The organism is Pontixanthobacter aestiaquae (genome assembly GCF_009827455.1).
Lineage (GTDB): Bacteria > Pseudomonadota > Alphaproteobacteria > Sphingomonadales > Sphingomonadaceae > Pontixanthobacter > Pontixanthobacter aestiaquae.
Genome location: NZ_WTYZ01000001.1, coordinates 1,240,344 through 1,297,851, shown reverse-complemented (window position 1 = coordinate 1,297,851; position 57,508 = coordinate 1,240,344). Strand labels below are relative to the sequence as shown.

The 57,508-nt window shown below is 56.5% G+C and carries 53 protein-coding genes (2 of these 53 only partly in view); 27 read left to right on the top strand and 26 right to left on the bottom strand.

Going from position 1 to position 57,508, the window contains the following annotated elements; genetic code table 11:
* From GRI35_RS06070 to GRI35_RS06050, 5 genes are all read left to right on the top strand, one after another.
* Nucleotides 1-1,218: the 3' portion of a type II and III secretion system protein family protein gene (locus GRI35_RS06070; RefSeq protein ID WP_235900146.1), read on the top strand. The gene continues 402 nt to the left of window position 1, outside the view; only the last 1,218 of its 1,620 coding nucleotides appear in the window; its start codon lies off the left edge, out of view; it ends in the stop codon at nt 1,216-1,218.
* A gap of 11 nt (nt 1,219-1,229) precedes the next feature.
* Nucleotides 1,230-1,880, top strand: a complete 651-nt coding sequence (locus tag GRI35_RS06065) for a CpaD family pilus assembly protein (protein ID WP_407985044.1) — start codon at nt 1,230-1,232, stop codon at nt 1,878-1,880.
* 3 nt (nt 1,881-1,883) lie between these two features.
* Complete coding sequence (locus tag GRI35_RS06060; RefSeq protein ID WP_160613332.1) at nt 1,884-3,167, top strand: pilus assembly protein CpaE; 1,284 nt, start codon at nt 1,884-1,886, stop codon at nt 3,165-3,167.
* 99 nt (nt 3,168-3,266) lie between these two features.
* Nucleotides 3,267-4,238 carry a type II secretion system F family protein gene (locus GRI35_RS06055; protein ID WP_160613331.1) on the top strand — a complete coding sequence of 324 codons (972 nt, stop codon included), beginning with the start codon at nt 3,267-3,269 and terminating at the stop codon, nt 4,236-4,238.
* 17 nt (nt 4,239-4,255) lie between these two features.
* On the top strand, nt 4,256-5,263 hold the full coding sequence (locus GRI35_RS06050) for a type II secretion system F family protein (protein ID WP_160613330.1): 1,008 nt from the start codon (nt 4,256-4,258) through the stop codon (nt 5,261-5,263).
* A 103-nt stretch (nt 5,264-5,366) separates the two neighbouring features.
* Here GRI35_RS06050 and GRI35_RS06045 read toward each other — a convergent pair whose 3' ends face one another.
* From GRI35_RS06045 to GRI35_RS06025, 5 genes are all read right to left on the bottom strand, one after another.
* On the bottom strand, nt 5,367-5,804 hold the full coding sequence (locus tag GRI35_RS06045; RefSeq protein ID WP_160613329.1) for a MarR family winged helix-turn-helix transcriptional regulator: 438 nt from the start codon (nt 5,802-5,804) through the stop codon (nt 5,367-5,369).
* 79 nt (nt 5,805-5,883) lie between these two features.
* On the bottom strand, nt 5,884-6,756 hold the full coding sequence (locus GRI35_RS06040) for a crotonase/enoyl-CoA hydratase family protein (RefSeq protein WP_160613328.1): 873 nt from the start codon (nt 6,754-6,756) through the stop codon (nt 5,884-5,886).
* 166 nt (nt 6,757-6,922) lie between these two features.
* On the bottom strand, nt 6,923-7,708 hold the full coding sequence (locus GRI35_RS06035; protein ID WP_160613327.1) for an SDR family NAD(P)-dependent oxidoreductase: 786 nt from the start codon (nt 7,706-7,708) through the stop codon (nt 6,923-6,925).
* A gap of 146 nt (nt 7,709-7,854) precedes the next feature.
* Complete coding sequence (locus tag GRI35_RS06030) at nt 7,855-9,027, bottom strand: acetyl-CoA C-acetyltransferase (RefSeq protein WP_160613326.1); 1,173 nt, start codon at nt 9,025-9,027, stop codon at nt 7,855-7,857.
* Between the two features lie 212 nt (nt 9,028-9,239).
* Entirely contained in the window at nt 9,240-9,803 is a 564-nt protein-coding gene (locus GRI35_RS06025; RefSeq protein WP_160613325.1) for a hypothetical protein, read from the bottom strand.
* A 358-nt stretch (nt 9,804-10,161) separates the two neighbouring features.
* On the opposite strand from GRI35_RS06025, the gene GRI35_RS06020 reads away from it, so the two are divergent.
* Together GRI35_RS06020 and GRI35_RS06015 are read left to right on the top strand one after the other, a co-directional pair.
* Nucleotides 10,162-13,161: a TonB-dependent receptor domain-containing protein gene (locus tag GRI35_RS06020; protein ID WP_160613324.1), complete on the top strand. Its 3,000-nt coding sequence runs from the start codon at nt 10,162-10,164 to the stop codon at nt 13,159-13,161.
* Nucleotides 13,162-13,243: 82 nt separating this feature from the next.
* Entirely contained in the window at nt 13,244-13,501 is a 258-nt protein-coding gene (locus tag GRI35_RS06015) for a hypothetical protein (protein WP_160613323.1), read from the top strand.
* 51 nt (nt 13,502-13,552) lie between these two features.
* Here the strand turns inward: GRI35_RS06015 and clpB are convergent, their stop codons facing one another.
* The gene (gene clpB / locus GRI35_RS06010) at nt 13,553-16,138 is read right to left on the bottom strand and encodes an ATP-dependent chaperone ClpB (RefSeq protein ID WP_160613322.1); all 2,586 of its coding nucleotides are present in this window, start codon (nt 16,136-16,138) and stop codon (nt 13,553-13,555) included.
* 179 nt (nt 16,139-16,317) lie between these two features.
* On the opposite strand from clpB, the gene GRI35_RS06005 reads away from it, so the two are divergent.
* The 5 genes from GRI35_RS06005 (at nt 16,318) to GRI35_RS05985 (ending at nt 23,716) form a co-directional block, all read left to right on the top strand.
* Nucleotides 16,318-18,549 (top strand): acylase, encoded by a 2,232-nt coding sequence (locus GRI35_RS06005; RefSeq protein WP_160613321.1) that lies wholly within the window; start codon nt 16,318-16,320, stop codon nt 18,547-18,549.
* Between the two features lie 47 nt (nt 18,550-18,596).
* Nucleotides 18,597-21,533 carry a M16 family metallopeptidase gene (locus tag GRI35_RS06000; RefSeq protein ID WP_160613320.1) on the top strand — a complete coding sequence of 979 codons (2,937 nt, stop codon included), beginning with the start codon at nt 18,597-18,599 and terminating at the stop codon, nt 21,531-21,533.
* Nucleotides 21,534-21,565: 32 nt separating this feature from the next.
* Nucleotides 21,566-21,871 carry a hypothetical protein gene (locus GRI35_RS05995; RefSeq protein WP_160613319.1) on the top strand — a complete coding sequence of 102 codons (306 nt, stop codon included), beginning with the start codon at nt 21,566-21,568 and terminating at the stop codon, nt 21,869-21,871.
* Between the two features lie 197 nt (nt 21,872-22,068).
* Nucleotides 22,069-22,707, top strand: a complete 639-nt coding sequence (locus tag GRI35_RS05990) for a hypothetical protein (RefSeq protein WP_160613318.1) — start codon at nt 22,069-22,071, stop codon at nt 22,705-22,707.
* Nucleotides 22,708-22,717: 10 nt separating this feature from the next.
* The gene (locus GRI35_RS05985; RefSeq protein WP_160613317.1) at nt 22,718-23,716 is read left to right on the top strand and encodes a hypothetical protein; all 999 of its coding nucleotides are present in this window, start codon (nt 22,718-22,720) and stop codon (nt 23,714-23,716) included.
* A 55-nt stretch (nt 23,717-23,771) separates the two neighbouring features.
* Here GRI35_RS05985 and GRI35_RS05980 read toward each other — a convergent pair whose 3' ends face one another.
* The 9 genes from GRI35_RS05980 to rpsU all read right to left on the bottom strand — a co-directional run bounded on the left by GRI35_RS05980 (nt 23,772) and on the right by rpsU (nt 30,839).
* Nucleotides 23,772-24,386: a hypothetical protein gene (locus GRI35_RS05980; protein ID WP_160613316.1), complete on the bottom strand. Its 615-nt coding sequence runs from the start codon at nt 24,384-24,386 to the stop codon at nt 23,772-23,774.
* A 112-nt stretch (nt 24,387-24,498) separates the two neighbouring features.
* Nucleotides 24,499-25,239 carry an OmpA family protein gene (locus GRI35_RS05975; protein WP_160613315.1) on the bottom strand — a complete coding sequence of 247 codons (741 nt, stop codon included), beginning with the start codon at nt 25,237-25,239 and terminating at the stop codon, nt 24,499-24,501.
* Between the two features lie 111 nt (nt 25,240-25,350).
* Nucleotides 25,351-25,803 (bottom strand): tRNA (cytidine(34)-2'-O)-methyltransferase, encoded by a 453-nt coding sequence (locus tag GRI35_RS05970; RefSeq protein WP_328598451.1) that lies wholly within the window; start codon nt 25,801-25,803, stop codon nt 25,351-25,353.
* Nucleotides 25,804-25,820: 17 nt separating this feature from the next.
* Nucleotides 25,821-27,320: an Asp-tRNA(Asn)/Glu-tRNA(Gln) amidotransferase subunit GatB gene (gene gatB / locus GRI35_RS05965; RefSeq protein ID WP_160613314.1), complete on the bottom strand. Its 1,500-nt coding sequence runs from the start codon at nt 27,318-27,320 to the stop codon at nt 25,821-25,823.
* Nucleotides 27,321-27,340: 20 nt separating this feature from the next.
* Nucleotides 27,341-27,724 (bottom strand): hypothetical protein, encoded by a 384-nt coding sequence (locus GRI35_RS05960; protein ID WP_160613313.1) that lies wholly within the window; start codon nt 27,722-27,724, stop codon nt 27,341-27,343.
* Between the two features lie 4 nt (nt 27,725-27,728).
* Nucleotides 27,729-29,213 (bottom strand): Asp-tRNA(Asn)/Glu-tRNA(Gln) amidotransferase subunit GatA, encoded by a 1,485-nt coding sequence (gatA, locus tag GRI35_RS05955; protein ID WP_160613312.1) that lies wholly within the window; start codon nt 29,211-29,213, stop codon nt 27,729-27,731.
* Between the two features lie 126 nt (nt 29,214-29,339).
* A complete protein-coding gene (gene gatC, locus GRI35_RS05950) occupies nt 29,340-29,642 on the bottom strand; it encodes an Asp-tRNA(Asn)/Glu-tRNA(Gln) amidotransferase subunit GatC (RefSeq protein WP_160613311.1) in 303 nt (100 codons plus the stop codon).
* Nucleotides 29,643-29,921: 279 nt separating this feature from the next.
* Nucleotides 29,922-30,512: an FKBP-type peptidyl-prolyl cis-trans isomerase gene (locus GRI35_RS05945; protein ID WP_160613310.1), complete on the bottom strand. Its 591-nt coding sequence runs from the start codon at nt 30,510-30,512 to the stop codon at nt 29,922-29,924.
* A 123-nt stretch (nt 30,513-30,635) separates the two neighbouring features.
* Nucleotides 30,636-30,839 (bottom strand): 30S ribosomal protein S21, encoded by a 204-nt coding sequence (rpsU, locus tag GRI35_RS05940; RefSeq protein WP_160602859.1) that lies wholly within the window; start codon nt 30,837-30,839, stop codon nt 30,636-30,638.
* Nucleotides 30,840-31,286: 447 nt separating this feature from the next.
* Here rpsU and crcB point away from each other — a divergent pair, with 447 nt between their 5' ends.
* The 6 genes from crcB to GRI35_RS05910 are packed head-to-tail and all read left to right on the top strand — an operon-like array spanning nt 31,287 to nt 34,722.
* Complete coding sequence (crcB, locus tag GRI35_RS05935; RefSeq protein ID WP_160613309.1) at nt 31,287-31,697, top strand: fluoride efflux transporter CrcB; 411 nt, start codon at nt 31,287-31,289, stop codon at nt 31,695-31,697.
* Complete coding sequence (locus tag GRI35_RS05930; RefSeq protein ID WP_160613308.1) at nt 31,694-32,926, top strand: RluA family pseudouridine synthase; 1,233 nt, start codon at nt 31,694-31,696, stop codon at nt 32,924-32,926. The genes crcB and GRI35_RS05930 overlap by 4 nt, the downstream gene beginning before the upstream one ends.
* On the top strand, nt 32,926-33,153 hold the full coding sequence (locus GRI35_RS05925) for a hypothetical protein (protein ID WP_160613307.1): 228 nt from the start codon (nt 32,926-32,928) through the stop codon (nt 33,151-33,153). The genes GRI35_RS05930 and GRI35_RS05925 overlap by 1 nt, the downstream gene beginning before the upstream one ends.
* Nucleotides 33,150-33,803 (top strand): HAD-IA family hydrolase, encoded by a 654-nt coding sequence (locus GRI35_RS05920; RefSeq protein WP_160613306.1) that lies wholly within the window; start codon nt 33,150-33,152, stop codon nt 33,801-33,803. The genes GRI35_RS05925 and GRI35_RS05920 overlap by 4 nt, the downstream gene beginning before the upstream one ends.
* Nucleotides 33,800-34,024 carry a hypothetical protein gene (locus GRI35_RS05915; RefSeq protein ID WP_160613305.1) on the top strand — a complete coding sequence of 75 codons (225 nt, stop codon included), beginning with the start codon at nt 33,800-33,802 and terminating at the stop codon, nt 34,022-34,024. The genes GRI35_RS05920 and GRI35_RS05915 overlap by 4 nt, the downstream gene beginning before the upstream one ends.
* Nucleotides 34,021-34,722 carry an ATP12 family chaperone protein gene (locus GRI35_RS05910; protein ID WP_160613304.1) on the top strand — a complete coding sequence of 234 codons (702 nt, stop codon included), beginning with the start codon at nt 34,021-34,023 and terminating at the stop codon, nt 34,720-34,722. The genes GRI35_RS05915 and GRI35_RS05910 overlap by 4 nt, the downstream gene beginning before the upstream one ends.
* Here the strand turns inward: GRI35_RS05910 and GRI35_RS05905 are convergent.
* The 4 genes from GRI35_RS05905 to GRI35_RS05890 are packed head-to-tail and all read right to left on the bottom strand — an operon-like array spanning nt 34,719 to nt 38,299.
* Nucleotides 34,719-35,306 (bottom strand): ABC-type transport auxiliary lipoprotein family protein, encoded by a 588-nt coding sequence (locus GRI35_RS05905; protein WP_235900145.1) that lies wholly within the window; start codon nt 35,304-35,306, stop codon nt 34,719-34,721. The genes GRI35_RS05910 and GRI35_RS05905 overlap by 4 nt on opposite strands.
* Nucleotides 35,307-35,335: 29 nt before the next feature.
* Complete coding sequence (locus GRI35_RS05900; protein ID WP_160613302.1) at nt 35,336-36,286, bottom strand: MlaD family protein; 951 nt, start codon at nt 36,284-36,286, stop codon at nt 35,336-35,338.
* Nucleotides 36,287-36,308: 22 nt separating this feature from the next.
* Nucleotides 36,309-37,187, bottom strand: coding sequence for an ABC transporter ATP-binding protein (locus GRI35_RS05895; protein ID WP_160613301.1), 879 nt, complete (start codon nt 37,185-37,187; stop codon nt 36,309-36,311).
* The gene (locus GRI35_RS05890; protein ID WP_160613300.1) at nt 37,187-38,299 is read right to left on the bottom strand and encodes an ABC transporter permease; all 1,113 of its coding nucleotides are present in this window, start codon (nt 38,297-38,299) and stop codon (nt 37,187-37,189) included. The genes GRI35_RS05895 and GRI35_RS05890 overlap by 1 nt, the downstream gene beginning before the upstream one ends.
* Before the next feature lie 91 nt (nt 38,300-38,390).
* On the opposite strand from GRI35_RS05890, the gene GRI35_RS05885 reads away from it, so the two are divergent.
* The 5 genes from GRI35_RS05885 to GRI35_RS05865 all read left to right on the top strand — a co-directional run bounded on the left by GRI35_RS05885 (nt 38,391) and on the right by GRI35_RS05865 (nt 45,999).
* Nucleotides 38,391-41,276: a valine--tRNA ligase gene (locus GRI35_RS05885; protein ID WP_160614779.1), complete on the top strand. Its 2,886-nt coding sequence runs from the start codon at nt 38,391-38,393 to the stop codon at nt 41,274-41,276.
* Nucleotides 41,277-41,510: 234 nt separating this feature from the next.
* Nucleotides 41,511-43,226, top strand: coding sequence for a hypothetical protein (locus GRI35_RS05880; protein WP_160613299.1), 1,716 nt, complete (start codon nt 41,511-41,513; stop codon nt 43,224-43,226).
* 296 nt (nt 43,227-43,522) lie between these two features.
* Nucleotides 43,523-44,338, top strand: coding sequence for a M90 family metallopeptidase (locus GRI35_RS05875; protein WP_160613298.1), 816 nt, complete (start codon nt 43,523-43,525; stop codon nt 44,336-44,338).
* 225 nt (nt 44,339-44,563) lie between these two features.
* Nucleotides 44,564-45,298 carry a 7-carboxy-7-deazaguanine synthase QueE gene (locus GRI35_RS05870; RefSeq protein ID WP_160613297.1) on the top strand — a complete coding sequence of 245 codons (735 nt, stop codon included), beginning with the start codon at nt 44,564-44,566 and terminating at the stop codon, nt 45,296-45,298.
* The gene (locus GRI35_RS05865; RefSeq protein WP_160613296.1) at nt 45,298-45,999 is read left to right on the top strand and encodes a GDSL-type esterase/lipase family protein; all 702 of its coding nucleotides are present in this window, start codon (nt 45,298-45,300) and stop codon (nt 45,997-45,999) included. Before GRI35_RS05870 ends, GRI35_RS05865 begins: the two co-directional genes overlap by 1 nt.
* Here GRI35_RS05865 and GRI35_RS05860 read toward each other — a convergent pair.
* From GRI35_RS05860 to GRI35_RS05840, 5 genes are all read right to left on the bottom strand, one after another.
* Nucleotides 45,996-47,681 (bottom strand): ATP-binding protein, encoded by a 1,686-nt coding sequence (locus tag GRI35_RS05860; RefSeq protein ID WP_160613295.1) that lies wholly within the window; start codon nt 47,679-47,681, stop codon nt 45,996-45,998. The genes GRI35_RS05865 and GRI35_RS05860 overlap by 4 nt on opposite strands.
* Nucleotides 47,682-47,871: 190 nt before the next feature.
* Entirely contained in the window at nt 47,872-48,627 is a 756-nt protein-coding gene (locus GRI35_RS05855; protein ID WP_160613294.1) for a TIGR02186 family protein, read from the bottom strand.
* A complete protein-coding gene (locus GRI35_RS05850; protein WP_160613293.1) occupies nt 48,624-49,538 on the bottom strand; it encodes a sulfite exporter TauE/SafE family protein in 915 nt (304 codons plus the stop codon). The genes GRI35_RS05855 and GRI35_RS05850 overlap by 4 nt, the downstream gene beginning before the upstream one ends.
* 202 nt (nt 49,539-49,740) lie before the next feature.
* A complete protein-coding gene (locus tag GRI35_RS05845; protein WP_160613292.1) occupies nt 49,741-50,439 on the bottom strand; it encodes a hypothetical protein in 699 nt (232 codons plus the stop codon).
* A 263-nt stretch (nt 50,440-50,702) separates the two neighbouring features.
* Nucleotides 50,703-52,100, bottom strand: a complete 1,398-nt coding sequence (locus GRI35_RS05840; protein WP_235900143.1) for a glycosyl transferase family protein — start codon at nt 52,098-52,100, stop codon at nt 50,703-50,705.
* 102 nt (nt 52,101-52,202) lie between these two features.
* Between GRI35_RS05840 and nhaA the strand changes: the two genes are divergently transcribed.
* Nucleotides 52,203-53,417, top strand: a complete 1,215-nt coding sequence (gene nhaA, locus GRI35_RS05835; RefSeq protein ID WP_160613290.1) for a Na+/H+ antiporter NhaA — start codon at nt 52,203-52,205, stop codon at nt 53,415-53,417.
* 6 nt (nt 53,418-53,423) lie between these two features.
* On the opposite strand, the gene GRI35_RS05830 is transcribed toward nhaA, so the two are convergent.
* On the bottom strand, nt 53,424-53,861 hold the full coding sequence (locus GRI35_RS05830; protein ID WP_160613289.1) for a VOC family protein: 438 nt from the start codon (nt 53,859-53,861) through the stop codon (nt 53,424-53,426).
* Between the two features lie 109 nt (nt 53,862-53,970).
* On the opposite strand from GRI35_RS05830, the gene GRI35_RS05825 reads away from it, so the two are divergent.
* Nucleotides 53,971-54,720, top strand: a complete 750-nt coding sequence (locus GRI35_RS05825; protein ID WP_160613288.1) for an SIMPL domain-containing protein — start codon at nt 53,971-53,973, stop codon at nt 54,718-54,720.
* A gap of 86 nt (nt 54,721-54,806) precedes the next feature.
* Here GRI35_RS05825 and GRI35_RS05820 read toward each other — a convergent pair whose 3' ends face one another.
* Entirely contained in the window at nt 54,807-55,559 is a 753-nt protein-coding gene (locus tag GRI35_RS05820) for a TorF family putative porin (RefSeq protein WP_160613287.1), read from the bottom strand.
* 281 nt (nt 55,560-55,840) lie between these two features.
* Between GRI35_RS05820 and GRI35_RS05815 the strand changes: the two genes are divergently transcribed.
* Both GRI35_RS05815 and GRI35_RS05810 read left to right on the top strand, forming a co-directional pair.
* Entirely contained in the window at nt 55,841-56,662 is an 822-nt protein-coding gene (locus tag GRI35_RS05815) for a metallophosphoesterase (RefSeq protein ID WP_160613286.1), read from the top strand.
* A gap of 13 nt (nt 56,663-56,675) precedes the next feature.
* Nucleotides 56,676-57,508, top strand: partial view of a UDP-glucose dehydrogenase family protein gene (locus tag GRI35_RS05810; protein WP_160613285.1) — the 5' portion only. It continues 478 nt past the right edge of the window; only the first 833 of its 1,311 coding nucleotides appear in the window; the start codon lies at nt 56,676-56,678; its stop codon lies beyond the right edge, outside the window.

Below are 57,508 nucleotides of genomic sequence, written 5' to 3'. Positions count from 1 at the left end.
GTTCTTCTGACCGGGATTGTGGCTGCTCCCGAAGATGCTGCCGAGGCAGAACGTCTTGTCGAAGCCTTCGTTGGCGAAGACGCAAATGTCATTAGCCGTCTGAAAATGGCGACCCCGTTGCAGGTCAATCTGCAAGTGAAGTTCGCAGAAGTCAGCCGTTCTCTGGTTCGTGAAATTGGCGGCAATCTGTCATCGATTGACGGAGGGAATGGCGTGAAGTTTGGTATCGGTAACGGCCGTACTCTCGCGACTGGCGAATTCAGCACTGCTGGACCGCTTGGCGTTGGCCCCGGAGTTGCGAACCCCGCGACCCAAGTGTTCAACCCGTTGACCGGCCAGGTCGAGACAATTACCGGCCCGGGTGTCGACACGACAAGCAGTGGCGCTACGATTGCTGGCTTTGGCCGCTTCCTCGGCCTGAACCTGCTCGGCGCACTTGATCTTGCAGAGCGTAGCGGTCTGGTAACGACGTTGTCGCAACCAAACCTGACCGCGCTTTCGGGTGAAACTGCAGAATTCCTCGCGGGCGGCGAGTTCCCTATCCCGATTTCACAGGGTCTGGGCGCGACCGCCGTCGAATATCGTAAATTCGGTGTCAGCCTGTCCTACACGCCGACTGTTCTCGCCAATGGCCGCATCTCGATGCGCGTCCGTCCGGAAGTTTCAGAGTTGTCGAGCCAGGGTGCGGTTACCCTGAACGGCTTCCAGATCCCTGCACTGACCATCCGCCGGGCAGAAACGACTATCGAACTCGGTTCCGGCCAGAGCTTCATGATCGCCGGTCTGATGAGCAACAATGCGCAGAACTCAATCGACAAGGCACCGGGCGTCGGCGACGTTCCGATCCTTGGCAATCTGTTCCGTTCCAAATCGTTCCGCCGCGGTGAAACCGAACTTGTGATCGTGGTGACGCCCTATTTGGTCAAACCCGTGAACGCAAACGACATTAAACTCCCGACCGATGCATTCCGCGCGGCCACAGAAGCGCAAAGCTTCCTTGGTTACCGCGAGAATGATGGTGTGACCGGCGGCGCGCGTCCCGTGCCAACTGCGCGCGACAAAGACGCTCCTCCGCCAGAAGTTTCGCGGATCGATCCGGCAGCTGTGCTGCCATCGGACGAGCCGTCAAACCCGAAGCGTGCAGATAAAAATGACAAGAACCGGAACAGCGAACGCAGTGCCAAAGCTGCTGCAGTTCCCGGCTTCAGCCTCAAGTGAGAAAGGTGAAGATGATGCCTATTGCAAATACTCGCAAACTAGCTGGCGTACTCGCCCTTTCTATCGGGCTTACGCTCGGTGCTTGTGGCGGTATGCCGACCAATCGTAGCCTTGACAGCGTTAAGCAGCCGGTTATTGAACGGACCAATTATACACTTGACGTTCGTGCTGGTGCTGGCGGTCTTTCGATCCCGGAACAGCAGCGTTTGTCGGGTTGGTTCGAAGCGATGGACCTACGCTATGGCGACCGTGTCTCGATCGACGATCCAATGTCTAGCAACGCCACGCGCGAAGCCGTATCCAAGCTGGCTAGCCGTCATGGTATTCTGATCAATCAGGGTGCGCCTGTTACTGCAGGCTATGTCGATCCTGGCAATGTCCGTATCGTGATTACGCGGTCCAACGCCTATGTCCCGGGCTGCCCTGACTGGTCGGCCAAGTCGGACATGAACTACAACAACGCGACCAGCCCGGGTTATGGCTGTGCCACCAACAGTAACATAGCTGCGATGGTCGCCAATCCGGAAGATCTGATCAAGGGCCAGGAAGGCACCGGCGAAACCGTCGTGTCCACCTCCAACAAAGCCATCGACAGTTATCGCAACCAGGCACCAACCGGTGAAGGTGGTCTTGCCGAAGGGGCAACCGGAGGAGGAGGATAAGTTATGAACGCTCCATGGAAACAAGGCGCTGCGGGTAACCGCGATCCTTTCGCCGCTTTCATCTGCGATGAAGCCGCTCTGGACGCTCTGCGCCCGGTGGTCATCGAAATGGGCTGGCAGCCTGAGAAATGCGCCAAAGGCGGACTTCGCAATGCTGTTCAATCGCTTTCGGTCGCAGCAAGCCCGAATATTCTGATGGTCGATCTGTCGGAAAGCGGTGATCCGCTGAACGATATCAATGCACTGGCAGAGGTTTGTGAACCTGGCACGGTCGTGATTGCAGTTGGTCAGGTGAACGATGTTCGTCTGTATCGCGACCTGCTTGCAAGCGGCATACATGATTATCTGTTGAAGCCATTATCAGCCGGCCAGCTGCGCGATTCTTTGAATCAGGCTCAGGCTGTGTTTTCTTCACCGCGTGCTAGCGATCCTGAAGCGGCCAAGCGCCACATTTCGACAGCTGTCGTGGGAACACGCGGCGGTGTCGGTGCATCAATGCTGGCGACTTCGCTCGCCTGGTTGTTCAGCGACGAGCACGAATTGCCAACCGCCTTGCTGGACCTTGATGTCCACTTCGGCACCGGCGCTTTGGCGCTTGATCTGGAGCCGGGCCGCGGCCTGACTGACGCAATCGATAATCCCAGCCGGATTGACGGGCTGTTTATCGAACGCGCGATGATCCGTGCGAACGACAACCTGGCGATCCTGTCGGCAGAAGCGCCGATCAATTCGCCGCTGATGACTGATGGATCAGCGTTCCTGCAGCTTGAGGAAGAATTCCGTCAAGCGTTCGAAATGACGATGATTGATCTTCCGCGCAATATGCTGATCAATTTCCCGCATCTATTGGCAGACGTCAATGTCGTGGTCTTAACCACCGAAATGACACTAGCGTCGGCGCGTGATACGATCCGTATCCTGTCTTGGCTGAAAACCAACGCCGAACACGCAACGCCGATCATCGTGGCAAACAAAGTTCAGCCTGGTACGGCGGAAATCAGTAAATCCGATTTTGAAGCCTCTATTGAACGCAAAATCGACTTTACCGTCCCGTTTGACAACAAAGCCGCAGCTAACGCTGCGAAGCTCGGCCAGACGTTTGTTGATGCCAACAAGTCGGCGAAAGCCACTGGGGTCGTTAAACAGCTTGCGGAACGCATTCTCGGTGTAGTCGATGAAGAAGTTGACGGCGGAGAGCCAGCCAAGAAATCGCTTCTCGGTAGCTTCGATCTCAAAGCACTTCTTCCAAAGAAGAAAAGCAAAAAGGCAGAGCCTGAAACGGCGTGATGCACCTTTGAGCGGCTGTGACCTGTAACCGGGTCGCAGCCACCCTGAAACTTTTGCGAGCCACCGGCCCGCGCGACGTAAGAAAGGCAGATCAAGAGCATGGATATTCTTCAGCTCCTGCTAATTGCAGGCGGGCTCATGGCCCTGATGGTGATCGGCTACACGTTGTTCGCCGGACCATCTGCCGCAAAAGAAGGTCAGCGCCGGTTAGAATCGCTCCGTTTTCGTCACTCGGAAAATACCGATACGAAAGTGGAATCGCAGTTCAAAAAGGCCATCGCCAACCGCAAGCCGATGCGCCACAAAGTTGCTGGCTCGGGCTCGCGGATCGATGCCCTCGCCATCCGGCTTGATCGGACAGGCAAAAGCTGGACTTTGTCACAGTATTTCTACTCGTCTTTAGGTCTGGCGCTGGCAGTAGCCGTGCTGATGTATTTGCGCTCGGGCGCAGCAATGATGTCGCTGGGTATAGGCGCGGTCGTCGGGCTGGGCCTGCCGCACATGGTGGTGAACTTCTTCATTAAACGCCGCACAGCCCAGTTTAATGCCAAATTCCCGGACGCGATCGAATTGCTGGTTCGCGGCCTGCGTTCCGGCTTGCCAGTGACCGAGACTTTGTCAGTTGTCGCGCAGGAACTGCCCGGCCCTGTCGGCGAGGAATTCAAAGGCATTGTCGAGCGGATCAAGATCGGCCGGACTATGGAAGAATCGCTTCAAGATACGGCTGACCGCTTGGGAATTCCCGAATTTAACTTCTTCTGCATCACGCTGGCCATCCAACGCGAGACGGGCGGTAACTTGGCGGAGACACTGTCCAACCTGTCCGACGTGTTGCGTAAACGCATGCAAATGAAGCTGAAGATCAAAGCGATGAGCTCTGAGTCGAAGGCGTCCGCCTATATCGTTGGTGCATTGCCATTCATCGTGTTCGGTATGATCTGGTGGATCAACCCCGGGTATCTCGGCGGTTTCTTCAGCGATGATCGCCTGATCGCGATCGGTCTCGGCGGCATGCTGTGGATGTCCATCGGTGCCTTCATTATGGCCAAAATGGTCAATTTCGAGATCTGAGCGGGGATAGATAGAACATGCTCAACCAACCATCAGGACCCACTCTGCTCGGTTTCGACGTTATTCTCGTCGGGACCATCCTCGCAGGTGTCGCCGCTCTTGCAGTGGTGCTGGCGATCTATGCCGCAGTAACGGTCAAAGATCCGATGGCGAAACGCGTCAAAGCACTCAATGCACGGCGCGACGAACTGAAGGCCGGCATTGTAACCTCAAGCGGTAAAAAACGCGCCAGCTTGGTTCGCAAAACCGATCAGACGGAAAAGATGAAGGACCGGCTGCAGGGGATGAAAGTCCTCCAAGAAAGCCAGGTCGCAATCATTCAGCAGAAGCTGGCGCACGCCGGCTACCGCAACAAGGAACTGGCTGTTGTTGTCATCGCTTTGCGTCTGGTTGCACCGATCATCTTGGGCGGTCTAGGCTTCCTGCTTATTTATGTTATCGACTACTTCCCCGAATGGGGCAGCATGAAACGGCTTGGTGCGTTCTCGGCTATGCTTTTTGCAGGCTATAAAGGGCCCGAGATATATCTGTCGAACAAGTCCAAGAAACGGACCGATCTGATCCGCAAGGGTCTGCCTGACGCGCTCGACCTTCTGGTTATTTGCGCCGAGGCTGGTCTGACAGTCGATGCCGCTTTCAACCGCGTGGCCAAAGAACTGGGCCGTGCCTATCCGGAATTGGGCGACGAATTTGCTCTTACCGCAATTGAATTGTCGTTCCTCACAGACCGGAAAATGGCGTTCGACAACCTCGCATACCGGGTCGATCTGGAATCTGTTCGCGGCGTGGTCACCACTATGGTGCAAACAGAGCGCTATGGTACGCCGCTGGCATCAGCCCTGCGAGTTCTTTCGGCAGAGTTCCGTAATGAGCGGATGATGCGCGCTGAGGAGAAAGCTGCGCGTCTCCCGGCGATTATGACCATTCCGCTGATTTTGTTCATTCTGCCTGTGCTTTTTGTCGTGATCTTGGGCCCCGCAGCCTGCTCGATCAGCGACGCCTTTGCAGACGGAACTCCCAGCTAAAAACGGGATTTCCTTGTAAAAACCCGGACCGAGAGGTCCTACCAAACACCGAGTTCGGCCTCGAAGCTTTACCGCTTCGGGGCCGATTTCGTGCTCTCGCAGATTATTCGGCTTGCTTGCGAACTTGATCGAGCAAATCGCGGAACATTGCCTGCTGCTCATCGCTCATCGAGGCCAGCAGAGTTCGCTCAATCTCGCGCGCCATCGGCACGATCTTAGCGTGCATTTCCGCCCCGGCCTCGGTCAATTCGAGATGGTGGGAGCGGCCGTCCTGCTGATTGGGGATACGCACCGCTAGTTCGCGCGCCTCAAGCATTTTGCAGGCGCGGTTGACCGCGACCTTATCCATCAGCGTCTTCTCGGTCAGCTCGCGCTGAGTCAATCCGCCCGCATCGCCCAGCATCGCCATCACACGCCACTCGGTCACTTTCAGACCGAACGCATCGTGATAGGCTGCCGCAATCCGGTTGCTGACCGCGTTGGATGCAACTGACAATTGATACGGCAGGAAATCCGTCAGATGAAAGGGCGTGTCGCTCATTCGAAAGGTTTCTAATGAAACCGTTTCGCTTGGCAAGTGTGCGAATAGCCAAGATATATGAGATCACTCATATCCAAGCTCACTTATACTCAGGCTCGTTCCACCACGGATAGAAATCCGGCATGTCTTCGGAGACTTTGCCCGGATAGCTGGGCGGGCGCTTCTCCAGGAAGCTCTGCACGCCTTCCGTCGCATCTTTACCGCGCGAGAGTGTATAGATCGAACGACTATCGATCCGGTGAGCCATCATCGGATGATTTTCCACCGGCAAGCGCCACAGCATCGCGCGTGTCATTGCCACAGATACTGCAGAGGTATTTTCGGCAATTTCATTGGCCAGTTCGCGCGCAGCATCCATCAATTCAGCCTGCGGATGGACTGAGCGGATGAGACCGCCGTTCAGCGCTTCTTCCGCACCGAAAATCCGCCCGGTCATGCACCATTCGAGAGCTTGTTGCTGCCCGACCAGTCGCGGCAGGAACCAGCTCGAACATGCCTCTGGCACGATCCCGCGCCGTGCAAATACGAAGCCGAAGCGGGCATTGTCGGATGCCAGGCGGATATCCATCGGCAGCTGCATTGTTGCGCCCACGCCTACTGCCACACCGTTACAGGCGGAGATGAGCGGCTTGGTCGATTGGAACATCCGCAGGGTCAACCTCCCGCCGCCATCGCGCACGACTTCATCCGACAAATCGGTCACTTCGGTCTGGCTGGAGAACGGCTTCGATCCGTCATCGGGGGTCAGATCAGCTCCCGCGCAAAACGCCCGATCCCCTGCTCCCGTGACGATGACCGCCCGGATGTCATCGTCAGCATCCGTATCATCGAACGCGTCGATCATTTCGGCCATCATATGGCGCGTATAGGCGTTCATTTTCTCCGGACGATTGAGCGTGATAGTCGCAATCGGCCCGTCTTTCTCAAGCAGGATCTGGGTGTAGTCGGTCATGGCTGATTCTCCTCGGGAAACCCTACAGGATGGAACACATGGAACAGGGTCCAAATAGAAAAACCGCCTCTCCCATTCTCACCCCGATTAAGGGCGTTGAGAACGGGAAGAGGCGGCGTAATCATACGTCAAACATACCCGCAACACGCGCGAGTAGGAAAGCACCTTAGCGCGGTGCCATCCGGATAGACCCGTCGAGACGGACGTCTTCGCCGTTGAAATATCCGTTTTCGATCATAGTCAGAGCGAGATGCGCATATTCTTCGGGATGACCCAGACGCTTCGGGAATGGAACCGACGCCGCCAGCGCTTCTTTCACTTGCGGCGGCGCAGCGGCCATCAGCGGCGTTTCAAAGATGCCAGGCAGAATGGTATTTACGCGGATGCCTTCTTGCATCAGATCGCGCGCAATTGGCAGGGTCATGCCGATGACACCGCCTTTGGACGCGGAATAGGCAGCCTGACCGATTTGGCCGTCTTCACCGGCAACCGATGCCGTATTGACGATCGCGCCACGATCACCGTCTTCGCTCAGCGGGTCGAGCGTCATCATACCGGCCGCCGATTTGGCGATGCAGCGGAATGTTCCGACCAGATTGATCTGGATCAGCCAATTGAATGCGTCGAGCGGGAAGTGCGAGATTTCGCCCGTGTTACGGTCACGCTTGGCGGTCTTGATTGCGTTGCCTGTGCCAGCGCAGTTGACCAGAATGCGTTCCTGACCATGCGCTTCGCGCGCTTTGGCAAAACCGGCATCGACAGACGCGTCATCGGTCACATTCACTTCGCAAAAAATGCCGCCGATTTCTTCAGCAACCGCGAGGCCTTTTTCTTCCTGAAGGTCGAAAATTGCGACCTTCGCGCCTTTTGCTGCGAGAGCGCGTGCAGTTGCTGCACCGAGACCCGATGCGCCGCCGGTTACGACTGCGGGTGTATTTGCGCCTACTTCCATTATTCAATCTCCTAATTCAAAAAAAATCCGTTCACCCTGAGCTTGTCGAAGGGTCGTTCTTCACTTTTGACCATCCGCCCGAAGAAAGTGCGGTGCTTCGACAAGCTCAGCACGAACGGAACGGAAGGCCTGTTCTAGTTTTTCTCTTACAGAGCCTCAACAATCGTCACATTAGCGACACCGCCGCCTTCGCACATCGTTTGCAAGCCATATTTCTTGCCGCGCGCTTTCAGCGCATGGACCAACGTCGCCATCAGTTTGGTACCCGATGCGCCCAGCGGATGGCCCAGCGCAATCGCGCCGCCATTGACGTTGAGTTTCTCCGGATCGGCACCGGTGTGCTTAAGCCAAGCCAGCGGAACGGGTGCGAATGCTTCGTTCACTTCATACAGATCGATGTCTTCGATTTTCATGCCAGCGCGTTCCAGCGCTTTGTCGGTCGCGAACAACGGCTCTTCCAGCATGATAACCGGATCGCCGGCGGTTACCGTCAAATTGTGAATCCGCGCCATCGGCGTGAGGTTGTGCGTTTTCAGAAACTCTTCGGACACAACCAGTACCCCGCTGGAACCGTCGCAAATCTGGCTTGCGCTGGCGGCTGTTACAGAACCGCCCTCCTGAATAAGCTTGACCGAAGCAATCCCTTCCAGCGTCGCATCGAAGCGAATGCCTTCGTCCACCGTATGCTGTTCTTCGCCTTCGGGCGTTTCCACAGTCACCGGGACAATCTCGTTCTCGAACGCGCCAGCATTGGTTGCCGCGATGGCCCGCTGGTGGCTTTCAAACGCAAACCGGTCGAGATCACCCTTGGAGAATCCGTGCTTCTTCACAATCATCTCCGCGCCCATGAACTGGGAGAACATGATGTTCGGATACTTGTCTTCGAGACCGGGCGATTTGTAGTGGCCCAGCCCTTCTTTCATATGGAATGTCGCGTTCGATCCCATCGGTACGCGCGACATGCTTTCGATACCCGCCGCGATCACGGCGTCCTGCGTGCCCGACATCACTGCCTGCGCGGCAAACTGGATCGCCTGCTGCGAAGATCCGCATTGGCGGTCGATCGTCACAGCCGGGGTGGATTGCGGCAAATGCTTCGACGCCAGAACCGCATTGCGGCCAACCTGCATGGCCTGCTCACCGGCCTGGCTGACGCAGCCCATCACAACATCGTCGATGGCGTTGGGATCGACGCCAGTACGCTCCATCAGCGCATCGAGCGATTTTGCAGCCAGGTCCACCGGATGGACACCTGCCAAACGGCCTCCGCGTTTGCCACCTGCTGTTCTGACTGCATCGACAATATAGGCTGTCGCCATAGGGGTCTCTCCTGAGATAGTTCACTTAGTTAGCTATGTTGCTAAGGGGATTAGCAGTGCCGCAAGGAGCGTCAAGCAGGTTCGCTGCCGGTTTATGGTAATCACGCGTTGCAAGAGAGAGGTACACGCGGCCTTTGAGAAACGGACGTAATCGCGTGACAAGTTTCGGAGAACAATACGCCACAGGGACGCCCTGATGTCGCGATTGTTGTTCAGTTCAATCGCTTGATTCTGAATGTCCGTTTACCACCGATCTTTGCCTTGAAACTACCAAGAGCCGCTTTTTTGATCGTGATTGAATCACCCGCTTCGACATCGCCGAGAATGAGAGTGTTGTCGGTTTGTATCCATCTGCTACCACTTTCCAGTTCGACATACAGCTTTCCACGTCCCGTGGTTCTTGCCGAAGCTATGATTCCATCGATACTATCTACATCGTTCTTACCGTCTTCTGACCCCCCAAATAGCCGGATTTTGGGAAGCTTAAAGCCAAACAGTCCTGCACGTGCTTCGCGCACTTGACTCTGATCGGCTATAACCAGCTCCTCTGACATCGTGGCCTCTTCGACCAGAGCAACCTCGCGGTCGAAGCACGCCAATCGCTGTACTGGTTCTGCGATGCCACGGCAGGCGAACAAACGTTCAACCACCGGCGGTGCTTCTTCAGCTCCTGCGGAACCGCGTTCTTGGGCGGACACCGGCGAAGCAAAAACAAGCGCCACCCATGCGCCGATACATCCAAGAACGGTTTTAACTAGATCCGACCGTGCCACCATTTTCGATCCCCTTGTTTGGTAAAGCTCGCCAAAATTTATACCGGAAGGGCAAATCTGGTCAGAGCTCGGGTCAATTTACCCAACACCGGTTGCCGTAAAGGCGCAATTTCCGCAAGCCTCCATGTTGTTGCATTCAGGTTACAGATATTTTGTAAATTGGCGTAATAGCAACTGCCCACTTCACAACGCGTCAGGCTTCAGCCACGGAGCAGACAGGGAGCGTTCGACCGCAAAAAGTCGACCATTCCGTTATAACTTCGAGCTCCTGCGGCCCAAGAGATTGGGTCGGACGAGTGAGAATCCTGGCGAAAGCAACGACCGAGAGTGGTCGCTGCATAAATGATGGGACTAAAACCACATGAAGAAACTAACGAGCTTTAAGTTCGGTACGGCACCGCTAGCATTGGGCTTGGCCCTTGCCGCTTCGCCTGTACTGGCGCAAACGCAGCCGGAAGAGGAAGCGGATACAGCAACGGAAGGCGATGTAATTGTCGTTACCGGTTCGCGTATTGCTTCGCCGACTGCCACCTCTTCGGCACCTCTGCAAATTGTTGATGCACAAGCGATCAGTGATAGCGGTATTACCAACGTTCAAGAGCTGCTTCTTGAGAACCCCGCATTCGGTACGCCAGCTCTTAGCCGTACCAACTCTGCGTTCCTGACATCGGGTACTGGTGTTGCAACCGTCGACCTTCGCGATCTCGGCTCCGACCGTACGCTGGTCCTGATCAACGGTCGCCGCGTAGTTGCCGGCCTTCCGGGTTCGGCAGTCGTCGACCTTAACATGATCCCGACTCAGTTCCTCGAGCAAGTCGACGTTCTGACCGGTGGTGCATCGTCACTGTACGGTTCTGACGCCGTCGCAGGTGTTGTGAACTTTGTTTACAAGCGCGATTTCGAAGGCATCGTTGCGAATGGCCAGTACGGTGTCACAGAGCGCGGCGATGATCCACGCTACCAAGCCAACCTGACTGTTGGTACCAACAGTGCTGACGGCCGTGGCAACATCATGATGCATTTCGGCTACTCGAATGAAGAAGGTCTTCTTTCGCGTGAGCGTGCAAATACATTCACTGATGACTTCGATGCTTTCCGTGTCGCTCTTTTCGATGGAAGTCTTGACCCTGGTGATTTAGCCCTTTTCGGCACAGAGTCCGCTCCGTTCTTTTCCAGTGGCCCGCCGCAGGGTCGCTTCGACGTAAATGGTACGTCGAGTTCCGCTGACGACTTTACTTTCGACGCCGCCGGGAATTTGATTCCGAACTTTTCGACTAACGGGCCCAACGGCGACGGTGTAGGCGCTAACGGCTTCAACCGTCAGTTCTTCCGCACTCTGGCCGTTCCGGTCGAACGGTATCTGTTTGCAACCGCCGGTAGCTACGAAATCAGCGACAACGTAAATGTGTTCTTCGAAGGCACTTACGCCAAGACAACTTCATCACGTGAGATCGAGCCGTTCTTCCTGTCTTCGGGCGACATCTTCGTTAGCGGCGGCCGTGTGCCACTCGAAGATGCAAACGGTAACGTAAACCCAATCGTTCCAGCGGACATTGTAGCAGCATCGCAAGACATCGATGGTGACGGTCGTCGCGATTACGGCTTCATTCGCCGTATCGTTGAATTCGGTCCACGCCAAGGTAGCACCGCTCGCGATACTTTTCGCTTCGTGGTTGGCCTCGACGGGACGGTCTTCGATGATCGCTTCCGTTGGGACGTAAGCTATAACTACGGTACTACGACTGAGAACCAGCGTAGCAGTGGTCAGATCAACACCGTCAACGCACGGTTTGCTCTCGACGCCATCCAGGACGTCAATGATCTTGACGGCGATGGTAGCACAACCGACGCAATTTGTTCCGACGCGAATGCGCGGTTACAAGGCTGTGTTCCGTTCAATGTGTTCGGTGTAGGTGCTATTGACGCGCAACAACTGGCGTATTTGAATGCTGAAACTTCGTTCCAAACGGATATCACACAGCAAGTCGTGCAGGGTAACATTTCTGGTTCCCTGTTCGAACTGCCAGCTGGTCCGGTTGGGATCGCTGCTGGTGTTGAGTACCGCAAGGAATCAAGCGTTGAAGATCTCGACGCTCTGACTAATGCCGGTCTTAACGCCGGTAACGCCATTGGCGATACTCAGGGTCAGTTCGATGTTCTTGAGGGCTATCTCGAAGTTAAAGTTCCGATTTTGGCGGATACTCCGTTCTTCGAACTCCTTGAAATCGGTGGTTCCGTTCGTGTCGCTGACTATTCGACAGTTGGTCAGGTAGTAAGCTACAGCGCGACAGGCGTCTGGCAGCCAATTGATGATCTTCGCATCCGCGGGACGTATTCACGTGCTGTCCGGGCTCCGAACATCGGCGAATTGTTCAGTGCGCAGTCGCAAACCTTCCCATCGGGTCTAACCGACCCGTGTGGCGGGATAGGTGCAACGGGTGGCGGAACTGTCGGTGAGGTGTGTCGCCGTGATGCCGGTGTTCAAGCAAACATCGCAGCGAACGGTGTGTTCACTCTGACCCAGCCTGACATTCAAGGCATCAGCGGTTTCAACGGCGGTAACCCGAACCTGTTTGAAGAAACAGCTGACAGCTTCACCGTTGGTGCGGTGTTCACTCCGCGCTCGTTGGGTGTTCGCAACCTGACGATCACTGGTGACTACTACGATATCGAAATCAGCGATGTTATCGCTGCACCTGGCCGTGCCTTCACGCTGGATCAGTGTTTCAACTTCGACAATCAGAATTTCTGTAATCTGATTACTCGCCGTCAGGTGGGTGACTCGCAAAACAGTGCTGGTTCAATCGAGTTCATCAACGCATTCCAGAATAATGGTGCTGTGCTGAAGACTCGTGGTCTCGATGTCACTGCTAGCTATCGTACAAGTCTCGACAGTCTAGGTCTGACCGATGCGGCACTGAGTGCTCGCATCGCGTACAATCATATCTTCCAGTATGATTTCCAGAACTCGATCACTGCTCCAGCAGATCCACAAGAAGGCGAAATCGGTACTGCCGATCACACCTTCACTGCTAATCTGGCATATGATCAAGGTCCGGTACGCGTCAGCTTCACTGGTACCTTCATCGGTGCTTCAACCGAGGACGATCAGTTCTGTTCTAACTTCGGCTTAGACGCAGGTTGCTTTAAGCAAGGCGCGGAATTCTATCTGGATACGCAGATCAACTGGTCTGTCTCGGATACGATGTCAGTCTATATCGGCGCAGATAACCTGCTCGACAATGACGCTCCAAACCTGCTGGGTGGTACGACTTTCAACGTAACCGGTTCAGATACAGCTGCTGACGTGTACGACATCTTCGGACGTCGTTATTACGCAGGTGTCCGTCTGCGCTTCTAAGCGCTTCCGGACTTGCTACAAAATTGGGCGGCAGGGTTTCCCTGCCGCCCTTTTTTGTTACAAATAGCACTGGAGATTGATTATGATCAAATATTTGCTTGGTATGGCAGTTACAGGACTGGCTCTCACTTCAGCACCGGCGGCGGCCGACAAGAAGGAAGAAAAACCAAAAGATCCCGAAGCCATCACCTGCAAATATATAAAGCTGGTTAGAAGCCGCATTCCGGAGCGAGTTTGTAGAACAAACTTCGAATGGACAGAGCTAAAACGCGAGCAGCTCCAAGCCAAAGAGCAGAATCGAAATCGCAGCAGCACATGCGGAACTAGTATTCGCTGTTAAGCCGCCGACTGCCTTGAGTTTTGGGTGTTACACTTCCGAGTGACTTAGCATTCAGCCAGCTGCTACAACCATCTGCAGCTCGCCGTCGCCCTCGTCGATCTTGACCGTGCTGCCATCTGGCACATCGCCCTGCAGCAACATTTCCGCGAGCGGGTCCTGAAGATAACGCTGCACCGCGCGTTTTAGCGGGCGCGCGCCATAAACGGGATCGTATCCGACCCTGCCCAACCAGCGCAGAGCGGCATCGGTTAGCTCGAGCTCGATCTTGCGATCGTTGAGCAGTTTCTGCACCCGCTTGACCTGAATTTCGACAATCGGTGCCATGTGCTCCATCGCGAGGCGGTGGAACAGGATGATTTCATCCAGCCGGTTGAGGAATTCGGGGCGGAAATGTCCGCGTACCACATCCATTACCTGCGGCTCTACCTCAGAGACCTTCTGGCCGTCTTCCATATTGGCGAGATACTGGCTGCCGAGGTTGGAAGTCAGGATGATAAGCGTGTTCGAGAAATCGACCACTCTGCCCTGCCCGTCGGTCAAACGGCCATCATCGAGCACTTGCAGCAGCACGTTGAACACGTCGCTGTGTGCTTTCTCGACCTCGTCGAACAAGATGACTTGGTATGGACGCCTGCGGACGCTTTCGGTCAGCACGCCGCCTTCATCATAGCCGACATAGCCCGGAGGCGCGCCGATCAGACGGGCGACCGAGTGCTTCTCCATGAACTCGCTCATATCGATGCGGACCATCGCGCTGTCATCGTCGAACAGGAATTCAGCGAGCGCTTTGGTCAGTTCGGTTTTACCTACGCCAGTGGGCCCGAGAAACAGGAACGAGCCGAGCGGACGGCCCGGGTCTTTCAGTCCCGCACGCGCGCGGCGCACAGCCTTCGACACCGCCTCGATAGGCTGACGCTGGCCGATCACACGTTTGCCCAGCATGTCCTCCATCTGGAGCAGTTTCTCGCGCTCGCCTTCCATCATCCGGTCAATCGGAATGCCGGTAGAGCGGCTGACCACGCCCGCGATGTCATCCTCGGTCACTTCTTCGCGCAGCAACGCGTTCTCATTCTGGTCGGACGCGGCTTCGATGGCTTTTTCAAGCTCGGGAATTTTCCCGTAGGATAGCTCACCTGCTTTCGCGAGATCGCCCTCGCGTTGTGCCTGTTCCAGTTCGAGACGTGCCTGGTCGAGCTGTTCCTTCAGCTTGCTTTCGGCGTGAATCTTGTCGCGCTCGTTTTGCCAACGGGTCGTCAGTTCGGAGGATTGCTGTTCCAGGTTCGCGAGTTCCTCGCGCAGCGCTTTGAGGCGGTCCTTGGACGCCGTGTCGGTTTCCTTGGACAACGCGGATTCTTCGATCTTGAGCTGGATTATCCGGCGATCAAGGCCCTCAATTTCCTCCGGCTTGCTTTCCACTTCCATCCGGATGCGCGAGGCGGCCTCATCCATCAGATCGATCGCCTTATCGGGCAAGAAACGGTTCTGGATATAGCGGTTTGACAAAGTCGCCGCCGCCACGATTGCGCCATCGGTGATCCGCACGCCGTGATGCAGCTCGTATTTGTCCTTGATACCGCGCAGAATCGAGATCGTGTCCTCAACCGACGGCTCGTCGATATAGACCGACTGGAACCGCCGCTGCAGCGCGGGATCTTTCTCGACATATTTCTGATATTCATCGAGCGTAGTCGCACCGATACAGTGCAATTCCCCGCGCGAGAGCGCCGGTTTGAGCAGGTTCGACGCATCCATGCTGCCTTCACTCGCTCCAGCACCGATCAGTGTGTGCATTTCGTCAATGAACAGGATGATCTGGCCGTCGGCACCCTTCACTTCGTCAAGAACCGCTTTGAGCCGCTCTTCAAACTCACCGCGATATTTCGCGCCCGCTATGAGCGAACCCATATCGAGCGACATCAGCGTGCGGCCTTTCAGGCTGTCGGGCACATCGCCATTGGCGATGCGCAGCGCGAGGCCCTCGGCAATTGCGGTCTTACCTGTGCCGGGCTCGCCGATCAGCGCGGGATTATTCTTGGTCCGGCGAGCGAGAATTTGCACCGTGCGGCGAATTTCTTCGTCGCGGCCAATCACCGGGTCAAGCTTGCCGTCGCGCGCCGCTTGCGTCAGATCGCGGGCGTATTTTTTCATCGCATCATAAGCGTCTTCGGCGCTGGCAGTGTTGGCAGCGCGGCCACCTGTCAGCTCGACAATCGCGGCATTGAGCGCCTTGGGATCGACATTGGCCTCTTTCAGAATCTGGCCTGCGGGGGTCGTCGAAGCAAGCGCCAGAGCCACTAACAGCCGCTCGACAGTCACGTAGGAATCGCCCGCTTTCTCAGCGATAGTTTCGGCCGAATCGAGTACCCGCACTGCATCATTGTCGAGACCGGGTGTCTGCTGCGCACCGCCGCCCGAGACAGCCGGAATTTTCGCGAGCGCTTCATCAACCATATCCTGTGCAGTCGCGGTCTGGCCGCCCGCGCGCTGGATCAGACCGGCAGCCATCCCCTCATCATCTTCAAGCAGCGCTTTCAGCAAATGGGTAGGCGAAATACGCTGATGGCTGTTGCGGATTGCGACCGTCTGCGCACTTTGCAGGAAACCCTTGGCGCGGTCGGTGAATTTTTCCAGGTTCATCGCTTGGTCCTTAATTCTCAATGCCTGCAATATGGCCCGCTACGTTACTCCCGCAAGGGCCACACTACAGGTGTGTTACTCATATATAGGACCTGCGTTCTGCGTTTGAAGGGGTGCAACACGCAGGGTTCACCCTGCCCCGATTTCCCGCTACGCCGGTGCGCGAGAGAGGAACAATTATGAAGAGTTGGTTGGTTCGCGGCGGATGGCTGCTGCTTGGGGTTACACTCACGGCCCTGATCGGGCTGATGGTTTGGGAGCCTTTCGCGGCGCAGAAAGGTACCGCACCCGATAGCGACCGGACTTATTCCGCCGAAATCGTCCGCAGCGAATTTGGCGTTCCCCACATCTATGGCGAGACTGATGCCGACGTCGCTTATGGTGTGGCTATTGCGCACGCTGAGGATGATTTCTTCACCTTGCAGGATGTCGTGGCGATGACTCGTGGACGCTATGGCGCGATTGCCGGTGAAGAGGGCGCGCAGATCGACTATGCGTACCATCTGCTTGATGCACGCGGCACTGCAGAGCGGCACTATATGTCGCTGCCAGAGGACACGCGCGCTTTGTTTGAAGCCTATGCAACTGGCCTCAACCAGTTCGCCGAGGAAAATCCTGGCGAGGTCAAGCTGGCCAATCTGTTCCCGGTCAATGGTATGGATGTCGCGACCGGCTTTGCGCTGCGGCAGCCTTTCTTTTTCGGGCTTGGGAATGTCATCGGACCATTGGTAGCAGGTGAAGATCTCAACCCTGAATTCGGTCCGCCGATCCCTGATGCTGGTGACCGGGTAAAGCCATCCGCAGACGCTCCGCCAATCATGGATGACAGCGATGATGCCGAGCCTGTCGATGTCGCCCGCGCGCACCCGCTTTACTTCGGTGAGGACGGCGCGCTGTCCGGCTCCAACGCATGGGCGATCGCACCCCAAAAATCGGGCGACGGCGTTACGCGCCTAGTCTCGAACAGCCATCAGCCATGGCGCGGCGGCGTTGCATGGTACGAGCTTGTCGTCGAGAGCAATGAAGGCTGGCACTACGCCGGTGCAAACTTCCCCGGCAGCCCTTTCCCTTTCCTCGGCCATAACGAAAATCTTGGCTGGACCAACACTGTCAACCGCCCTGATATGACCGACGTCTATGAGTTGGAGCTCGACGATAGCGGCGAGAATTACAAACTCGATGGCGAGTGGAAGCCGCTTCTATCCAAACGCGTCATCCTGCCGGTCAAGATGGGGCCGCTGGTGTTGCCCGTTCCGCAGACCGTCTATCGCAGCGAGCATGGTCCGGTCATCAAGAATGACAAGGGTGCCTTTGCGATCCGCTATGGCGGGATGGATAGTGTGGACATGCTCGACGCCTATTACCGGCTCAACAAGGCGGAAAATTTCGAGGAGTGGAAGGCTATTTTGGCACGCATGGACATCCCCTCCACCAACTTCATCTACGGCGATAAGGAAGGCAACATTGCTTATGTCTACAACGCCGCGATCCCGGATCGTCCTGTCGGACCGGATTGGCGGAATATTCTGCCGGGCAATGACAGTTCGCTCATTTGGGAAGGAACCGTCGATTTCGACGCGATCCCCAAAATCTACAACCCGTCGAGCGGGTGGGTCTATAATTCCAACAACACACCCTACTCCGCTGCTGGTCCCGATGACGATATCGATCCGGACAGCGTCGCGCCAGAAATGGGCGTGGAACTGAAAGAGACGAACCGATCACGCCGGACCGAAATATTGATGGCGCAACATGACATAATTGATCGCGGCACACTCGAAGATATCAAATACGATACCGGCTATGTCCGCGAGGACTATGTCGATGTGATGATGGACGGCGTAGCAGCGCTCGATCTGTCAGACGATCCCGAGCTGGCAAAGGCGCAAGCGTTGCTGGCAGGTTGGGATATGACCTCCGACAGTATTGGCTCGGCTGATGCGATTGCGCTGCTGATGATCCGCCCGTGGATGAGCGCGGAATACCAGAACAAGCCGCTACCCGATGCGAAAGAGGAGCTCACAAATGCTGCCGAGCATCTATTGACGCATTTCGACAGGCTGGATCCGCCCATGTCCGAATTGCTGCGACTGCGTCAGGGCGATGTCGATCTGCCGCTGGATGGAGGCAGCGATACGCTACGGGCATCCACGCTTTGGAACGTCGATGACGATGGCAGGCTTTCGGTGCGTCACGGAGACAGCTTTCTGATGTTCGTTGAATGGGAACCCGGCAAAAGAGTCCGCTCGGAATCGATCCAGCCCTACGGTGCAGCAACGACGCGGCCTGATAGCCCGCATTTCGCCGATCAGGCTGCGCTGTTCGTCAAGCATGAGTTGAAACCGGTCCACTTCTGGCGCGTTGATGCGCTGAAAGCTGCAACTGTCCGGAAAACTGTCAGCAACCGCTAAGCAACACCGGCCAATCGCAGATATCGAATACGACATAGGGAATCATCATGCGCCTTACACCGATTACTCGTTTTGCGTCGGCAAGCCTGCTTGTACTGTCGCTCGCTGCGGCACCTGCCATGGCTCAAGACGCGCCGTTCGCTGCGGAGGCGATGGACGATGCGACGGCCGCAATGGCAGACGATCCGGCAACCCCGGCACCTGTGGCCGACCTGATCGATGCGGTTTCGATCCCTTACGACCAGTTCGAGCTTGATAACGGCCTGACCGTGCTCGTCCACGAAGACCGCAAGGCCCCGGTCGTTGCCGTATCGGTGTGGTACAATGTCGGCTCCAAGCATGAGCCGAAAGGTAAGACCGGCTTTGCCCATCTGTTCGAGCATCTGATGTTTAACGGCAGCGAGAACGCGCCAGGCGATTTCTTCGAGCCACTGCAGCAAGTCGGTGCGACGGATTTCAACGGCACCACATGGTTTGACCGGACAAATTATTTCCAGACAGTCCCCACGGGCGCGCTCGACCGGACGTTGATGCTGGAGAGTGACCGGATGGGGTATCTGCTGGGCGCTGTGACGCAGGAGAAGCTCGATAACCAGATCGGCGTGGTCCAGAACGAGAAGCGTCAGGGCGACAACCAGCCTTACGGCCTGACCGAATATGAGCAGCTCGAAAATCTCTACCCGTCTGGTCATCCGTATCATCACTCCACCATCGGTTCGATGGACGACCTATCCTCCGCGACTCTGGAGGATGTGAAGCAGTGGTTCCGCGATAATTACGGGCCCAACAACGCGGTGATCGTTCTGGCGGGTGATATCGACACAGCAACCGCACAAGCCAAAATGAACACTTGGTTCGGCGCAATTCCGCGCGGACCCGAAACACCCTCGGTCGATGCACCTGTCCCGACGCTGGACGAAGCAAAGTCCAAGACCATCTACGACAAAGTGGCGACCACGCGGATCTACCGGATGTGGGCCATCCCCGGTCTCGACAATCCGGACTTCCTGCCGCTTTCGATGGGCGCAAGTGTGCTTGGCGGCCTGGCGTCTTCGCGGCTCGACAATGCGCTGGTGCGCGAGCAACAATTGGCCGTCCGTGTAGTCGCCAATGCCCAGATTTTCGCGCAGGCCGGACAATTCGTTGTCTATGCCGATGCGAAACCGGGCGTCGATAAAGACACTGTCGCCGCCGCGCTGGACGCAGAGATCGCGAAGTTCCTTGAAGAAGGGCCGACTGCCGAAGAAATCCAGCGCGCGACCACTGTTTACGCCGCCAGCCAGATTCGCGGGCTCGAGCAAGTTGGCGGGTTCAGCGGCAAAGCGCCGACACTTGCCGAAGGATTTCTCTATCAGGGTGATCCGGCGGCTTACAAAACCACTCTCAATAGCGCAGCCGCGCTGACACCGGAGGAAGTCCGCTCCGTCACCGAGAAATGGCTGTCGCGCCCTGTATTCGAACTCATCGTTGAGCCAGGTGATCGCACTGAAGGCGGCGAGAATCGCGGCGGGTTTGTGATTGCGCCCGAAAGCTATGCCGGTTCGCTGGAGCCGGAATATTACGCCAATCCGCTTGGCCTCGGCATGCAAGGCGCGACTGGCGCGCACGTCGAAGCGGATCGTTCAAAATTGCCCGACGTCGGCGAACTTAAACCGCTCGATTTTCCTGATATCGAACGCGCCACTCTGTCGAACGGGATGGAAGTCTATTTCGCCAAGCGCGATGCGGTGCCCGTGGTCAGTGTGCGCGTTCAGTTCAATGCCGGATACGCTGCCGATCCGCGCGATCGGCTCGGCCTGCAATCGCTGATGCTGCAATTGATGGATGAGGGCACGACCACGCTTGATTCCACTGCCTTGGCGATCGAGCGCGAAAAGTACGGAGCGTCGATCTTCGGTACAGCCGATGCGGACACCACATCCTTCGGCCTTGATGCGATTACCCCCAACCTGCTTGGGTCGCTTAACCTGCTGGCCGATTACATCCGCAATCCTGCCTTCGACGAGAACGAGCTCGAGCGTGTCCGCGCGCAGCAACTGACACGCATCACGAGCGAACTTAATAATCCAGCACAAATTGCCCAGCGCGCGCTCATGCCGATCATCTATGGCGACCAGCATCCATACGGTATCCCGCCAAGCGGCACTGGTGAGGCAGAAGTTGTCTCTACCATTACCAAGGAAGAAATCTCCGACTTCCACCGCGTTTGGTTGCGCCCGGATATGGCGCGGGTTTTGGTTGTCGGTGACACTTCGCTCGATGAAGCCGTGAAGCTGCTCGAAGCAAGCTTTGGCGATTGGCAGGCACCCAATACCCCTGCTCCGGTGAAGAGCTATGACGCGCCGGTTCCCGACACCAGCCGCAAAATCGTGCTGATTGACCGGCCCAACTCGCCGCAATCGATCATTATGGGCGGCCATGTTCTGGACCAGAAAGGCACCGATGATCTGACCGTGCTGCGCGCCGCGAATGAAGTGTTTGGCGGCAGCTTCCTCAGCCGGATCAATATGAATCTGCGCGAGACAAAGGGCTGGTCCTATGGGGTTCGCAGTCTGGTGCGCACGCCGCTCGATCGCGGTAACTTCCTGATCTATGCGCCGGTTCAGGCCGACCGGACTGGCGATTCCATCACCGAATTATTCCGTGATCTAGCCGCCTATACGACAACCGACGGTGTCACCGATGAAGAACTGACCCGCCTCATCAACGGCAATGTCCGCGAACTGCCCGGCCAGTTCGAAACCAGTCGTGATGTGCTGGGCGGGATTACCAATATCATCACTTATGGCCGACCAGACGATTATTACGAAACGCTGGCCGAAAAATATTCTGCGCTGACCACCGACCAGCTTGACGCTGCGGCAAGGCAGACATTCAGCCTGAGCAACCTTACTCTGGTCGTGGTCGGTGATGCCGATGTCGTGAGGCCGCAACTTGACGGCCTTGGCATTCCTGTGGAAGTGCGGGAAACATCCGGCGAGTGAGCCGTTGAGACAGTAACAAAGGAGAGTAGACTATGTCCGTAGCAGGCACTTATGATTGCGTAACCAAAAGCCCGATGGGCGACCAGAAGAGCACCTTTACCGTTGTTCCAAACGACGAAGGCACAGAGTTCACCGGTACCAACCAAGGCGCCATGGGCAGCATGGAAGTCGAAGACGGCAAGATCGACGGTAACAAGCTGACTTGGACCATGAACATGACCGTTCCGATGCCTATGAAGCTCGAAGGCGAAGCCACCGTCGACGGAGATCAGCTGACCGGCGAAGTCAATGCCGGCGCATTCGGCAAGATGGCCATGACTGGCGAACGTCAGGGCTAATCGCGCTTTACATTCAAGGAAAAGGCCGCCGGAGCGATCTGGCGGCCTTTTTTGTTGCGCAGTTTGAAAAGTAGCCATGCATCCGGCCACATCCCTTTTGACAAGATTTAGCCGTTGATTTCTCAATCAAACTGCTCAAGATATTGCGAAGGGTTCAACCGATGTTGAACGGATCGTTTATTTGGGGAAGATTTCTTATGAGAACTTTGGGTCTGTTTTTGAGCGGTGCAGCTTTCATGACGCTGTCATATCCGGTGGCTGCACAGGATGCTGCTGAAGATGCCGCTGAACCAGTATGTGAATTGCATGTCTATCCTACGATTGAAGGACAGGCCCAGAATATCGGTCTGTTCGGCCCGGGTCTTATCAACTCGGCAATCAACTCGGACAAGAACATATCCAATGCAGAATATATGCGTGAAGCGCTGAGCCCGCGCTTCCAAGTCGACGCATTCAAAACAATTGATGTCGCCGCATCTGTTGGGATGCCCGAAGGGACCGAAGTGATCTATCAAACACCGATTGCTGATCGGGACATCACTACCAAAGTCAAAACGCGCCTCAGCGACAGCACCGAAGCCTGCTATGCCGAGTTGATTGTGACACAAAACCTCTATCAGAAGAAAATGATTTATGGTCGCTCGCTCAACAACCGCTTTATCTTCAAGGATTTTCGCGGCGGTAAGGAAAAGACAAAGATGGTCAAAGGCCGCGGCGGAAACGGAATTTCCGAATTCCCGCCCAAGACTGTTGAAGATCGCCCAGCAGCTGATGCCGATCTGAGGCAGGCATTTCTGGCGAACTTCGACGAATATTCCAAACGCTTCCGTAAATAGGATGTCCATCGTGGTAGCGCGTACCGCGTTAGCTGCAGTTTTTCTGATTGGCGCTCAACCTGCGTTCGCACAGGCTGAGCGCTATATCGCGCAAGATGCGCGCACAGTTGAACCGGCTCGTCAGATTGCCTCTATTATTCCGCAGGATCGGATCGCAAGCAGCATAGAACTGGGGCGGATTGTTCCGAACGAAGGCGGCTTAATTGGCGCGCTAGTCGATCGTACTCCCGAAAAACTGGCGCAAAATGCGGCCATGAAAGCGGATAGGTTCATTCGACCTTTGGCAGAAGTGCTCGAGGGATTTGATGCCGCCAAACTGGCTAGATCGGCGACGGAGAATGCGCTTGCCCAAGCCGATTGGTTCGCAGCAGGCCCGCCAAATGTTCTGACAGGCACCTCAATTTCCACAACACGAACCGAGAAAAATGGCGGCTCGGATAGCACTGTCAGCATGACATTCGCAGTCGGCGCGTTCGCTACTGAAGCCAATGATACGGTAGGCGCATTGACATGGGAAAAAGAGCGCCGCCGACTGGAGCGAGACTTCGCAGCGGCGCATTCCAGTGCATCGGAACTGGCAGTCATCACTTGGCGCTATCAATTGTCGGCAGACTTCACCAACATGCAAGTGATCGCCGATATTGCGACAAGAAAACCGAATTTGCCGGACCGTCTGTTCAAGCAGCAACTCATCAGCATTGTGAAATTGCGCCGCCCTTCATTTGTCGAAGAGGACAACGTTGCAATTTGGGCTGGCAACGATGGAGCGATTGCCCGCACAGCTTTGGAAATGGCGTTCTCTCGCGTTGGTGAAGTGCTTCCTGCTGTTCTCGCACTTGATGCCAAAGGATATAGAGCTGCAACCAGCAAGAAGAACCGTCAGACTGCTACAGCAGCAGGTTTCTATGGTCCGCAATTGCTCCGTGACGACAAGGGACCAGTTTTTCACGCACGTGACGGTGATCAACGCCTCAGAGCGTTCGTGGCGGTGCAAACCATCCGCAATTAGCCAAGAGACTGACGCGCGCCAAGGCTGGCCTTAGTCGGTCTCGATCTTAGCTGTTCTAGTCACCAAACTGTTGCTTGTGCTCAGTGACCTTGCCTGCAGCCAGCAGCTTTGCCTGCGCGACCCACGCATCACGGATAATCCGGCCTTTGAAATTGCCAAGATGGGCGTCAACTTCGCCGATATCTTTGGCGCGCCATACCGCGATCTGATCGAAGCGCGATACGCCCAGCGAATTGCACAAATCTTCCAGTTTCAGGCCAATGCCTTTGATCCGTTTCAGATCGTCCGGATCGCCAATCGCAGCGGCGATATTTGGCCCATCTTCGATTTCAGCAACGGTGAGCGGAACCGGTGGCTTGTCGGCAGCTTTGGCAGCGGCGGCAACGCCGGCTGCTGCGGTAGCGGCCACGGCGACAGGTGCGACAGAAACTTCCTCGGCCACCTCTTCCGCAACAGGCTTGGGTTCCGGCTCAGGCTCAGGAGCCGGTTCTGGCTGGGGCTCTGGTTCAGGCTCTACAGCAGCATCCTCGACAACTTCGTCCTCGTCGTAGACTTCATCATCGTGAGTCTCTTCCGCATCAGAACCTGCCCACGCCCACCACGCGGTGGCCAGGCCGATCAGAACGGCGAGTATGAAGGGAAGCGGATTGGCGGCGATAATCGATAGCATGTCTATTCTCCCGCGCGCTTAACTGCGCTTCCAGATCAACCAGCCCACACCGAGCCCGATCAGGAAACAGATGATGAGCAATATCCATGTTTCCATAAGCAATGGCATTGGCTTATTCCCCCTCTTCCGGTTTGGCGTCTGCGGCATCGGAAGCATCGCCACTCACAGTAAACTCGATCCGGCGATTGGCTTGGTTGGCAGCGGTACCAGTCCCTTCAACTTTCGGTTTCTCCGAACCGAAGCCTTTGGCGGATAGCTGATCCGCCGCAATGCCCCGCTCGACCAGAGCGGCGGCAATACCGTCGGCGCGCGCCTGGCTCATGCTGTTATTGATGGCGGCGCTTCCCGTGGCATCGGTGTGGGCCTCGACGGTGACTTCGGCGCTGCCGCACTCTTTCAACGCTGCAGCGACTGCGTCAATCGTGCGCAGTGACGCCGGTGATAGATACGGACTGCCGCTACGAAACGTGATCGGGTCAGCTTCCGCCGCTTTCGTGACCTCTGCCTGACATTTGGATGGACCCGCTTCTGCAAGACCATCAATTCCAGGTTTAGCGAGCGAGCCGATTTCATCATCCCAGCGCGCTTCAGCGATCCCGCTTACACCGCTAACGGTTTCCTTTGCTTCCGAGCGCGCGGCATCATCCAGATCGCCTGATAATATCGCCAGCCGTCTGATCGATGGTTCACGGGCGATGTGGACGCTAGCGCCTGCGGCACCCGATGCGGCCAACGCCGCAGTGGCTTTGTCGTCCAAACCAGCCGCGTAGGATTCGCCCGTCAGCGCATGCGTTGCAAATGCGAGCACCGAAGTCGCTGCTCCGCCCATGAGTATTTTGATCCAATCAGACATCAGAGACTCTCCTCTCAAGCGCAGGAGAGTAAGGGGATGCTTGGCAAAGTCGAGTCTGCGGCGGAAAACCTTTCCGTAATGACGCCGTTCTGCCTCTTTCGGGCGGTCGCGCTATAGCGAAATATGCCTACGTACCGCTTGGTACGCCGCTGCAGTCACCGTGTTTGCCAAATTGAGCGAGCGCACCTTGTCCGATCGCATCGGCAGACCGACAAGCTGCGCGCGGTGCGCTTCCACGATTTCCGGCGGAAGGCCTTTCGTCTCGCACCCGAAAACCAGAAAAGCGTCGGCGGGATAGTCAGGTTCGTAAAAGCTGCGATCCGCGTATTCTTCGAAAAGGTAAAGCTGATCGCCGCGCGGTGCACGCGCCTTCAGAAAGGCCTCCCAACTGGCGAACTCGGCCAGCCTGATATGCTGCCAGTAATCGAGACCAGAGCGTTTTACCCTGCTGTCCGAGATCTCGAAGCCGAGCGGATGGATCAGCACCAGTTCCATATCCAGCGCCACGCAGGTGCGGCCCGCCGCACCTGTATTGCCGGGTATTTCCGGATGGACGAGGACAATGCTGATGCTTGGGGACGTCAGCCCAATTTGCCCTTCAGAATCTGGTTCACGACCTGCGGATTGGCCTGTCCCTTCATCGCTTTCATCGTCTGGCCGACGAAGAAGCCGAACAGCTTGTCCTTGCCGCCTTTGTACTGCTCGACCTTATCCTCGTTGTTGGCGAGGATATCGTCGATCGCCGCTTCGATAGCGCCAGTGTCGCTGACTTGCTTGAGACCTTCAGTGTCGGCGATTTCTTCGGGGTCGCGGCCGGTTTTGAGGACAATCTCGTAGATTTCCTTGGCCTGACTACCGGAGATATCGCCCGCGCCCTGCATCCCCAGAATCGCCGCCTGCGCTTCGGCAGTGGCGTATTCGAGATTGGCTTCATCGCCGAGCGACTTTACCACGCCCGGCGCGGTCGACATGGACCAGTTGGCCACAGTGGTTGCGATTTCGCTTTCGGGTTTCCCGAGATGTTTTGCGGTGATCGCCAGCAGCGTTTCAAACCGCGCGAAGGTTTCAACTTCGACCGTTAGAACCGCCGCATTATATTCGCTCAGCCCCAACTCCTCGACATAGCGCGTGCGTTTGGCATCGGGCAGTTCGGGCAGGCTGGCGCGGCATTCCTCGAGGAAGTCATCCTCAAGGTTCACCGGCAGCAAATCGGGATCGGGGAAATACCGGTAATCATGCGCGTCTTCTTTGGAGCGCATAGACCGCGTTTCGTTCTTGTCCGGATCGTAGAGGCGCGTCTCCTGCACCACGGTACCGCCATCTTCGATCAGATCGACCTGACGGCGCACTTCGCTTTCGATCACTGCCATCACAAAGCGGACCGAGTTGACGTTCTTCGTCTCTGTGCGCGTACCCAGCTCGGTATCGCCGACTTTGCGGACCGATACGTTGACGTCCGCGCGCATCGAGCCTTGCTCCATATTGCCATCGCACGATCCGACATAGCGCAGGATAGAACGCAGCTTGCGCACATAGGCACCAGCCTCGGCGGGCGAGGTCATATCGGGCTTGGAGACAATCTCCATCAGCGCGACGCCGCAACGATTCAGGTCGACATAGGACATGGTCGGGTGCTGGTCATGCATCAGCTTGCCCGCATCCTGCTCGACGTGAATGCGCTCGATCCCGATGATCTTGTCTTCGGGAATGCCGGCCTTCTCGTCCTTCTCAATCAGCAGTTGCCCCTCGCCCACGATGGGGTGGTAAAGCTGCGAAATCTGATAGCCCTGCGGCAGATCAGCGTAGAAGTAGTTCTTCCGGTCGAAGCGCGAATATTTGTTGATCTGCGCCTCGATCGCCATGCCGGTGCGCACCGCCTGACGGATGCATTCGGCATTGGGCACGGGCAGCATGCCAGGCATCGCCGCATCGACGAGGCTGACCTGCGTATTGGGCTCTGCGCCGAAAGTCGTGTCCGCGCCGCTGAACAGCTTGGACTGCGACGTGACCTGCGCATGGACCTCAAGGCCGATCACGACCTCCCACTCGCCCGTTGCGCCTTGGATGCGGTAATTACTCATTATTCGTTCTCTCGATCACTTTACAAATCGCCTGCTTTGCGATGAACCAACCTCAGCCCAACTAATGTTCCGTATATCGCATTTAGAGCAAGTAGCGCACCAACAAACCAAAACGCGAACTTCATGGATCCAACGTCAACCAAGCGGTGAAACGGAAACACTGCCAAAAGTGCGATTGCTGCGCCAAACAAAACCGCACCGATAAGCCAGCGGCGGACATACCATTTTCGCCTGCCGTAAAAAAACAATGCGCTAACGAACAGTATCACCAAACCTGCGAGGATACCGGACGACCAATCAAAAGCGGCGTTCCAAACTCCCAGCGTGGCGACAGCGGTGAGTCCGCCACCGAGACCTTCGAGAATCCCATTAAATGTCGATCTCTTAGGGTTGGTAGCACTCATCAAATTACCACCACTTCTCCGGCTTCGCGGTGAACCCGGCGCGCTCTTCAATCGCGAGGCCAGCGTTCATCACGCCTTGCTCGTCAAAGGCTTTGCCGACGATCTGGAGGCCAAGTGGCAAGCCTTCGCTGTTCACGCCGCATGGGACCGACATCGCAGGCAATCCGGCAAGGCTAGCGGGCACTGCGAACACATCGTTGAGATACATGCCCAGTGGATCGTCCGACTTCTCACCCAAGCCAAAGCTGGCCGATGGCGTGGTCGGGGCGAGGATTACGTCGCAATGCTCCCACGCCTTTTCGAAGTCCTGCGCCACCAGCGTGCGGATTTTCTGCGCCTGATTGTAATAGGCATCATAGAAGCCCGCGCTGAGCACATAGGTGCCGATCAGCACGCGGCGCTTGACCTCGTCACCAAAACCGGCGGCGCGAGTTTCGGCATACATTTCCTGCAGCCCTGCACCGTCGGGCAGATCGCGCAGACCATAACGCACCCCGTCATAGCGGGCGAGATTGGAGGACGCTTCTGCGGGAGCAATGATGTAGTAAGCAGGCAGTGCATATTTGGTGTGCGGCAGGCTGATATCGACGATCTCTGCGCCCGCATCTTTCAGCCATGCAATGCCGTTGTCCCAGCTTTGCAGGATTTCCGGATCGGTGCCGTCCATCCGGTATTCCTTGGGAATGCCGACTTTCTTGCCCTTGAGGTCCGAATTCAGCGCCGCTTCCCAATCGGGAACGGGCAGATCGAGGCTGGTTGAATCCTTCGGATCGAACCCCGCCATCGCGCCGAGCATAATCGCGCAGTCACGCACATCATGCGCCATCGGCCCCGCCTGATCGAGCGAAGACGCAAACGCCACCACGCCCCAACGGCTACACCGGCCATAAGTCGGCTTAACGCCGGTGATGCCAGTAAAGGCCGCAGGCTGACGGATCGAACCGCCAGTATCGGTACCCGTCGCCGCCGGGGCGAGACGCGCCGAAACCGCTGTCGAGCTACCACCCGAGGAACCGCCCGGGCTCATCGGCGTGTTCGACCCATCGGGGCGGCGCCACGGTGATGTGACATTGCCGAAATAAGACGTCTCGTTGGAAGAACCCATCGCGAACTGGTCAAGGTTCAGCTTACCCAGCATCCCTGCGCCAGCAGCCCACAGGTTGCTCGACACGGTGCTTTCGTATTGGGGCGTGAAGCCTTGGAGAATATGGCTCGCCGCAGTGGTTTGCACGCCTTTGGTAGCGAACAAATCCTTCATTCCGATGGGAACACCGGCCATGCTGCCCAGATCTTTGCCAGCCGCGCGGTCGGCATCGACTGCGTCGGCGGCTTCGAGAGCCTTTTCCGGCGTGGTCACGATGAACGCATTGAGCGCACTTGCCGCAGCAACATTGGCGTTAAACGCCTCCGCCACTTCGCGCGCGGTGAAGTCCCCGTTTTTCACGCCATCACGGATGGCTGCGACACCGAGATTGGTCAGATCAGTCATTATACAAACCCCGTTCGCCCTGAGCTTGTCGAAGGGCCGCACTTTCTTTGAGCGCGTCGATAGAAGTAAAAAGCGACCCTTCGACAAGCTCAGGGTGACCGGAAATGGTAGGTGGTGTGAAAGACATCACTCGATCACCTTCGGAACGCCGAAGAACCCGTGCTCTGCAGCAGGCGCATTGGCCAGCACGTCATCACGGCGGTCTCCGCCAGTTTTGGGATCGGCATTGACCTCGTCAGCGCGCAGGCGCAGCGTGTTAGGAATGACCGCGGTCATTGGTTCGACATTGGAGCAATCGACTTCGCTCAGCTGGTCAACCCAGCCGAGGATCTGGTTGAGTTCGGGCACCATGCGCTCGAGCTCGTCATCGCTCATTTTGATGCGGGCCAGAGATGCGATCTTGGCCACGTCTTCTTTGTTTACGGACATGCCCTGCGCTTAGCCGCGCGGGCGGGTGGCTTCAAGCGGGATTCGCGCGCGGGATGCTATTCAGATGCAACCTATTGGAAACAAGAGCCAGCAGACTTCGTGTCTCATTGATGCTCAGAACGGTTTGTTTAGGAACGATCTTTTCGCTCTTCACCACCGAATTTAATTTCAATTGGCTTTACTGTTCCGTCTGCAAAATAATCAGGTGGCGGAATAAGGACTAGAACTTCACTCCGCTGCTCTGCAACGCTTACTGGCGCCCTTAGCTGGATGCCCCAATCAGTTTCCGGGCGCAGCAGGTGGCGGGCCAGCCGGGCCGCCGGGACCACCGGGTCCGCCTTCGCCTTGTTGTTGCTGCATCATTTGCTGGAACGCCATCATCCGGCGTTCAGCATCTTCGCGCGCCATCATGTCGACGATCTCGACTTCGAAGATCAAATCGCTGTTGGCCGGAATTGGCGAACCTGGAGGAGGCGCAGAGCCGTAGCCTTTGTTAGCCGGTATCTCGAGAACGTACTTTCCGCCCTTCTGGGTTTTCTGCAGGCCTTCGATAAAGCCGTCGATCAGTGCGCCATCTTCCAGCAGCAATGGTTGCCCTTCAGGGAACAGTTGCGGCGGCAATTGCGATGCGCCGGACTCATCAAACACCGTGCCATCGGGCAGCTTGCCAACATAGTTGACGAATACGACTTGGCCGAGTTCCGGTGAAGGTCCGGTGCCTTCGGTCAAAGTTTCAACAGAAACGCTCTTTGGCACGGCAGCCCAGGCTATGCCTGCGCCGATAAGGATCGCAACAATAATGCCAAGCCACAGCTTGGTGAGCGAACCCTTGGCAATGGGTTGCAGCGGAACGCGGGTGACTTCGGTCATGGTGTAATCCTGTTTACGGATGCGCCCCGAATAAGAGGGCATAAACAAAAGGGCGCAGATTTCTCCGCGCCCTGATGGCTTATCACTGAACTGTGTTCAAGCGAGTATTGGAGCAGCGCGGGTTTATACCCCGTCACGCTCCATCCGCTTGCGGTCCATCTTACGCGCACGGCGAACCGCTGCAGCCTTTTCACGGGCGCGCTTTTCGCTTGGCTTTTCGTAGTGACGACGCAATTTCATCTCGCGATACACGCCTTCACGCTGCAGCTTCTTCTTGAGCGCGCGTAGGGCTTGGTCGACATTGTTATCGCGAACCATGATTTGCATAAATTCAAAAACCTCAGTGCAAAAGGTCTTGGGCCGCAGCAACGCGGATAGACCCCGTAAAAATCAACGAAAATTGGCCGAATCCGCAAGGGATCGGCTCGAACAGGGCCCCAATTAGCGAATCATCCTCAGATTGGCAAGTGGTTTGGCAAGTGCGGGGATGGCAAAACCGCTGTGCCATAACTTCAGGACTAGCCAGCTCGATCATATGCCTCGCGCATCCATGCTTGCACTTCTATATCGAAATTGGCAGCCGCTTCGAGGCGAACGCGGTGTGGATCAGCTTCCGGCTCGCTTTCGCAGCCGAATGCTTCTCGGCAACCAGATCGATGCCCTCGCCGTATCGTATTGCTTTCTAACGAGAGCCTAAGTCCCAACCGGCAATGCCGCAACACAAATGGTATACTACGCTTCCAAGCCGGTGCACAGGCGGCTAAGAGGCACGCCATGTCCTCCCTTTCTCCTTTAGTTGCCACGCTGAATGTTGCGGTTGGCGGTGCTGCAGGTGCAGCGCTACGCTATCAAACCGGACGCGCCGTGACCGGTTGGGTCGGCCCCAAGGCTGCCAGCACGTTCCCTTGGGCTACGCTCACCGTCAATCTGGTCGGCTGCCTGCTGATGGGAGCGCTGGCGGGCTGGCTCGCGCGGCATGGCGGCGCGAATAGCGAGCAATGGCGCCTGCTGCTGGGTGTGGGTCTGCTGGGCGGGTTCACAACTTTCTCTGCCTTCAGTCTCGAAATGATGCTGCTGATAGAGCGCGGCCAGATTGGGCAGTCGCTGCTCTATGCTTTTGTTTCGGTAATGGCGGGCCTCGTTGGGCTTTATATCGGACTATACGCAGTGAGGCTGGTATCATGAGCAGCGAAGACGGCCCCGAAGGCTCGGGCGCAAACCCGTGGGATAGCGCCAAATCATCGGACAAAGTCCGGCAGTTTACCGTCGGCCCTGACGACGACGACATCCGTGTCGACCGCTGGTTCAAACGCAATCTGCCGCAAATCGGCTTTGCCATGGTCAGCCGTTGGGCGCGCACCGGGCAAGTCCGAGTTGATGGCAAGCGTACCAAGCCCGAGGCCAGGCTACGCGCAGGCCAAGTGCTGCGCGTGCCGCCCGGCGGAGAGAGCACCCAGCGCAAACCGCGTAAGCGTGAAGAATTGTCCGATGACGATATCGACCGCGCAGAGGCAATGCTCATCACCCAGGACAAGGCCGCGATCGTGCTCAACAAACCGCCCGGACTAGCGACACAGGGCGGTACCGGCACGAGAGACCATGTTGACCGGCTGCTCGATGCTTTTGCTGGCGAGAGTGATCCGCGCCCACGCCTCGTGCACCGGCTCGACAAGGATACGAGCGGCGTTCTGCTCACTGCGCGCAGTCCGGGCAGCGCGGCGTTCTTCTCCAAACGGTTCTCCGGCCGTGATGCCAAGAAAGTCTATTGGGCGCTCGTAGTCGGTGTGCCCGAAGTGCATGACGGTGTGATCGAGGCCAAACTGTCCAAACAGCCGGGCACCGGCGGTGAGAAGATGCATGTCGACGAGCAAGGCGGCCAGACCGCAAAGACCCGTTACCGTGTGGTCGACCGCGCCGGAAATCGTGCGGCGTGGGTCGAATTGCAGCCCTTCACTGGCCGCACGCACCAATTGCGCGTCCACATGGCCGCGATCGGCCACCCGATTGTCGGCGACGGCAAATATGGCGGGCAGGATGCATTTCTGACGGGCAGTATCAGCCGCAAGATGCATCTCCATGCGCGCCGTCTGATTATCGAACATCCCGACGGCGTACCGTTGGATGTCACAGCTGGCTTGCCGGAACATTTCGCGCAAAGCATGGAGCAATTGGGTTTCGATGAAGCCGATAGCGATGCCGCGCCCGAGCAGGATCGCGGCCCTATGCCGAAGGATCTTCAGAAGAAGGCCGCGCGCCAGCACTCCAAGCAAATCCGCAAGGAACAGCGCGGCGAACGCAAAGGCCGCGGGACGAAAGACGCGCCGAAACGCAAACTGGGCAAGAAATCGAAGGCGCAGTTTGCAAAACCCGGCGGCAAACCCGGTGGTGGGCCAAATAAGCGGGGTAAGCGCTGATGTACCCCAACCCTGCCCTTCGTAGCGGTGACCGCGACCTGCACGAAACGCTGACCGATCAAGTCGGGTTCGAAACGGAAATCCGCGCGTGGCACGATACGGTCAAATTGTCGCAGGGCCACAGCGCAGAACATCGCAAGCAGATCGCAAAGGGTTTGGAGGCAAATGGCTCCATCACCATAGCTCAACTGGCGCGGACGCTGGGTTCGGGGATCGAGACCCTGTGACCGTAAAGCTCGCCGTTTTTGATTGCGATGGCACGCTGGTCGATGGCCAAGCAAGCATTTGCGAGGCGATGGAGAGCGCGTTCACCCTCGCCGATCTACCGGCACCTGACCGGCATGATATCCGCCGGATTGTCGGGCTGAGCTTGCCCCAGGCCATGCGTCATCTCGCCCCCCACGCCAGCGATGCACAGCGCGCTGCGGCGGTCGAGGGATATAAGGAAGCCTTCCGCACAAGCCGGATGCAGGGCCGCGTGCAGGAACCTCTGTTCACCGGAATAGTCGCTGTGCTTAACCGGCTCCGCGATGGCGGATGGACGCTGGCCGTGGCGACAGGAAAGTCGGATCGCGGATTGTTCTCCTGCCTCGCTACGCATGGCCTGAACGATCACTTCATCTCGCTGCAAACGGCGGACCGGCATCCGTCGAAACCGCATCCTGCGATGTTAGAAGCTGCTATGAGCGATGCTCTCGCGGAGCCGGAAAACACCGTAATGATCGGTGACACGACATTCGATATGGATATGGCAGCGGCCGCAAGAGTGCGCGGAATTGGCGTCGATTGGGGGTATCATACACCCGAAGAACTGACCGCTTCAGGCGCCGCCCATATCGCCACCACACCGCAGCAATTGGGAAGCATTTTGCTATGAGTGATCTGCCAACGGATGATACAATCGCCCGCAACCGTTTCATGATCATCAGCATGATCCGGCTGATCGGCGCAGTAGCGGTAATGCTCGGTATTCTGGTGCTGACTGACACTCTCGCATGGCCCCATGTCGCGGGCTACGCGCTACTTGCAATCGGCCTGATCGATACATTTGTTATCCCGCCATTCCTCGCCAAGAAGTGGGGGAGCAAGCGCGGATGAAGCGTTTTTACAAAGCGGTCGATATAGAAGCCGCTGACAATGGTTTCCGCATCACGCTGGACGGCCGCGGCATCAAGACTGCACTCGGCAAAGCCCAAATTCTCCCGGCTCAATCGCTTGCAGACGCGATGGCCAAGGAGTGGAGCGCACAGGGCGACGAGATTGACCCCGCGCTGTTCCGCTACCGCGATCTGGCTGACTACGCGATTGATATCATCGCGCCCGATCGGGGCACAACAATCGACAAACTGCTGAGCTTTATCGAGACGGACACGCTCTGTTACCGTGCCGGTCCGGAAGAGCCTTTCTATGCCAAGCAACAAGCAATCTGGGATCCGCTGCTCACAAAGCTGGAAGCGCAAGAGGGCATCACTCTCGAACGTATCAGCGGCATAATGCACAAGCCGCAATCGCCCGAGACACACGCAAAACTGTCACAGCGGCTGAACGGTTTTGACGATTTTGCACTGGCGTCGACGCTGACAATGGCCTCGCTCGCGGCGTCATTATCTGTGGCTCTACGTGCCAACGCGTCTGACGCAGACGTTAATGCGTTATGGTCTGCTGCAAATCTCGAAGAGGATTGGCAGATCGAGCAATGGGGCCAGGACCACGACGCGCAAGAGGTCCGCAAACGGCGCACTGCCGACTTTCTTAATGCCTATGAATTTGGCCGGTTAGCGGCGGATAAAACCTAAGAGCCGATCCACTCCGCAACCTGCCCCGCGACGTCATTGGCTCCGCGATTGAGCGCGTCACCGACTTCGCTGGCTTCTGCCAAAACACCTGATTGCACGCTTTCGAACCGCTTGGTCTCAATCCCGCCATCGGCACCCGCCCGGATCGCATCGAAGCGGACAATCACCGAAGATGTGCGTGCATCATAGCCGAAGTTGCGCAATATGCCGCGCAATTGCGCCGAGGCGACAATGCCCGGATCATCACCATCAATCACCAGACGTTCACCGCGCGCACGGATGGTTTCGGCCAGCAAACGGCGGAACAACCGTGTGGGCCTTTCGACCCATATCGCGTCTTTCAAATAGGCAATTTCCGTATCGGTGACCTGCACCGGAACGCGGCTCACCGCGAGGCGCTGCGGCGCTTCGGGTTCCATGATCTTGATCGCCGTTTCCGCTGTTCCGCTCGCGCCCGCACCGGCCGGAACCGACGTATCGGGCGTTAGTGTCAGCAAGCTCGGCGGAGGTTCCGAGCCAAGGCTGATGCAGCCGGACAAAGCTATCGCCAAGCCAAAGGCGAGACTGCCGCGCAGAATATTCATCGGCTTCGTTTCCTTATCCATTGTCGCAATCACGGCTCATACTCCGGCAGCGGCGGTGAACCGAGAAGCGAACTTGCCCCTTCATTCTCAAGCCGTTCGGTAACGTTGCGCAATGCCTGGCTGGTCGCTTTCAGATCGGCCAGCGTCGCCTCGACTGCGGGCAACGTTTGCGTGCTCAATTGCCGCGTAGCCGGCCGCGCGTCTTCCAGCGTAGCGCTCAGCGATTTTGCCGCCGCATCTGCGCCGCCAAGTGTCTCGCGCAATTGAACAGCCAGCTGCGCACCTTCCTGATTAAGGAGATTGTCGGTCGACTGCGTCACTTTTTCGAACGCATCCAATGCCTCGGCACCTTCGCGCAGAGTGTTCTCAAGCTCTTTCATCGTCGCCTGAATCTGCGGTCCGGTATCGGCCAATTGATCGGTCATCCGGTTGGTGTTTGCGAGGATCGCACTAATCTCCGACTGGTTGCGGTCAGATAGCAGCTCGGTCATCCGTTCCGTCAGTGTCGCAAGGCGTTCGAGCAGTACTGGCGCGCTCGACAGGAGCGCCCCCAAGCCGCCGGCTTTGGGGGGAATTTGCGGTACATTCTCGCTAAAGCAGGCGGTTGTTTCGCAAGTAATCGGGGGTGCGCCTTGGCGCGCACCCTCCAGCAGAATCGTCGATACACCGGTGAATGAGCCTTGGATGGTCGCGGTCGTCCCGATCAGAATCGGGACTTCTTTCTCCACCTCGATTCGTACGCGGACAAATTCCAGATTGTCCTCGTAAAGCTTGATTTCGCTGACCCGACCCACCGGAACACCGGCAAAAGACACTTGCGAGCCATTGGCCAGGCCCGACACATCCTGCCCGAACAGGATGTCATATTGCTTTTGCTCACCCTGGCCCAATTGTGCGAGCCAGACGATAAAGGCGGCCAGCGCACCGAGCAGCACCAAAGTGACTGCCCCGACCCACAGATGATTTGCACGCGTTTCCATATTTTCCCTCTAGCTTCCGGCCTTATGCCTTGCCTTTATGGGGCTTGTCCATTGATCGCGAAGAACTGCTTGCCTTGCGGCGCTCGTCACGCGCTTGGCTGGCCTGCGCTGCGCGGCCGCGCGGCCCGTTGAAATATTCCTCGATCCATGGATGCCCGGTTTCAAGCAATTCCGGGATCGTGCCGACTGCAACCACTTGCTTGTCAGCCAGTACCGCTACCCGGTCGCATATTTCATACAGCGTATCGAGATCATGCGTAATCAGGAACACGGTAAGACCAAGCGTCTCTTTCAGCTCCCTCGTCAACTGATCGAACCGCGCCGCACCGATCGGATCAAGACCCGCCGTTGGCTCGTCCAAGAACAGCAATTCCGGATCGAGCGCCAAGGCCCTTGCCAGGCCCGCGCGTTTCTTCATGCCGCCAGACAACTCGGCCGGATACTTATTTGCCGCATCTTCTGGCAGACCGGACAGCATCACTTTGTAGCGTGCGATATCCTTTAGCAGTTCTGGCCGGATTTCCGGATAAAACTGCTTGAGCGGTACTTGCACATTCTCGCCAACCGTCAGTGTCGAGAACAACGCACCGCCTTGGAACAATACGCCCCACCGGCAACGAACGCCGATAGCCTCATCGGGTTCAGCATCGGTAATCGACTGACCAAAAACCTCGACATTACCGGCGCTTGGTCGCTGCAGGCCGATGATAGAGCGCATCAGCACCGATTTGCCCGTGCCCGATCCGCCGACAACGCCGAGGATTTCCCCTTGCCTGACTTCGAGAGACAGATCGTCATGCACGGTCTGCTCGCCAAACCGGTTTACAAGACCTTCGACAATGATCGGAAATTCATCCGAATGGCGTTCGCTTGCGGCGATGGGAAGATCGTCAGCCGCCATCACGCCCACCCGATCTCGGTAAAGAACACTGCGAAAAAGGCATCCAGCACAATCACTGCAAAGATCGCCGAGACCACGGCCATGGTTGTGCGCCGTCCGACCTGTTCGGAATCACCCTCAACCTGCATTCCGTGGTAGCAACCGGCAAGGCCGACGATCAGACCGAACACCGGCGCTTTGATCAGCCCGACCCACAGATCATACGTTGGTACAACATCCTTGATCCGCTCCAGGAATGTCCAGAACGGGATACCGAGCGACAAATCGGCCACAACCGCGCCGCCGATGATCGCCATCATCGCTGCGTAAAAGCCCAGCAGCACCATCATAAAGGTTGCCGCCAGAATACGCGGGATCACCAGTGCTTCGATCGGGGAAATGCCAATTGTCCGCATCGCGTCTATTTCTTCGGTCAGTTTCATTGTACCGATCTGTGCAGCGAAAGCAGAGCCGGACCGGCCAGCGACCATGATCGCGGTCATCAATACGCCCAATTCGCGCAAGGTGATCCGTCCGACCAGATTGACCGTCAGTGTTTCCGCGCCAAATTGCGCCAATTGCACCGCGCCCTGCTGCGCGATCACGATCCCGATCAGGAAGCTCATCAGCCCTACGATAGGCAGCGCGCTCACGCCGACCAGCTCCAGCTGCCGGATCAGGGCTTTGCCGCGAAAACGGCTCGGGTGCCGGATGATGGATGCAAAGCCCATCAATATCTGGCCAAGAAACCCGACGACAGACAGGATGCCGAAAGCGCCATTGCGTACCATTTCGCCGATCTGGCTCGGCACTCTGGTCCAGACGGGCAGTCGTTCAGCAGCAATGTCGGCTTCATTGCTGGATGATTCGACCGCATCAAGCAACCGTTTTGCGCGCTCATCTGCGCCAACAATTTCCGCTTCGTGCTGGCCCGCCAGCGTGCAGGCGATCCATGCGCCGACCGTGTCGATTGCGTCCACGCCGGACATATCGACCTGCGTAATATCATCATCGAGAGCGCGCAGATCGCGCTCGATTTTCCCAATGGTTGAAACGAGATAAGGGCCGGAGAGCACCAATCGTGTGCCCCCGCTTTCGCTTTCCTCTAGGGAAAATTTTGCCCCGCCGTCCATAATGGCCAGCTATGCGGCGAAAACTCTCTCACTACAAGCCGCCAAGTGTCAGTTGCTTAGCGCGAAAGGCGCTGGCAAAGGCCTTGGCGATATGACAACCGAACTTTCAAAGACATTCGATCCCGCGTCCATCGAAGCGCGCTGGTACCAGCATTGGGAAAAGAACGGCCTGTTCCGGCCGGAACGCCCCGATGCGCAGCCCTTCACAATCGTGAACCCTCCGCCGAATGTGACGGGCAGCCTGCATATTGGCCATGCGCTCGACAATACGCTGCAGGATATCGTGATCCGTTACGAACGGCTGCGCGGTAAAGATGCGCTGTGGGTCGTCGGTACCGATCACGCAGGCATCGCCACGCAAATGGTGGTTGAGCGCCAGCTTGAGGAACGGCAGGACAAGCGCACCAACTATTCGCGCGAAGACTTCGTCAAAAAGGTCTGGGAGTGGAAAGAGGAAAGCGGCGGGACCATCACAACTCAGCTGCGCCGCCTCGGCTGCTCGATGGATTGGAGCCGCGAGCAGTTCACTATGGACCCGCATTTCAGCGATGCGGTGCTCAAAGTGTTCGTGGATCTGTACAATAAGGGCCTGATTTACCGCGATAAGCGACTGGTCAATTGGGACCCAAAGCTGAAAACTGCGATTTCCGATCTTGAGGTCGAGACGCAGGATTTGAAAGGCCAGTTCTGGCACTTCAAATATCCGCTCGCCGATGGTGTAACACTGGATGATGGCCGCGGCTATATCGAGGTTGCGACCACGCGGCCTGAAACGATGCTCGCCGATATGGCGGTTGCGGTTCACCCGTCTGACGAGCGCTATGCCTCGGTCGTCGGCAAGGAAGTGGTCCTGCCGATTACCGGTCGCCGCGTACCGATTGTTGCCGATGAACACGCCGATCCGGAACTGGGCAGCGGCGCGGTGAAAATTACGCCGGGGCACGATTTCAACGATTTCGAAGTCGGCAAGCGCGCGGGCTTTGCTGCGGGCGATATGCTCAACATGCTCGATGGTGAAGCAAATGTTTGTCAGACGGCGGACGGTCTGGTGCCCGACGAATATCTCGGCCTGCACCGTTTCAAACGCGACGGCATAGACGGCGCGCGCGAATTGGTTGTGCAGCGCCTGAAGGAACAGGGCTTCCTGATCCCGCATATCACCAAGACAAAAAAGGGTGAGGAGGTCGAACTCGATTCCGAACCGCGCACTATCGCAACGCCCTTCGGTGATCGCGGCGGTGTGGTGATCGAGCCGTGGCTGACCGACCAATGGTATGTCGACGCCGAGAAACTCGCGCAGGCCCCGATGAAAGCCGTCCGCGATGGTGATATCGAGATCATCCCGCAAAGCTGGGAAAAAACCTTCTTCCACTGGATGGAGAATATCCAACCGTGGTGCATCAGCCGCCAATTGTGGTGGGGACACCGGATTCCGGTCTGGTACGGCCCCAAAGTGACCAGCGAGTTGTCGAGCTTTACGGTGGTGCAGGCAGCAATCGGGAAGTCCAACGACGATGCTTGGTTTGAGTTTGTTTACGGGAACGAGGCCGATGCGATTGAAGCTGCGAAAGCCAAGTATAAGGAAATGACCGGCCTCGACTGTCGCATTCGTATTGTTGATCAGGATGATCCTGATTGGAGCTTCGACGGTGCCCGCTCTCGGCAGCTAGATGATGAAACTTGGGAGTTTGACCTTTATCGTGAAACCGACGTCCTCGACACATGGTTCTCCTCCGGCCTGTGGCCTTTTGCCACGCTCGGCTGGCCCGATGAAAGCGCGCCGCTCTATCAAAAGCACTACCCCAATGATCTGCTGATCAGCGGCTTTGATATCCTGTTCTTCTGGGATGCGCGGATGGCGATGCAGGGGATGCATCTGACCGATCAGGCACCGTGGAAGCGGCTGTATCTCCACGGCCTCGTCCGCGCGGCGGATGGCTCTAAAATGTCCAAATCGAAGGGCAATGTCGTCGATCCGCTCGGCCTGATTGATCAATATGGCGCGGATGCCCTCCGCTTCTTTATGGCGGCAATGGAAAGCCAGGGCCGCGACATCAAAATGGATGACGAGCGGGTCAAAGGATACCGCAATTTCGCAACCAAACTGTGGAACGCGACGCGCTTTTGCCAAACCAACGGCATCACCGCATCGACCACGCTGGAAGCACCCACCGCGACCAGCGCGGTCAACACATGGATTATCGGTGAAGTCGCCGAAACGCTGGCCAAACTCGACGCAGCGATGGCCGATCTGCGCTTCGATGCCGCCGCCAACATCATCTACCACTTCACCTGGGACACATTCTGCGACTGGTATATCGAGCTGATCAAAGGGAACTTTGACGAGGAAACCAAGGCCGTTGCAGGCTGGGTGCTCGACCAGATTCTGGTGATGCTCCACCCGTTCATGCCCTTCGTCACCGAAGAGCTGTGGAACGCGCAGGGAGACCGGGCAAACTATCCGCTGATTACCGCAAAATGGCCCGAGTTTGATGCTAACAAAGACCACGACGCCAGTTCTCAAATCAACTGGCTCATCGAACTTGCGTCCAAAATCCGTGGCGCAAAGAACGAACTAGGTATCGCTCCCGGCGCGAAACTTGAGGCCTATTGCAGCCAACCAAGCTCCTCTCTTGAGCTTGCCCGGGCAAACAACGCTACCGCCATCGAGAGGATTGCACGCCTTTCGATAAACAAATCATCTCCGCCGCCAGGGTCGGCTATGCAGCTGATCGTTCAACGAGACACTCTCGTGATCCCGCTCGAAGGTCTGATCGATATCGACGCCGAGAAAGCCCGCCTGACCAAAGCGCTGGCAGCCTCCGCCAAAGAAGTGAAATCGCTCGAAGGCCGCCTCGACAACGCCAATTTCGTTGAGCGCGCCAAACCCGAAGCGGTCGAGAAAGCCAAAGCCGACCACGCGCATCACAGCGCCGAAGTCGAGCGGCTGACCGCAGCGCTGGCACGGTTGGGTTAGGTTTTCTTCCGGCTATTCTCCGACAGTAAGCGTGGAGTGAAGTTAATACCTGCAACGTCTGGCTAGCCGGAATTGGGGTGGGAGGGTCGCTGCCTCCCATCTTCAACAGAACCCAGATTTACCTAGAATTTCTGCATCCTTCGGAATAAGACTTCAATTCAGCGATGCTAACTACCAATTCCCCTCGCCGAGCGGACTATGATCGATACATTCACTAAATTTCTGCACGTGCTAATGATCGCCGGCGGCCTATTTTCACTCTCGGCAATCTTTGCCTCAGATAAAATTATAAGCGCGTTGTCCCCAATTTCACATGCGTACAGTACAGCGAGGTTTGCGCGTGAAGTAAAGATATTCACCTCATTCCTTGGCTATATTGCAGCTTCCAACCTGCGGTACATTTTCAGCTTAATCTTAATTGGAATCGTCTTATTTTGCGCGAGTGATATTCTAATTTTTGGCAGAGCTCAGGTTTTCTTGGAGAATAGACTGTCAGTGGATCTCTATTTTGATACGATATTCACACTGAGAGCGTATGCTAGTTTGCTTTTATCGAGCATGGTGCTTTCGGCGTTGCTGTTTGCGCGCAGCTTCTTGCAGAATGACACGGAGAAGAGCTTACTGCTAGCGATAAAAAGCCGAGGGCGAATGATCGTCAGAACCTCTCTTCAAGGAATTATCGCGCTATCGGCATTGTTCACGATCTTTTTCGGCTATCAAATAGCATTTGATCACGAGCTAATATTTGGACTTTTGAGTGACAACCTTAAAGCGAATGCCGGCCTTGGCTGGAAAGATTTTCTCACGCTTTTCGTTGTCGTGAATTGCTGGATATCGGCTTTCTTTTTCTCGCTAACCTGCCTGTTAATCTCTGCAATCGCAATGTTTCCGCCTCTATCCGTCTTCTTGAGGACGATGTTCTCCGACGTGAATGAGTTTTTTTCCGATTTTCGGTCCTTGTTCTCATTCTTCGGTGGTGCAGGGGCGCTCGCCCTCAGTTCATTCGTGGCAAGTTTCTCTGTTACTCTGATTTCAATATATCTCGGCAGACTTATAAGCAGCGTTGCAAATGAGATCCCCACTCAGCTGTTCTTTGTCAACGCAATGTTCGATTTTTTCACCCTCGCCATTACCGTCTTCTTGTTTGGGCAAATCGCCCAAGACTTCATCTATCACCGCGGGAGAGATGCAAAGTTGAGGTCGCTTTTGTTCAGGCAAGACCGCGAAGCACTAACATGGTTTGCCTCCGTCATACCAGAAAGAGACTTGATTAGATTCTTCGGCACCAAAGACCTCAGTGAGGACTTTATCGTCGCGAGCAAAGGGATTGATGTCCTTCCTAGCAGATCTGATTACTTGTCACAGTTTGATTTGAGCAAGAAAAATGAGACCGAGCAAGGAGCGAAGCTCCGCGTCAGGAAGTTCGCGTTGAGTCGTATTATAGAAGCGTTATCATCCGATGATGCCAAGAGAGAATTTTTGGATCTTTACAAAAACAATTCGACAACAAAGATATTAACCATTTTTCTCATTGATCTATTTGCTGCATCAATTTTTGCGATCTTATCAGTAATACTCTCTTACATTGGTACAGATTTTGAAAAAGGGGTATCGGAGAGTATAGATATTTTCTTTGGCGGGATTCTATTTGGTGAATCATTCATTCTCAATGATGTATTTTGGATTTCTCATTCCACTTTCATACCTACAATTATTGCTTGGTCGATCTTTATTTTCTTGTTTGGCGCCAGCAAGATTATCGATCCAGTGATCGCACTCGTTCGACACTACTTTGTGGTGATATTTCACAAGAATGATGGCAGAGATGACATGCCAGATGAGGCAGTACTAATTTCTCTGAAACGCGAAGACTTGGGCAAGTTTGGCGTGACCATTTTCGCCGCGGTAGCGATTCTTCAGTCGATCATTGCTCTCTCAATCACAGAATAGGCGGCACTGGATCATATTGCGAGTCGAAGGAGAGACGTCGAGCGCCTTTCCGAACCGATCAGAACAGCAAAACGATCAACTCAAAACTTCTAACCTAAAAAATCAGTCGATCCGAAAAATGTGACGGGATCAGCTCGCGACGTCTATTGTCATGAGACTATCTGCAATTGGGTCGTTAACAGGACAATTGCTTTTCACTTCGCTTTCTTGGTTGAGATGGCACAGTCGATATCGTTGCTCTGCCGCACCTCACCTTACACCCTACAAAATCATGAACGCGACCTTACCTGTGTTAGATGTCGCTTTGGCCCATTCTTGTTGCCACTATGCTCATTGCAGCGTTTTTGCTGTACCGCTACTTTGCGCGCCTGCGGAATCGTAAAGCGCTTTTGGCGAAACCGCTTTCGCCTGAGCAGCGTGCAGTCGTCGAGAGGTTAGTGCCGCTGGTACGCAGACTGCCCCAGCCCTTGCGGATCGCGCTGGAGGGGAAGATCAACCTGTTCCTCGACCAGATCACGTTCAGGGGCCAGAATGGTCTTGAGGTTAGCGATGACATGCGGCTCTCCATTGCAGCGCAGGCCTGCCTCCTGATCGTCAACAGCCCCGTTTGGTACGATACGCTCAGGAATATACTGATTTACCCTTCGGCCTTCCTGACGCATCGCGGTACGCCTGACGGGCATTTCATTCACGAGAACAATCACGCGACTCTTGGCGAAAGCTGGGCGCGCGGGCCTGTCATCCTGTCGTGGGACCACGCCCTTCACGGCGGGCTCGACGCGGAGGACGGGCATAATGTGGTGATCCACGAATTTGCGCACCAGCTCGATGGTCTTTCGGGTCACACCGATGGCGTTCCCATATTGCGCAAAGGGCAGGCCTATGCGGGCTGGGAGAGCGCCATGCTGGATGCCTATCACGATCATGTGGAACGGCTGGAGCGCGGGGAACACACCCTGATCGACCCCTATGGCGCGACCAACCACGAAGAATTCTTCGCTGAATCGATTGTCACTTTCTTCGAACGACCGCAGGCGCTCCGGCGTGAAGAACCCGCTCTCTATGCCCAACTGGCCGAGCTGCTAGCGCTCAATCCTGCGGAATGGGCTTGAACGCCCCGGTGCATAGCATACGGACACCTGAGAGGATTGATTTTCCTACCCGGTCAAAACATGGCAAGGCTTGGATATGATTTGGTATGAGAAGTTGCAGAAAAGGCTCTGTGTTCCTGTCCGTCCGGCGTGCATGAATGCATGTAAAGTACTGATATATAAAGCTTCATTGACGCGATGCGAAGGTGACACGGTGTCACCTTTGTCCGCTTTTCAGAGCTCATCATGCCGTTAGTTCTTGCCACCCAAGCGCCCGGTGAGCCGGAGATTTTCGCCTCGGTGCAAGGGGAAGGGCCGAGCGCAGGTTCGCCCTGCACCTTTATACGCCTATCGCGCTGCAACCTTGCCTGCATCTGGTGTGACACAGCCTATACTTGGCATTTCGATGGAGATGACCGCACACACCGCGATGGCGAGACATTTGACCGCAAAGCGAACCAGATCACGCTGGATGTGGCTGAAGTTGCGGAACGGATCAATGCGCTGGGCCAGAACCGCCTGATCATCACTGGCGGCGAACCATTGATGCAGGCCGGACCGCTGGCGGAACTGCTCGAACTGCTGCCCGATATGACCGTGGAGGTGGAAACCAACGGCACGACTACTGCCCCGCCACGGCTCGATATCCGGATCGACCAATATAATGTCAGCCCGAAACTGGCGCATAGCGGCAATGCTGCTGAGCTTGCGCTGATACCCGAACGCCTGCGCAGTTATTCGCTCGACGAGCGGGCTTTTTTCAAATTCGTCGTGGCCAGCGAGAGTGATGTGGCCGAGGTCGCAGAACTGGTGCGCGCGCATGCGCTGCCGAAGAAGCGCGTGTTCCTGATGCCCGAAGGCACCGACAGCGAGACGTTGCGCGCACGCGAGAAGTGGCTCACACGCAGCTGCCTCGAACACGGTTTCAGGATGTCAGACCGTCTGCATATCCACCTGTTCGGCGACACGCGGGGGACCTGATGCGCAGGGCGCTCATGCTTGGCGGCGTAGCGTATATCATCGCGCTGCACATCATCGCGGTACTGGCATTTTTTGCGCCGCATCTGCTGCCCTATCAGGGCTGGCGGCTGGACCTGCCGCCAAGCGAGCCAACTGCCTATGTCACGCAGCGCCACCGGCATATTGTGTGGCAGGACAAGCACTCCGGCACAGGCGCCGTGGCTTTGCTGGGCGCCAGTCACTTTGAAGCCATGGACCCGTCTTTACTGGGCCGTCCAGTGCTGAAATATGCAGCGGGTGGCGACACCATTCGCAACACCGCCGAACGCGTGCTCGATTATCCCAATCTCGCCAATGCATCGGTGATTATCGTGTGGGTCGGGTTCAACGATACGGTGCACCGGGAACCGGAGGAAATTGTCGCCGATTTCCCGAAGCTGCTTGAACGATTGCCCGCCAATGTTCCGATCATCACGCTTGCGCAGGCACCTACGACCCGCGCGGATAAACAAGCCGATATTGCCGCGCTAAACGCTGGCTACCGCCCGCTATGCGAAGCGGATCTGCGCTGCCAGTTTCTGGATATTGTCCCGCTGCTCGCGGCTCCAGATGGCAGCTTGGCACCGCATTATGATCGCGGAGACGGCGTCCATCTTAATCGGGCGGGATATGTGGCGCTGGCTGAAGCGATCAAGCCGCTGCTGCCCGATCAGGAGAGTTAGACGCCTTGTGCACGCCAGCGTTGAACGGTGCGGTACACCGCCTCTTCCTCGCCGCCGCTGCCGGTCCACAATTCGACAAAGCTGGGATCTTCCGATGCCGGCCGTTTGACTTCCTCGAGATTGTCGAAGCTCACCCGGATCGGAATCGCGACACCCTCTCCGCAAATGATGCACTCGCGGTTGCGGAGCGCTGGAATGGAATCGAGGAAGCCGCGCGCACCTTCGGGCATTGCCGCCTTCACAAAGGCTTGGTCACGGTCGTTGTTGAGACGCATAGAGATAATCGTACCGCATTGCGACAAAACGCCCTCTGCCAAATCGGAAGGGCGCTGGGTAATCAGGCCGAGGGAAATTCCATACTTGCGCCCCTCTTTCGCAATCCGGCTGAGGATCGAACCGACCGACGAACCATCAGCATTGGCCTCGTTGGGAACGTAGCGGTGCGCCTCCTCACACACGAGCAGGATCGGGCGCGTTTTTTCATCGCGGCCCCAAATCGCAAAGTCGAACACAAGCCGGCTGAGAACCGCAACCACGGTCGACGTAATATCCGAAGGAACGCCCGAGACATCGATGATCGAGATCGGCTTACCTTCACCGGGCATCCGGAACACCTTGCCGATAAATTCGGCCATCGTGTCACCGACCAACATTCCGGAGAACATGAACTGATATCGCGGATCAGCCTTCAATTCTTCGAGCTTGTTCTTGATCCGCATAAACGGCGCAGAGGAGGTGGCCTTGTCCAGCTTGCCCATTTCGTTCTGGAGCTCGTTGGAAAGGTCCGACAACAGATACGGTATTGGCGAATCTACGGTAATCTTGCCGAGGTTTTCAGCAAGACGGTTTTTGGAGCGGGCTCTGAGAAGGCAACGCGCCAGAATGTCCATATCGACTTGGCGTTCATTGCCATTCGATGTCAGCAGGACTTCGCAATGCTCTTCGAAATTGAGCAGCCAATAGGGCATGTTGAGATTGGTCACATCGAGGATTTGACCATTGGTTTTGAACGCTGCCGAATACTCGCCGTGCGGATCGATCATCACAATATGGCCGTCGGGCGCGGCCTCGCAAATGCGGTGCAAGATCAGCGCCGCGCTGGTCGATTTACCGGTACCGGTCGATCCGAGCAGCGCGAAGTGCTTGCCCAGCATTGCGTCGATATACAGGCCGGCGCGGATGTCTTTGGTGGGATACACAGTACCGATCTGGATATTGGCGCGGCCATCGCTGGCATAAATCTGTTTAAGGTCGGCAGTCGTCGCAGGATAGATCATCGCACCTGGCACGGGATAGCGCGTAACACCGCGGCGGAACGCATGAATGCGGCCGGTTAGTCTTTCTTCCTGGCCTTCACCGAGGAAGTCGATGTTGGCAAGCACACCGCCGCCGGCGCGGCGATCCTGTTTTTGGTTGCGGACATTGGCCAACAGCCAGCTATTGCCGACGCGGATTTTAATTTGGCTTCCCACTTGCCCGGCCAGCGCAATTGATGGGTCGTCATCGGCCATGCATTGGTTGAGCCGTTCGAGATCGAGCGCAATCTGCGAACCGGAACCAGCAATTTCGAGCACAACGCCGATGGGCATGCTGGCATTGTCGGTCGGCGCTTCGGCGGGTGCCTTTTGCGGCGCTGCCCCCGCAGGAGACGGTGCGCTCTGTGACGCTTGTGGAGCGGGCATGGGCCGAGATGCTGGCGCTGCGACAGGTTTGCTTTGCTCAACCCGAGCCGGGCCGTCTTGTGGCCGTCCAAAATTCTGATTTGCCATATCGCCCATGTCAGCGCCCGTTTCCTGATTTTTGTTAGGAAAGCGCTAGCCCGAAACAGGTTAATTTCGCGTCAACTTTGCCGATTGCGCAGCGATCTGTGGCCTAGATCAGGGCAAACAGGCGGCCTGCCATCCAACCCATGAAAACGGAGAATGCAATTGCGAGAAGCCCGTACAAAAAGGACCAATCCTGCGAAAACTCTTCCACCAATCGTTCGAACCCCACTTTCTTCACTTCAACTTCGGAAATTGCCGATGCGATGACTCGGCCATTGGCAATGGCAAATGTTTCTGCGGTGTAGGTTCCAATCTGCACATTCGACGGGAGAGAAATACGCGCCTGATAAAGCACCTGCTCGCTGATCGTCACGCCTCCGCTACCTTCCTTGTAGAGACCTTGCCGCTGCCTTAGATCGACCAATCCGGCTGTGAAGCGCGCCTGTTCCTCCGGCTCGATAGTCCCGCTGGGTGATAGCTGGATGAAATCAAGACCAAGCTCGTAAATTGCCGCCGTACGCTCATCGACGATATCCGGGATTGGCGATGAGGACGAAACGGCAAAAAAAGACGGCGCAGAACGGAACGCGGTGCTGTCCGCATTCATCCAAATACCCGCAATCCGTTCTTTCTCCCGCAGTTGGATCGGCTGTGTCGGTCCTTTCAGGACCACAACGATATGATAGTCTTCCCCGGCCCTCGTCCCACCGGGATCGAGGATCGCTCCAAACAGCAACAGCTCGGTTCCCGTAAAACCCTGTCGTACCTGTACTTCGTGTTGCGAAACTTCGGGCACCAGAATAGGATCGCGCTGCGCCGAAAGAGCGAAGAGGCACATGATGATGAACAGTATCCGCCTCATAGCGCAGTCACCGAGTAGATTTCTGGCGGATCGTAAGTCAGACCGAGAAACATCCTCAGCGCCACCGCCAATACGATGGCGGCCAATACCAAGCGGAGCCATTCGGGTTTGACCTTTTGCGCAATCTGCGTGCCCATCTGTGCTCCTGTGACTGATCCGATCAGCAGAAATGCGGCCAGAACGATATCAACCGCCTGGGTGGTCAGCGCATGCATCATCGTAGTCGCCATAGTGACGAACAGGATGTTGAACAGCGAAGTACCAACCACAACGCCCGCGCTCATCCCGAGTATGTACAGCATGGCCGGAACCATGATGAAGCCGCCGCCAACGCCCATGAGCATCGTTAGAATACCGACAAAAACACCAAGGATCAGCGGCGCAAGCGGAGAGATATAGAGGCCCGAGCGATAGAACCGCCACCGTAGAGGCAAAGCGGTTACAAACGGATGGTGCCTGCGCTTCGGTGCCTTCCTCACAGCTTTGACTGCGGATGGGCGAATGGCCTGATACGCCTCCTTTGCCATCAGTGAGCCGATCGTGCCCAGCATCACAACGTAAAGAACGTTAATTACCACATCGATCTGGCCAACCGATTCCAGAAAGCGAAACAGTAAAGCGCCAATCCCGGCCCCGAACACCCCACCGACGACTGTCACGCCGCCCAGCTTGTAATCGACTCCCTTGTTCTTGTTATGCGCCAGAACCCCGGAAACGCTTGCCCCGGTCACCTGCGTCGATGCCGATGCCGCGGCTACTGTAGGCGGCACGCCGTAGAAAATGAGCAGCGGCGTGGTGAGGAACCCGCCACCAACGCCAAACAGGCCAGACAATACGCCGGTCAGCAGTCCCAAGCCGACAATTACCAGCCCGTTCACCGAAAGGTTCGCAATGGGAAGGTAAAGGTCCATAGGCTCGCTCTACCCGACGCGCGCAGCGGATTAAAGGCGAGACGCGCTAGAAACCGGTCGAAAGTGTGATTGCAAGCCCGGACTGTGGCACAGCATCACCAGCCACGCGGTGGCGGTAGTCCATCGAAACCCGCGCTGGGGCATCTCCGATTGTGATATCGACGCTTGCGGTTGGGCCGACGTCCAGTCTTGATGCGCCTTTCTATGCGCCGCCCCATGTACCCGCGCCGATGCGGAGTTTAGCCAAGTCGAAATCGGCAAGCTCACGGTCCAGCTTGACATGACCATCAACAAACGACGTGGCGAATTCGCCGCCGACGTACCCTGCCTGACCATAGGTTGAGACCTGCGTGCCGAGCGGAGTCTTCAGTGGCGGAATTTCGGTCACCACAAAGGCGGCTGGACGAATTTCGGTCCGGTCTGTGGTTCGACTGGCCCGTATCTCCGCATGAACCGAGATTGGCAGCTTTGGCAGCATAAGCGCCGACAGACCGAACGCCAGATCGGTTTCTTTACCACCAGACAATGCATTCGTTGCCCGGGCATAGGCGTTGGGGCTGTGCCTGCTGTTTGGAGCAAACCGATACCGCAAAACTGCGCCAGCCTGGCTCCCGCCAAAGGATGCGGGCAAGGGTCCAGCCGTCGGTCCTTGTGCCCCGCTCGGACGCCAAAACAACCACGCATCCAACGACCAATGATTGACGGTAGATTCGCCAATCGTCTGGGAAGGCGCCATCGGTATAGCCGTGCGCGGAGTGACATGTGTGTTTAACAGTTCTGCAACGGGTTCGGGAACTGGCACATGAGCAAGCGCTGTCATCCATAAGGCTTGGTGCGAAGCGAGCGTAATTGGCTGTCCGTAGTTGCGGGCAGTCTCTGCTGTCGGGAGCGAAACGATCAAAGCTTCGCGCTTTGAAATCGTTCGAGCGTATGAAATGGTCCCAAGCTTATCAGCCAGAGCCGGATTTGACGCATCCGCTTCCCTAGCAGGTATGGTCGCCACGGATTCAGCAAAGACCGCCGGTAGTTGCACTGTTGGCAGAATCCCTGGGAATGGCGATTGCCACATCACCGTCCGCCCACCTGCCCAAAGCAGAATGATTGCGGTAAATACTACAATCGGCTGCCCTCGGCGGCGGTTCTTCTGAGCGTTTCCAGAACCAGTCATACAGGTTTGCTTTTCTGATGCATCATCGCTGGATGCGCCGAATGCTCGGTTTTGTCCCAGCGCGGCAATTGGCCAGCCAATGTTCCCAGATATGCAGAGAAGGCTCTGCGCCCGGCCATAATGGCTATGATATTGGCCACCGGAATGCGCAGCACTGCCCTTGCTCCCTCCCGCCAATCATATTCACGGGCGGTAAAGGCAAATCGCCAAATTGCGCGCCATAAGAAGCTGCCGAGATTACACAGCAAAATAATCTTCAGTGCCGGAGATAGCGCAAGCGTTGTCCCATATCCGAGTTCGCTTAGCAGCCAACCAATCGTTGACAGGACCAACAACAGATAGGCCGCCGCTAGAACGAGAGCGAGTAACGGACCCCGCCGATCACGCAGCCGCATCCACAGCTCTACCGGACGCGCTGACCATCCCAGCGTGTCCCATCCTTGAAAAGCGATCCCGTGGACCCAGCGTGTCTTCTGACGGACCGCTTGATCGAGTTTTGCCGGGAAACAGGCGCGCGTGGCCACTAAGCGGCCATCATGATGACGGATCCGGATGAAGCGCGCCCGCGCACCTAGCTCTGCCGCGCCTATGCCCAGCTCGTAGTCCTCAGTCAGACACTCAGATGCGAAAGGCTGGCCGCTGGGCTTGGTCTCTGCCAATTGCTCCAGCATGCCGCGCGCAATGGCACACCCGACACCGGCAAGCGGCATACCTGCCCGCAATGCATCGCGCACCACCATGGCTTTGCCATGTGCCTCGGCAAACTCTTCCTGATAATGTCCGGATATCCAGCGCGAACGCGCCACCGCGATCGGGAGCACCGGCAATTGCACAAGTTCCGCTTCGTCCATTGCCTGATCTATGATCATCAACGCTGCGGGATCGACCATATCCTCAGCATCATGCAGGATAACCATCTGCGCATTGTCACCGCTGCGCGCTTCATCATCGCATAAAGCATCGTATAGCCGGTTCAGGCAATCTGCCTTGGTGCTCGGCCCGTCTTCGTCATGAATGACCAGTCTGACCCGCGGATCGCCTCCGGCAACGCTGGTAACAGCTTCCATCGTTTGGGGATCGTTGCGGTAGCAGCCTACATAGATCCGCAATCGAGATTGAGACCAGACCGACAGAGCATGCGCGATTGTTGTTCCGACCACTGCCGACTCTTGCCAAGCGGGAATAAACACCGCCGCGATCCCGTTCAATTCGGGCGTAAGGTCAGCGTGCTCAGACAGACGGGGCGTGGAAATCTGACGCGTCAGCCGCAACCAAAGCCACGCAAAGTCGATACCCATTTCGTCAATTGCACCGATGAGGAAAAACACGCCTGCAAACAGCAGCAGTTCGTGTTGGACCAGCACCAGCCATTCCCAAGCGCTGTATTCTAGCAATCCCCCGACCCCTACAAAAGTGAGGTCCCCATCACAAAACAGCGTATCGGACGCAGGCAGCGCTTGCAACGGACAATACATTGGCAATATGGGGCACTATCCATGGCCAATAACAGATTACCTCTTCGCTCCGTCTTTGCTCCTGTGCGCGCGCTGTTTGTTGGCGATGCCTCGGCAGGCGTACTTCTTATTCTGGTCGCGGCGGCTGCGATGCTAGCTGCGAACTCCGATTTGGCGGGCGAGTATAACGCGCTGTTCAACGGCAAATTGGCATGGACGCCAATCGAAAAGCTCAACACGCTGCATTATTGGATCAACGATGGTCTGATGGCGATCTTCTTCTTCGTCGTCGGGCTGGAAGTGAAACGGGAAATCATCTGCGGGCAGCTCGCCACGCCTGAACAGCGCCGACTGCCAATGCTTGCAGCAGTTGCAGGCATGCTCGTTCCTGCAGGTATCTATATTTTCATAGCTGGCGGCGATCCGCAGCTGACACGCGGTTGGGCAATCCCGGCTGCAACTGACATTGCCTTTGCGATGGGTGTTCTGGGTCTGCTCGGCAACCGCGTTCCCGCTTCCCTGAGGCTGTTCCTGCTCACGGTGGCGATCGTCGATGATATCGGCGCGGTGATGGTGATCGCAGTGTTCTACACCGCCAATATCAAGCTAATGTGGGTCGTCGCATCGCTGGTCGTTCTCGGCGTGATGATGCTGATGAACAGACTGCACGTGAGCCGGATCTTGCCCTATATTCTCGTCGCGCTGGTGCTGTGGTTCTGTGTCCTCAATTCCGGTGTGCATGCGACAATCGCTGGCGTGGTCGCGGCACTGACCATTCCGATGCACCGCAAAGATGGCAACAGCTTGCTCGAAAAGCTGGAGCACGGGCTGGCTCCGTGGAGCGCCTATGCGATTGTTCCGATTTTCGGCTTCGCCAATGCAGGCGTCAATCTCAGCGGGATTGGCATGGAGGGTATTCTCGCCCCGCTCCCGCTGGCTGTCGCTGCCGGTTTGGTTGTTGGCAAGCAGGTCGGTATCTTCACCACGATCTTCGTTGCCGCTAAGATTGGCTTTGCGAAACCACCAAAGGGCGCAAGTTGGGCAGAGATATGGGGCGTATCGATCCTGTGCGGAATCGGCTTCACCATGTCGCTGTTTATCGGCGAGCTTGCGTTCCCGAACTACAGAATGCTGATTGACGAAGCGAAGATCGGTATTCTGGCTGGCTCGGTAATATCTGCGGTCATGGGCTACGTCATCCTGCGGATGACGACGACTCATCCCAATGACCGGTCAGCCGAACCCGACCCGGTCTGACAGAGCTTACCAGTTGCCGGTGTTCTCCATGCTCGCCCAAGGTTCTTGCGGCGGCAAATTGCCCTCCTGAAGCAGCTCGATGGAAATACCATCGGGTGAGCGGACGAAAGCCATATGTCCGTCGCGCGGTGGGCGGTTGATCGTCACCCCTGCATCCATCAGCCGCTGGCAAGTCTCATAAATATTTTCGACGCGGTAGGCGAGGTGGCCAAAATTGCGACCACCATCATATTGCTCGGGCACGCTGCCTTCGTCCGCAGGCCAATTATAAGTCAGTTCGACCTCGGCGACGCCCTCTTGCCCGGGAGCAGCGAGAAAGATCAGCGTGAAACGCCCTGTCTCGACATCGAAGCGGCGCACTTCCTCCAGTCCAATCAGCTTGAAAAAGTCGACGGTTGCATCCGGATCGGAGACTCGGATCATGCTGTGCAGATATTTGGTCATCGTATTACAAACTCCATTCGCCGCTATTCAAGCACAGTTCATCGACAGTTTGGCAGGTGAGCCGCATAACTAAAACTCTCTGCCGAAAGGCCCAATGGGAAGGACTGTCATGACCGATACTAGCGAACAAGTACACGAAGCTACCTCTTTCTGGGGCGAACAGACGACGCGCCGTTGGCTGATCAGCTCTGCGATAGTCTCGATCGGACTGATCGCTGGCGGTTTTCTGCTGGGTGACGGCTTGGTCCGCGCCAAAGATGCTGATCGCTCGGTAACCGTGCGCGGCCTGGACGAGCGGGAAGTACTGGCCGACCTCGCAACTTGGACCATCTCATATTCTGCTACTGCGGGCGATCTTCAGGCCGCCCAATCGGCGGTCGATACCGACAGCCAATCGATCAAAGCATTCTTCAAGGATATCGGCTTTCCGGAGGACGCGTTGCAGCCAACAGGTGTCAATGTGTCTTATTATTCGGATCGCGGCGTCGGGCGCTATACCGTTCGTCAACGGATGACGCTGCGCACAAAGGACATTGAACGCGCGCAGGATGCAGTGAAACGCCAAGTTGAATTGGTCAGGCGCGGCGTCGTGCTGGAGGACGGCTCCGGAATGTCTTACACTTTCACCGGATTGGATGAAATCAAGCCGGAAATGGTGGCCGAAGCGACCAAAGACGCGCGCGCAGCTGCGGAACAATTCGCGAAAGATAGCGGCGCCGATGTCGGATCGATCCGCAAAGCCACGCAAGGCTACTTCTCAATCAATGCGCGCGATGGCGAGTCGGGCGGCTGGGGCGTTAGCGACACGCCTTATAAGAAGGTTCGTGTGGTCACGACGGTCGATTTCTCCCTCGACTAGGCCAGAATCACATAGAAAGAGCCCGCGCCTCCCCCCTTGCAAGCGCGGGCTCTAACTTACTCAGCCGTAGCGGCTTCGGCAGATCCTTAGAAGCTGGCGCTGAGTGTGAAGACTACCGCGTCATCGACAAAGTCATATGCGCCTACTGGGATGTCTCCCTCAGCCCCAGTATATGCAATCCCGAGCGACAATGGTGTGCCAGGAACCGCCGCTTCGGCACCAATCGACCAGTCAAACGCCTTGCTATCATTGGTGAATGTCAGGAAGCCGTCCGTGTAACCAACGTGGCCGGTCAGCGAGACGGGCGTGCCCGGAAGGCCAACACCCAGATCGGCGTAGACATAGGTATTGTCGGTTCCGCCGAGCGAGTCCTGCTTCGGCGCATAGGCAACGCCGACAGTCGCTTCAGCTGGACCGAATCCGAAACCGACCGAGCCGTAAAATTCGGTGTAGTCGAAATCGCCCGGACCAGCGTCTGGGTAAATGTACTGAATAGCGCCGACATCGATCGAAACACCTTCGGTGACATCACCGCTCCAGCCGCCATAGATGTCGAGCTCGGTGCTGCCGAAACCAACAGTGGTCTCGTCAAGCGATGAAGCCCAAGTACCGATGTAAAAACCCGATTCGTGTGCAACATCGACACCGCCTTGGATGGCGAGCTCGCCACCAGACAGATCGACGCCGCGGAAACGGTATTCGCTCGTCATGGCGACATTGGCCGTAACTTCGATTGGGCCGGATTCTTCTTCCTCATCCTGCGCGAGGGCAGGAGCGGCAGAAAGTGCAGCAAACGCTGCAAGAGTTGCGGCGGTAAGACCGCGAATGGACGTAAGCATAGCCAAATTCCTTGGTTGGTGAACAGTGCTACGTCCCACCTGCAATTTACCGGCCGCCTCTTTTTGATGTGCGATCTCGTGTAAATCTGAAACAAACTTGCCGTGAAATGCTGCGCCGCACAAGAGAATTAAACTGAGTCCGGACAAAGCGGGTATTTGTGTGGACTTTTTGCATCAGATCGGCCGCCGGTAGAGGAAATTACACCGATTGCGGCCTGCCCTTTCTATCCCTATGTCCCGCAACACTATTCGAGACGCTTACACCACCGCCCTAAGGCCCGATGTTAAAACCGATCCTCAAAATCTTTAACGGCAAGGCCAAAAAGAAGCGCGCCCGCGTGCCCGATGGTGAACGACTCTATGTCATTGGCGACATTCATGGCCGCCTAGACCTGTTCGAGGCTTTGGTGCGTGCGATAGAGGAGGATGACAAGCAATCTGGCGCAGCCAATACAACCATCATCCTGCTTGGCGATCTAGTTGATCGCGGCCCGCAAAGCGCTGGCGTCATTCAATTGGCGCAGCTCTGGGAAGAATATCGCGATATCCGTTACCTTTTCGGTAATCACGAAGAGATGTTCCTCGATTCATTCGATGATCTGGAAGTCATGCGCCATTTCCTGAAGCATGGCGGCCGCGAAACAATCTTGAGCTACGGCGTGAGCGAAAAGGAGTTCAACAATTCTTCGACCGAAGAGCTGCAGAAGCTAATAAAGAAGAAGGTCCCCAAGAGCGATCGCAAGTTCCTCAAGCGGTTTGAAGATATGATCATCATTGGCGACTATGTGTTCGTCCATGCAGGGATCAATCCAAACCGCTCACTCGATGAGCAGAAGCCGCGGGAATTGCGCTGGATTCGGGACAAATTCCTCGATCATAAGGATCGGCATTCACACATCGTGGTCCACGGGCACACTATCACTGAAGAGATTGAAGAACGGAAGAACCGCATCGGTATCGATACCGGTGCCTACAAATTTGGCACATTGACCGCGCTGGTCCTAGAAGGCGACACAAGGCGCTATATGCAGGCGGTCGCAAAGAAGAAAAAAGGCGGCGCCAAGATCGTCCATTTGCAAGCGCAGGATGAAGGCCGAACATGAAGGATAAACAGCCATGAAAATCGCAATGGTCGGATCGGGCTATGTCGGCCTCGTCTCGGGCGCATGTTTCGCCGATTTCGGGCATGACGTGGTCTGCATCGACAAGGATCAGACGAAGATCGACCGCCTGCACGAAGGCGTGATGCCCATTTACGAGCCGGGTCTAGCCGAACTCGTTGGCGCAAATGTCAAAGCGGGCCGACTGTCTTTCACCACCGATCTGGCCGAAGGGATTGATGGCGCTTCAGCGATTTTCATTGCGGTCGGCACGCCGAGCCGCCGGGGCGATGGCCATGCCGATCTCTCCTTCGTCTATGCCGTTGCGGAGGAAGTCGGCGCAAACCTGGCAAATGATGCGGTTGTTGTGACCAAATCCACTGTGCCTGTAGGGACTGGAGACGAAGTCGAGCGGATCCTCGGCGACAGCGGCACATCGCATCAGGTCGCAGTCGTCTCCAATCCGGAGTTCCTGCGAGAAGGCGCGGCTATTGGCGATTTTAAACGCCCCGACCGGATAGTGATCGGTGCCGAAAGCGAGTTTGGCCGCGAGATTATGCGCGAAGTCTATCGCCCGCTCTTCCTTAACGAATCGCCGATCCTGTTCACTAGCCGCCGCAGCGCCGAGCTAATCAAATACGCCGCCAATGCATTCCTCGCGACCAAAATCACTTTCATCAATGAAATGGCTGATCTGTGCGAGAAAGTGGGTGCAAACGTGCAGGATGTCAGCCGCGGAATCGGCAGCGATGGGCGGATTGGGCCGAAATTCCTCAACGCTGGCCCGGGCTATGGCGGATCATGCTTCCCCAAAGATACGCTGGCGCTTCTCAAAACCGCAGAGGATTA

Excerpts from the sequence above, each read along its gene's own strand:
- GRI35_RS06020 (WP_160613324.1), top strand. The coding sequence starts at position 10,162 with ATGAAGAAACTAACGAGCTTTAAGTTCGGTACGGCACCGCTAGCATTG.
- GRI35_RS05945 (WP_160613310.1), bottom strand. The coding sequence starts at position 30,512 with ATGACCGAAGTCACCCGCGTTCCGCTGCAACCCATTGCCAAGGGTTCG.
- crcB (WP_160613309.1), top strand. The coding sequence starts at position 31,287 with ATGTCCTCCCTTTCTCCTTTAGTTGCCACGCTGAATGTTGCGGTTGGC.
- GRI35_RS05890 (WP_160613300.1), bottom strand. The coding sequence starts at position 38,299 with ATGGACGGCGGGGCAAAATTTTCCCTAGAGGAAAGCGAAAGCGGGGGC.
- GRI35_RS06030 (WP_160613326.1), bottom strand. The coding sequence starts at position 9,027 with ATGGCGACAGCCTATATTGTCGATGCAGTCAGAACAGCAGGTGGCAAA.
- GRI35_RS05820 (WP_160613287.1), bottom strand. The coding sequence starts at position 55,559 with ATGCTTACGTCCATTCGCGGTCTTACCGCCGCAACTCTTGCAGCGTTT.
- GRI35_RS05905 (WP_235900145.1), bottom strand. The coding sequence starts at position 35,306 with ATGAATATTCTGCGCGGCAGTCTCGCCTTTGGCTTGGCGATAGCTTTG.
- GRI35_RS06050 (WP_160613330.1), top strand. The coding sequence starts at position 4,256 with ATGCTCAACCAACCATCAGGACCCACTCTGCTCGGTTTCGACGTTATT.
- GRI35_RS05930 (WP_160613308.1), top strand. The coding sequence starts at position 31,694 with ATGAGCAGCGAAGACGGCCCCGAAGGCTCGGGCGCAAACCCGTGGGAT.
- gatB (WP_160613314.1), bottom strand. The coding sequence starts at position 27,320 with ATGAGTAATTACCGCATCCAAGGCGCAACGGGCGAGTGGGAGGTCGTG.
- gatA (WP_160613312.1), bottom strand. The coding sequence starts at position 29,213 with ATGACTGATCTGACCAATCTCGGTGTCGCAGCCATCCGTGATGGCGTG.
- GRI35_RS05850 (WP_160613293.1), bottom strand. The coding sequence starts at position 49,538 with ATGGACCTTTACCTTCCCATTGCGAACCTTTCGGTGAACGGGCTGGTA.
- GRI35_RS05830 (WP_160613289.1), bottom strand. The coding sequence starts at position 53,861 with ATGACCAAATATCTGCACAGCATGATCCGAGTCTCCGATCCGGATGCA.
- GRI35_RS06035 (WP_160613327.1), bottom strand. The coding sequence starts at position 7,708 with ATGGAAGTAGGCGCAAATACACCCGCAGTCGTAACCGGCGGCGCATCG.
- GRI35_RS05895 (WP_160613301.1), bottom strand. The coding sequence starts at position 37,187 with ATGGCGGCTGACGATCTTCCCATCGCCGCAAGCGAACGCCATTCGGAT.
- GRI35_RS05975 (WP_160613315.1), bottom strand. The coding sequence starts at position 25,239 with ATGTCTGATTGGATCAAAATACTCATGGGCGGAGCAGCGACTTCGGTG.
- GRI35_RS06000 (WP_160613320.1), top strand. The coding sequence starts at position 18,597 with ATGCGCCTTACACCGATTACTCGTTTTGCGTCGGCAAGCCTGCTTGTA.
- GRI35_RS06055 (WP_160613331.1), top strand. The coding sequence starts at position 3,267 with ATGGATATTCTTCAGCTCCTGCTAATTGCAGGCGGGCTCATGGCCCTG.
- rpsU (WP_160602859.1), bottom strand. The coding sequence starts at position 30,839 with ATGCAAATCATGGTTCGCGATAACAATGTCGACCAAGCCCTACGCGCG.
- GRI35_RS06015 (WP_160613323.1), top strand. The coding sequence starts at position 13,244 with ATGATCAAATATTTGCTTGGTATGGCAGTTACAGGACTGGCTCTCACT.
- GRI35_RS05875 (WP_160613298.1), top strand. The coding sequence starts at position 43,523 with ATGTCGCTTTGGCCCATTCTTGTTGCCACTATGCTCATTGCAGCGTTT.
- GRI35_RS05910 (WP_160613304.1), top strand. The coding sequence starts at position 34,021 with ATGAAGCGTTTTTACAAAGCGGTCGATATAGAAGCCGCTGACAATGGT.
- nhaA (WP_160613290.1), top strand. The coding sequence starts at position 52,203 with ATGGCCAATAACAGATTACCTCTTCGCTCCGTCTTTGCTCCTGTGCGC.
- GRI35_RS06025 (WP_160613325.1), bottom strand. The coding sequence starts at position 9,803 with ATGGTGGCACGGTCGGATCTAGTTAAAACCGTTCTTGGATGTATCGGC.
- GRI35_RS05855 (WP_160613294.1), bottom strand. The coding sequence starts at position 48,627 with ATGAGGCGGATACTGTTCATCATCATGTGCCTCTTCGCTCTTTCGGCG.
- GRI35_RS05995 (WP_160613319.1), top strand. The coding sequence starts at position 21,566 with ATGTCCGTAGCAGGCACTTATGATTGCGTAACCAAAAGCCCGATGGGC.
- GRI35_RS05900 (WP_160613302.1), bottom strand. The coding sequence starts at position 36,286 with ATGGAAACGCGTGCAAATCATCTGTGGGTCGGGGCAGTCACTTTGGTG.
- GRI35_RS06060 (WP_160613332.1), top strand. The coding sequence starts at position 1,884 with ATGAACGCTCCATGGAAACAAGGCGCTGCGGGTAACCGCGATCCTTTC.
- GRI35_RS05990 (WP_160613318.1), top strand. The coding sequence starts at position 22,069 with ATGAGAACTTTGGGTCTGTTTTTGAGCGGTGCAGCTTTCATGACGCTG.
- GRI35_RS06005 (WP_160613321.1), top strand. The coding sequence starts at position 16,318 with ATGAAGAGTTGGTTGGTTCGCGGCGGATGGCTGCTGCTTGGGGTTACA.
- gatC (WP_160613311.1), bottom strand. The coding sequence starts at position 29,642 with ATGTCCGTAAACAAAGAAGACGTGGCCAAGATCGCATCTCTGGCCCGC.
- GRI35_RS05960 (WP_160613313.1), bottom strand. The coding sequence starts at position 27,724 with ATGAGTGCTACCAACCCTAAGAGATCGACATTTAATGGGATTCTCGAA.
- GRI35_RS05980 (WP_160613316.1), bottom strand. The coding sequence starts at position 24,386 with ATGCTATCGATTATCGCCGCCAATCCGCTTCCCTTCATACTCGCCGTT.
- GRI35_RS05860 (WP_160613295.1), bottom strand. The coding sequence starts at position 47,681 with ATGCCCGCTCCACAAGCGTCACAGAGCGCACCGTCTCCTGCGGGGGCA.
- GRI35_RS05865 (WP_160613296.1), top strand. The coding sequence starts at position 45,298 with ATGCGCAGGGCGCTCATGCTTGGCGGCGTAGCGTATATCATCGCGCTG.
- GRI35_RS05815 (WP_160613286.1), top strand. The coding sequence starts at position 55,841 with ATGTTAAAACCGATCCTCAAAATCTTTAACGGCAAGGCCAAAAAGAAG.
- GRI35_RS05915 (WP_160613305.1), top strand. The coding sequence starts at position 33,800 with ATGAGTGATCTGCCAACGGATGATACAATCGCCCGCAACCGTTTCATG.
- GRI35_RS05885 (WP_160614779.1), top strand. The coding sequence starts at position 38,391 with ATGACAACCGAACTTTCAAAGACATTCGATCCCGCGTCCATCGAAGCG.
- GRI35_RS05880 (WP_160613299.1), top strand. The coding sequence starts at position 41,511 with ATGATCGCCGGCGGCCTATTTTCACTCTCGGCAATCTTTGCCTCAGAT.
- GRI35_RS06040 (WP_160613328.1), bottom strand. The coding sequence starts at position 6,756 with ATGACCGACTACACCCAGATCCTGCTTGAGAAAGACGGGCCGATTGCG.
- GRI35_RS05925 (WP_160613307.1), top strand. The coding sequence starts at position 32,926 with ATGTACCCCAACCCTGCCCTTCGTAGCGGTGACCGCGACCTGCACGAA.
- GRI35_RS06065 (WP_407985044.1), top strand. The coding sequence starts at position 1,230 with ATGATGCCTATTGCAAATACTCGCAAACTAGCTGGCGTACTCGCCCTT.
- GRI35_RS05825 (WP_160613288.1), top strand. The coding sequence starts at position 53,971 with ATGACCGATACTAGCGAACAAGTACACGAAGCTACCTCTTTCTGGGGC.
- GRI35_RS06045 (WP_160613329.1), bottom strand. The coding sequence starts at position 5,804 with ATGAGCGACACGCCCTTTCATCTGACGGATTTCCTGCCGTATCAATTG.
- clpB (WP_160613322.1), bottom strand. The coding sequence starts at position 16,138 with ATGAACCTGGAAAAATTCACCGACCGCGCCAAGGGTTTCCTGCAAAGT.
- GRI35_RS05870 (WP_160613297.1), top strand. The coding sequence starts at position 44,564 with ATGCCGTTAGTTCTTGCCACCCAAGCGCCCGGTGAGCCGGAGATTTTC.